General features: G+C 71.5%; 49 protein-coding genes and 2 pseudogenes (2 of these 51 only partly in view). 21 read left to right on the top strand and 30 right to left on the bottom strand.

Features of this window, described 5'->3' with window-relative positions:
* The 10 genes from BKI49_RS32035 to BKI49_RS32080 all read left to right on the top strand — a co-directional run.
* Positions 1 to 158: the end of an NAD(P)/FAD-dependent oxidoreductase gene (locus BKI49_RS32035; RefSeq protein WP_095937792.1), read on the top strand. It extends 1456 nt beyond the left edge of the window; the window shows 158 of its 1614 coding nt (coding positions 1457-1614); its start codon lies off the left edge, out of view; it ends in the stop codon at positions 156 to 158.
* Between the two features lie 148 nt (positions 159 to 306).
* Positions 307 to 1215, top strand: a complete 909-nt coding sequence (locus BKI49_RS32040; protein ID WP_095937793.1) for a dihydrodipicolinate synthase family protein — start codon at positions 307 to 309, stop codon at positions 1213 to 1215.
* A gap of 22 nt (positions 1216 to 1237) precedes the next feature.
* Positions 1238 to 2239, top strand: a complete 1002-nt coding sequence (locus BKI49_RS32045; RefSeq protein WP_095937794.1) for a proline racemase family protein — start codon at positions 1238 to 1240, stop codon at positions 2237 to 2239.
* Positions 2240 to 2348: 109 nt separating this feature from the next.
* Positions 2349 to 3038: a GntR family transcriptional regulator gene (locus BKI49_RS32050; protein ID WP_095937795.1), complete on the top strand. Its 690-nt coding sequence runs from the start codon at positions 2349 to 2351 to the stop codon at positions 3036 to 3038.
* 108 nt (positions 3039 to 3146) lie between these two features.
* The gene (locus BKI49_RS32055) at positions 3147 to 4145 is read left to right on the top strand and encodes a LacI family DNA-binding transcriptional regulator (protein WP_179332652.1); all 999 of its coding nucleotides are present in this window, start codon (positions 3147 to 3149) and stop codon (positions 4143 to 4145) included.
* A 154-nt stretch (positions 4146 to 4299) separates the two neighbouring features.
* Entirely contained in the window at positions 4300 to 5655 is a 1356-nt protein-coding gene (locus BKI49_RS32060; RefSeq protein ID WP_095937797.1) for an ABC transporter substrate-binding protein, read from the top strand.
* A gap of 8 nt (positions 5656 to 5663) precedes the next feature.
* Complete coding sequence (locus BKI49_RS32065; RefSeq protein WP_095937798.1) at positions 5664 to 6635, top strand: carbohydrate ABC transporter permease; 972 nt, start codon at positions 5664 to 5666, stop codon at positions 6633 to 6635.
* On the top strand, positions 6632 to 7507 hold the full coding sequence (locus BKI49_RS32070; RefSeq protein WP_095937799.1) for a carbohydrate ABC transporter permease: 876 nt from the start codon (positions 6632 to 6634) through the stop codon (positions 7505 to 7507). The genes BKI49_RS32065 and BKI49_RS32070 overlap by 4 nt, the downstream gene beginning before the upstream one ends.
* A 28-nt stretch (positions 7508 to 7535) precedes the next feature.
* Positions 7536 to 9146 carry a glycoside hydrolase family 13 protein gene (locus BKI49_RS32075; protein WP_095937800.1) on the top strand — a complete coding sequence of 537 codons (1611 nt, stop codon included), beginning with the start codon at positions 7536 to 7538 and terminating at the stop codon, positions 9144 to 9146.
* Positions 9147 to 9228: 82 nt separating this feature from the next.
* Entirely contained in the window at positions 9229 to 11376 is a 2148-nt protein-coding gene (locus tag BKI49_RS32080; protein WP_257005041.1) for a discoidin domain-containing protein, read from the top strand.
* Here the strand turns inward: BKI49_RS32080 and BKI49_RS32085 are convergent.
* The 4 genes from BKI49_RS32085 to BKI49_RS32100 are packed head-to-tail and all read right to left on the bottom strand — an operon-like array spanning position 11348 to position 14740.
* On the bottom strand, positions 11348 to 12163 hold the full coding sequence (locus tag BKI49_RS32085) for an ABC transporter ATP-binding protein (protein WP_095937802.1): 816 nt from the start codon (positions 12161 to 12163) through the stop codon (positions 11348 to 11350). The genes BKI49_RS32080 and BKI49_RS32085 overlap by 29 nt on opposite strands.
* Before the next feature lie 20 nt (positions 12164 to 12183).
* Positions 12184 to 13002 (bottom strand): ABC transporter permease, encoded by an 819-nt coding sequence (locus BKI49_RS32090; RefSeq protein ID WP_095937803.1) that lies wholly within the window; start codon positions 13000 to 13002, stop codon positions 12184 to 12186.
* On the bottom strand, positions 12999 to 13772 hold the full coding sequence (locus BKI49_RS32095; RefSeq protein ID WP_095937804.1) for an ABC transporter permease: 774 nt from the start codon (positions 13770 to 13772) through the stop codon (positions 12999 to 13001). Before BKI49_RS32095 ends, BKI49_RS32090 begins: the two co-directional genes overlap by 4 nt.
* Entirely contained in the window at positions 13769 to 14740 is a 972-nt protein-coding gene (locus tag BKI49_RS32100) for an ABC transporter substrate-binding protein (RefSeq protein ID WP_095937805.1), read from the bottom strand. The genes BKI49_RS32095 and BKI49_RS32100 overlap by 4 nt, the downstream gene beginning before the upstream one ends.
* Before the next feature lie 186 nt (positions 14741 to 14926).
* On the opposite strand from BKI49_RS32100, the gene BKI49_RS32105 reads away from it, so the two are divergent.
* A complete protein-coding gene (locus BKI49_RS32105) occupies positions 14927 to 15742 on the top strand; it encodes an IclR family transcriptional regulator domain-containing protein (RefSeq protein ID WP_095937806.1) in 816 nt (271 codons plus the stop codon).
* Here the strand turns inward: BKI49_RS32105 and BKI49_RS32110 are convergent.
* Genes BKI49_RS32110 through BKI49_RS32120 form a run of 3 tightly spaced genes read right to left on the bottom strand, consistent with a single transcriptional unit; the run spans position 15693 to position 17856 of the window.
* Complete coding sequence (locus BKI49_RS32110) at positions 15693 to 16628, bottom strand: PDR/VanB family oxidoreductase (protein ID WP_095937807.1); 936 nt, start codon at positions 16626 to 16628, stop codon at positions 15693 to 15695. The two genes, BKI49_RS32105 and BKI49_RS32110, sit on opposite strands and share 50 nt — an antisense overlap.
* Positions 16625 to 16795, bottom strand: coding sequence for a hypothetical protein (locus BKI49_RS35480; RefSeq protein WP_095937808.1), 171 nt, complete (start codon positions 16793 to 16795; stop codon positions 16625 to 16627). The genes BKI49_RS32110 and BKI49_RS35480 overlap by 4 nt, the downstream gene beginning before the upstream one ends.
* Positions 16792 to 17856 carry an aromatic ring-hydroxylating dioxygenase subunit alpha gene (locus BKI49_RS32120; RefSeq protein WP_095937930.1) on the bottom strand — a complete coding sequence of 355 codons (1065 nt, stop codon included), beginning with the start codon at positions 17854 to 17856 and terminating at the stop codon, positions 16792 to 16794. The genes BKI49_RS35480 and BKI49_RS32120 overlap by 4 nt, the downstream gene beginning before the upstream one ends.
* Positions 17857 to 18181: 325 nt before the next feature.
* Between BKI49_RS32120 and BKI49_RS32125 the strand changes: the two genes are divergently transcribed.
* Both BKI49_RS32125 and BKI49_RS32130 read left to right on the top strand, forming a co-directional pair.
* Positions 18182 to 20233: a phosphocholine-specific phospholipase C gene (locus BKI49_RS32125; RefSeq protein WP_095937809.1), complete on the top strand. Its 2052-nt coding sequence runs from the start codon at positions 18182 to 18184 to the stop codon at positions 20231 to 20233.
* 52 nt (positions 20234 to 20285) lie between these two features.
* Positions 20286 to 21140: an LURP-one-related family protein gene (locus tag BKI49_RS32130; RefSeq protein WP_095937810.1), complete on the top strand. Its 855-nt coding sequence runs from the start codon at positions 20286 to 20288 to the stop codon at positions 21138 to 21140.
* A 68-nt stretch (positions 21141 to 21208) separates the two neighbouring features.
* Here the strand turns inward: BKI49_RS32130 and BKI49_RS32135 are convergent, their stop codons facing one another.
* On the bottom strand, positions 21209 to 22165 hold the full coding sequence (locus tag BKI49_RS32135) for a DMT family protein (RefSeq protein ID WP_095937811.1): 957 nt from the start codon (positions 22163 to 22165) through the stop codon (positions 21209 to 21211).
* Complete coding sequence (locus BKI49_RS32140) at positions 22162 to 23133, bottom strand: phosphatase PAP2 family protein (RefSeq protein ID WP_257005042.1); 972 nt, start codon at positions 23131 to 23133, stop codon at positions 22162 to 22164. The genes BKI49_RS32135 and BKI49_RS32140 overlap by 4 nt, the downstream gene beginning before the upstream one ends.
* A 283-nt stretch (positions 23134 to 23416) precedes the next feature.
* Between BKI49_RS32140 and BKI49_RS32145 the strand changes: the two genes are divergently transcribed.
* Positions 23417 to 24034 carry a TetR/AcrR family transcriptional regulator gene (locus BKI49_RS32145; RefSeq protein ID WP_095937812.1) on the top strand — a complete coding sequence of 206 codons (618 nt, stop codon included), beginning with the start codon at positions 23417 to 23419 and terminating at the stop codon, positions 24032 to 24034.
* Positions 24035 to 24216: 182 nt separating this feature from the next.
* Here the strand turns inward: BKI49_RS32145 and BKI49_RS32150 are convergent, their stop codons facing one another.
* Genes BKI49_RS32150 through BKI49_RS32160 form a run of 3 tightly spaced genes read right to left on the bottom strand, consistent with a single transcriptional unit; the run spans position 24217 to position 27706 of the window.
* Positions 24217 to 25164 (bottom strand): DUF2510 domain-containing protein, encoded by a 948-nt coding sequence (locus BKI49_RS32150; RefSeq protein WP_095937813.1) that lies wholly within the window; start codon positions 25162 to 25164, stop codon positions 24217 to 24219.
* Positions 25165 to 25218: 54 nt separating this feature from the next.
* Positions 25219 to 26373 (bottom strand): anhydro-N-acetylmuramic acid kinase, encoded by a 1155-nt coding sequence (locus BKI49_RS32155; protein ID WP_095937814.1) that lies wholly within the window; start codon positions 26371 to 26373, stop codon positions 25219 to 25221.
* Positions 26374 to 26377: 4 nt separating this feature from the next.
* Positions 26378 to 27706, bottom strand: a complete 1329-nt coding sequence (locus BKI49_RS32160; protein ID WP_095937815.1) for an MFS transporter — start codon at positions 27704 to 27706, stop codon at positions 26378 to 26380.
* 260 nt (positions 27707 to 27966) lie between these two features.
* Between BKI49_RS32160 and BKI49_RS32165 the strand changes: the two are divergent.
* Positions 27967 to 30634: pseudogene (locus BKI49_RS32165) on the top strand (ATP-binding protein).
* Positions 30635 to 30679: 45 nt separating this feature from the next.
* On the opposite strand, the gene BKI49_RS32170 reads toward BKI49_RS32165, so the two are convergent.
* From BKI49_RS32170 to BKI49_RS32205, 8 genes and pseudogenes are all read right to left on the bottom strand, one after another.
* Positions 30680 to 31471, bottom strand: a complete 792-nt coding sequence (locus tag BKI49_RS32170) for an SDR family NAD(P)-dependent oxidoreductase (RefSeq protein ID WP_095937816.1) — start codon at positions 31469 to 31471, stop codon at positions 30680 to 30682.
* Between the two features lie 96 nt (positions 31472 to 31567).
* On the bottom strand, positions 31568 to 32710 hold the full coding sequence (gene pcaDC, locus BKI49_RS32175; RefSeq protein ID WP_095937817.1) for a bifunctional 3-oxoadipate enol-lactonase/4-carboxymuconolactone decarboxylase PcaDC: 1143 nt from the start codon (positions 32708 to 32710) through the stop codon (positions 31568 to 31570).
* Entirely contained in the window at positions 32707 to 34053 is a 1347-nt protein-coding gene (gene pcaB / locus BKI49_RS32180; RefSeq protein ID WP_257005043.1) for a 3-carboxy-cis,cis-muconate cycloisomerase, read from the bottom strand. Before pcaB ends, pcaDC begins: the two co-directional genes overlap by 4 nt.
* Complete coding sequence (gene pcaG / locus BKI49_RS32185) at positions 34050 to 34613, bottom strand: protocatechuate 3,4-dioxygenase subunit alpha (protein WP_095937818.1); 564 nt, start codon at positions 34611 to 34613, stop codon at positions 34050 to 34052. The genes pcaB and pcaG overlap by 4 nt, the downstream gene beginning before the upstream one ends.
* Before the next feature lie 2 nt (positions 34614 to 34615).
* On the bottom strand, positions 34616 to 35386 hold the full coding sequence (gene pcaH, locus BKI49_RS32190; RefSeq protein ID WP_095937819.1) for a protocatechuate 3,4-dioxygenase subunit beta: 771 nt from the start codon (positions 35384 to 35386) through the stop codon (positions 34616 to 34618).
* A gap of 76 nt (positions 35387 to 35462) precedes the next feature.
* Positions 35463 to 35639, bottom strand: a pseudogene (locus tag BKI49_RS32195) (hypothetical protein); the annotation flags it as partial.
* The gene (locus tag BKI49_RS32200) at positions 35636 to 36307 is read right to left on the bottom strand and encodes a CoA transferase subunit B (RefSeq protein ID WP_095937821.1); all 672 of its coding nucleotides are present in this window, start codon (positions 36305 to 36307) and stop codon (positions 35636 to 35638) included. The gene BKI49_RS32200 and the pseudogene BKI49_RS32195, both read right to left, overlap by 4 nt.
* Positions 36307 to 37089 (bottom strand): CoA transferase subunit A, encoded by a 783-nt coding sequence (locus BKI49_RS32205; protein WP_095937822.1) that lies wholly within the window; start codon positions 37087 to 37089, stop codon positions 36307 to 36309. The genes BKI49_RS32200 and BKI49_RS32205 overlap by 1 nt, the downstream gene beginning before the upstream one ends.
* Before the next feature lie 248 nt (positions 37090 to 37337).
* Here BKI49_RS32205 and BKI49_RS32210 point away from each other — a divergent pair, with 248 nt between their 5' ends.
* Positions 37338 to 37802: a MarR family winged helix-turn-helix transcriptional regulator gene (locus BKI49_RS32210; protein WP_095937823.1), complete on the top strand. Its 465-nt coding sequence runs from the start codon at positions 37338 to 37340 to the stop codon at positions 37800 to 37802.
* 31 nt (positions 37803 to 37833) lie between these two features.
* Here BKI49_RS32210 and BKI49_RS32215 read toward each other — a convergent pair whose 3' ends face one another.
* Complete coding sequence (locus BKI49_RS32215) at positions 37834 to 38844, bottom strand: DUF3048 domain-containing protein (protein ID WP_095937824.1); 1011 nt, start codon at positions 38842 to 38844, stop codon at positions 37834 to 37836.
* Positions 38845 to 39092: 248 nt separating this feature from the next.
* Entirely contained in the window at positions 39093 to 40163 is a 1071-nt protein-coding gene (locus tag BKI49_RS32220) for an ATP-dependent DNA ligase (protein ID WP_095937825.1), read from the bottom strand.
* A 74-nt stretch (positions 40164 to 40237) separates the two neighbouring features.
* Here BKI49_RS32220 and ligD point away from each other — a divergent pair, with 74 nt between their 5' ends.
* Positions 40238 to 41254: a non-homologous end-joining DNA ligase gene (gene ligD, locus BKI49_RS32225; RefSeq protein WP_095937826.1), complete on the top strand. Its 1017-nt coding sequence runs from the start codon at positions 40238 to 40240 to the stop codon at positions 41252 to 41254.
* 89 nt (positions 41255 to 41343) lie between these two features.
* Here ligD and BKI49_RS32230 read toward each other — a convergent pair whose 3' ends face one another.
* The 3 genes from BKI49_RS32230 to BKI49_RS32240 form a co-directional block, all read right to left on the bottom strand.
* A complete protein-coding gene (locus BKI49_RS32230) occupies positions 41344 to 43440 on the bottom strand; it encodes a HEAT repeat domain-containing protein (protein ID WP_095937827.1) in 2097 nt (698 codons plus the stop codon).
* Positions 43441 to 43540: 100 nt separating this feature from the next.
* Positions 43541 to 45766: an OmpL47-type beta-barrel domain-containing protein gene (locus BKI49_RS32235; protein ID WP_179332653.1), complete on the bottom strand. Its 2226-nt coding sequence runs from the start codon at positions 45764 to 45766 to the stop codon at positions 43541 to 43543.
* Positions 45766 to 48285 carry a ThuA domain-containing protein gene (locus tag BKI49_RS32240; RefSeq protein ID WP_179332654.1) on the bottom strand — a complete coding sequence of 840 codons (2520 nt, stop codon included), beginning with the start codon at positions 48283 to 48285 and terminating at the stop codon, positions 45766 to 45768. The genes BKI49_RS32235 and BKI49_RS32240 overlap by 1 nt, the downstream gene beginning before the upstream one ends.
* Positions 48286 to 48469: 184 nt before the next feature.
* Between BKI49_RS32240 and BKI49_RS32245 the strand changes: the two genes are divergently transcribed.
* A complete protein-coding gene (locus tag BKI49_RS32245; protein ID WP_095937828.1) occupies positions 48470 to 49438 on the top strand; it encodes a multicopper oxidase domain-containing protein in 969 nt (322 codons plus the stop codon).
* Positions 49439 to 49457: 19 nt separating this feature from the next.
* Here the strand turns inward: BKI49_RS32245 and BKI49_RS32250 are convergent, their stop codons facing one another.
* Positions 49458 to 50612 (bottom strand): serine hydrolase domain-containing protein, encoded by a 1155-nt coding sequence (locus BKI49_RS32250; protein ID WP_095937829.1) that lies wholly within the window; start codon positions 50610 to 50612, stop codon positions 49458 to 49460.
* A 252-nt stretch (positions 50613 to 50864) separates the two neighbouring features.
* Positions 50865 to 51752 carry an SH2 domain-containing protein gene (locus BKI49_RS32255; RefSeq protein WP_095937830.1) on the bottom strand — a complete coding sequence of 296 codons (888 nt, stop codon included), beginning with the start codon at positions 51750 to 51752 and terminating at the stop codon, positions 50865 to 50867.
* A gap of 379 nt (positions 51753 to 52131) precedes the next feature.
* Here BKI49_RS32255 and BKI49_RS32260 point away from each other — a divergent pair, with 379 nt between their 5' ends.
* Positions 52132 to 53178, top strand: a complete 1047-nt coding sequence (locus BKI49_RS32260) for a LacI family DNA-binding transcriptional regulator (RefSeq protein ID WP_095937831.1) — start codon at positions 52132 to 52134, stop codon at positions 53176 to 53178.
* 293 nt (positions 53179 to 53471) lie between these two features.
* Here the strand turns inward: BKI49_RS32260 and BKI49_RS32265 are convergent, their stop codons facing one another.
* Entirely contained in the window at positions 53472 to 54137 is a 666-nt protein-coding gene (locus tag BKI49_RS32265) for a TetR/AcrR family transcriptional regulator (protein WP_095937832.1), read from the bottom strand.
* 104 nt (positions 54138 to 54241) lie between these two features.
* On the opposite strand from BKI49_RS32265, the gene BKI49_RS32270 reads away from it, so the two are divergent.
* Positions 54242 to 55081, top strand: coding sequence for a patatin-like phospholipase family protein (locus tag BKI49_RS32270; RefSeq protein ID WP_095937833.1), 840 nt, complete (start codon positions 54242 to 54244; stop codon positions 55079 to 55081).
* A gap of 140 nt (positions 55082 to 55221) precedes the next feature.
* Here the strand turns inward: BKI49_RS32270 and BKI49_RS32275 are convergent, their stop codons facing one another.
* Positions 55222 to 56013 carry a VOC family protein gene (locus BKI49_RS32275; RefSeq protein ID WP_095937935.1) on the bottom strand — a complete coding sequence of 264 codons (792 nt, stop codon included), beginning with the start codon at positions 56011 to 56013 and terminating at the stop codon, positions 55222 to 55224.
* Between the two features lie 273 nt (positions 56014 to 56286).
* On the opposite strand from BKI49_RS32275, the gene BKI49_RS32280 reads away from it, so the two are divergent.
* Complete coding sequence (locus tag BKI49_RS32280; protein ID WP_095937834.1) at positions 56287 to 56532, top strand: WhiB family transcriptional regulator; 246 nt, start codon at positions 56287 to 56289, stop codon at positions 56530 to 56532.
* Between the two features lie 99 nt (positions 56533 to 56631).
* On the opposite strand, the gene BKI49_RS32285 is transcribed toward BKI49_RS32280, so the two are convergent.
* Positions 56632 to 56827 carry the 3' portion of an FAD-dependent oxidoreductase gene (locus tag BKI49_RS32285; protein ID WP_095937835.1) on the bottom strand. The gene runs 1202 nt beyond the window's last position, so 196 of the gene's 1398 nt are visible here — the last part of the coding sequence; its start codon lies off the right edge, out of view; its stop codon occupies positions 56632 to 56634.

Here is a 56827-nt window from a genome sequence, read left to right on the forward strand (position 1 = left end):
ACCGAGGTGGCGAGCCCCAAGAGGCCCACGGCGGCGAGCCACGGGAGGACCGAGGTGGCGAGCCCCAAGATGCCCACGGCGGTGAGCCACGGGAGGACCGAGGTGGTGAGCCACGGGAAGCCCACGGCGGCGAGCCGGGGGTGGGCCAGGGCGGGTGAGCCGCCGTCGGCCCGGGCGGGTCAGCCGCCCGAGGGCCGGCTTCGTGCGGCGCTCCGCCGCCCGCGGGTGCCCAGGAGGACGGCCGGCGGGCGACCGACGCGCCGAGAGTCAGTGAAATGTCACACCGTACCGAGAGAGGACCTGTTCATGACCTCCACCGAGAACCGTCCCTGGCGCGGAGTCCTGGTCGCCACCGCGCTCCCGCTGAACGACGACCTTTCCGTGAACTACGCGAAGTTCGCCGACCACTGCGCCTGGCTCGTCGAGAACGGCTGCGACGGCGTCGTACCGAACGGCTCGCTCGGGGAGTACCAGGTGCTCACGCCCGAGGAGCGCGCCAAGGTCGTCGAGACCGCCGTCGCGGCGATCGGCGGCGAGCGCGTGATGCCCGGCGTCGCCGCCTACGGCTCCGCCGAGGCACGCCGCTGGGCCGAGCAGGCCAAGGACGCCGGCTGCCGGGCCGTGATGCTGCTGCCGCCGAACGCCTACCGCGCCGACGAGCGGTCCGTCCTCGCCCACTACGAGGCGGTCGCCGGGGCGGGCCTGCCGATCGTCGCGTACAACAACCCGATCGACACCAAGGTCGACCTGGTGCCCGAACTGCTCGCCAAGCTGCACGCCGCCGGATTCGTCCAGGGCGTCAAGGAGTTCTCCGGAGACGTGCGGCGCGCCTACCGGATCGCCGAACTCGCCCCGGAACTCGATCTGCTGGTCGGGGCCGACGACGTCCTGCTGGAGCTCGCCGTCGCCGGGGCGAAGGGCTGGGTGGCCGGCTACCCGAACGCGCTGCCCGCGGCGAGTGTCGAGCTCTACCGCGCCGCCGTCGACGGCGACCTCGACACCGCGGGCCGGCTCTACCGCCTGCTGCACCCGCTGCTGCGCTGGGACTCCCAGGTCGAGTTCGTGCAGGCGATCAAACTGTCGATGGACGTCGTCGGCCGCCACGGCGGCCCGGTCCGTCCGCCGCGCGTCCCGCTGCTGCCCGAGCAGGAGGCCGCCGTGCGCTCCGCCACCGAGCAGGCCGTCGCCGCCGGACTCGTCCGCGCCCACGGCTGAGCCCCCGACCCCCAGGAGAGCCATGCGCAGCACACTCGTCCTGCACGCCGTCGACTCGCACACCGAGGGCATGCCCACCCGGGTGATCACCGGAGGGATCGGCGCGATCCCGGGCGCCACCATGAACGAGCGGCGGCTGTACTTCCGCGAACACCGCGACGACGTCAAACAGCTCCTGATGAACGAACCGCGGGGCCACTCGGCGATGAGCGGGGCCGTCCTCCAGCCGCCGACCCGTCCCGACTGCGACTACGGCGTGATCTACATCGAGGTCTCGGGCTACCTCCCGATGTGCGGGCACGGCACCATCGGGGTGGCCACCGTGCTCGTGGAGACCGGCATGGTCGAGGTCGTCGAACCGGTCACGACCATCCGGCTCGACACGCCGGCGGGCCTCGTCGTGGCCGAGGTGGCGGTCGAGGACGGCGCGGCCCGCGCGGTCACGCTCAGGAACGTGCCGTCGTTCTCCGTCGGCCTCGACCGCAAGGCCACGCTCGCCGACGGCCGCACGGTGACCTACGACCTCGCGTACGGCGGCAACTTCTACGCGATCCTGCCGCTGGAGCAGTTCGGGCTGCCCTTCGACCGGTCGCGCAAGGACGACATCCTGAAGGCGGGCCTGTCGCTCATGGACGCCATCAACGCCGAGGGCGAACCCGTGCACCCCGAGGATCCGTCCATCCGGGGCTGCCACCACGTCCATCTGTACGCGCCCGGAGCCACCGCCCGTCACTCGCGGCACGCGATGGCGATCCACCCCGGCTGGTTCGACCGCTCGCCCTGCGGCACGGGGACCAGCGCGCGCATGGCCCAGCTGCACGCCCGCGGCGAACTCCCGCTGCACACCGAGTTCGTGAACGAGTCCTTCATCGGGACCAGCTTCACCGGACGGCTGCTCGCCACGACCGAGGTCGCCGGGATTCCCGCGGTGCTGCCGAGCTTCACGGGCCGTGCCTGGATCACGGGCACGGCCCAGTACCTGCTCGACCCCACCGACCCCTTCCCGGCGGGCTTCGTCCTGTGAACCGGGCCCCTCGCCGCCGCGGCGCCCGCCGCCGCGTAGATACTGGGGGCCGTAGTACGTGACATGGCACCAGCCGGCGGAGGACGCTCGGCCCGTACGAGGAGAACCCATGGCCGACCGGCGCAGCAGCGCACCCTCCGCCGCTCCCGTCCTGCCCACGCTCGGCGGGAAGCGGAACAGCTACCGCGAGCGCGTCGCCGACGCGCTACGGGCCGCGCTGATCGCCGGTGAACTGCGCGCCGGGGAGGTCTACTCGGCGCCCACGCTGGCCGCCCGCTTCGGGGTGTCGGCGACGCCGGTGCGGGAGGCGATGCTCGATCTCGCCAAGGAGGGCCTGGTCGACACGGTGCCCAACAAGGGGTTCCGGGTCACCGTGGTCTCCGAGCGGCAGCTCGACGAGTACACCCACATCCGCTCGCTCGTCGAGATCCCCACCACGGTGGGGCTGGCCGCCACCGCCGACCCGGTGTCGCTGGACGCCCTGCGCCCGGCCGCCCGGGAGATCGTGACCGCGGCGGCGGCCGGCGACCTCATCGCCTACGTGGAGGCGGACACCCGGTTCCATCTGGGCCTGCTGGCCCTCGCCGGCAATGCCCATCTGGTCGAGGTCGTCGGCGACCTGCGCAAACGCTCCCGGCTCTACGGCCTGAACGCCCTGGCCGAGAGCGGTCGTCTGGAGGCGTCCGCTCAGGAGCATCTGGAGCTCCTCGACGCACTGCTCGCCCGTGACGAGGCCGCCGTGCGCGAGGTGATGACACGTCACCTCGGTCACGTCCGCGGGCTGTGGGCGGCTCACTGAGCCGGTCGCCCGCCCCCGTCGGCGGCCCGGAGCCGAGGAGACCGCGGCGGACCGGCATCCGCCCTCTCCACGCAAACCGTTTGCATTTCTTGCGCTATTCTTGCGCGCATGACGCGACGACTTGCTCAGGTGGCGAAGAAGGTCGGGGTCAGTGAGGCCACGGTCAGCCGGGTCCTCAATGGCAAACCCGGGGTGTCCGAGGCCACCCGGCAGGCGGTGCTGTCCGCGCTGGACGTCCTCGGCTACGAGCGGCCCACCCAACTGCGCGGCGAGCGTGCCCGGCTCGTCGGCCTGGTCCTGCCCGAGCTCCAGAACCCGATCTTCCCGGCGTTCGCCGAGGTGATCGGCGGGGCACTCGCGCAGCTGGGTCTCACCCCGGTGCTGTGCACGCAGACCAAGGGCGGGGTCTCCGAGGCGGACTACGTGGACCTGCTGCTCCAGCAGCAGGTCTCCGGCGTGGTGTTCGCCGGCGGGCTGTACGCGCAGGCCGACGCCCCGCACGACCACTACCGGCAGCTCGCGGACCGCAACATCCCGGTGGTGCTGGTCAACGCCGCCATCGAGCACCTCGGCTTCCCCGGCGTGTCCTGCGACGACGCCGTGGCGGTCGAACAGGCCTGGCGGCACCTCGTCTCGCTCGGACACGAGCGGATCGGCCTCGTGCTCGGACCCGCCGACCACATCCCCTCGGGCCGCAAGCTGGCGGCGGCGCGGGCACTCGCCCCCGATCTGCCCGACGAGCACATCGCCCGCGCCATGTTCTCGATCGAGGGCGGGCACGCGGCGGCCTCCCGGCTCATCGACCGCGGGATCACCGGTTTCATCTGCGCCAGCGACCCGCTCGCGCTCGGTGTCGTCAGGGCCGCCCGGCGCAAGGGGCTCGACGTGCCGGCGCAGGTGTCCGTCGTCGGCTACGACGACTCCGCGCTCATGAACTGCACCGAGCCGCCGCTGACCACCGTCCGCCAGCCCATCGAGGCGATGGGCAGGGCGGCCGTGGAACTGCTGAACGCGCAGATCGGCGGGACCAGCGTCACTCCCGAAGAGCTGCTGTTCGAGCCGGAGTTGGTGGTGCGAGGGTCCACCGCGCAAGTACCCCGCCACTGAGAGCCGGGTGACTGTCGAATAATTACAGATTCTGCGCGAGATCTTGCGTCGCAATGTCGGTGGTGCTTGAGTGTGCGGCGCCAGACACGGACGCCGCACCACTCGGGTGCGGCGCCGTGGGCCTTCCCTGCGCCTGCCCAAGAGGGGTCCACCGATGAGAAGTCCCGGGTTCCGCCGCACCAGCACCACGCTCATGGCCTCCGCCCTCGCCCTGACCGCGATCACGGCGTGCGGCTCAAGCGACGACGACGGATCCGCGGGTGGCAAGACCCGCATCACGGTCAACTGCATGCCTCCCAAGAGCGCCAAGGTCGACCGTTCGTTCTTCGAGGCCGACGTCAAGGCGTTCGAGAAGGCCAACCCGGACATCGACGTCGTCACGCACGACGCGTTCCCGTGCCAGGACCCCAAGACGTTCGACGCCAAGCTCGCCGGCGGCCAGATGGAGGACGTGTTCTACACGTACTTCACCGACGCGAAGCACGTGGTCGACGTCAACCAGGCCGCCGACATCACCAGTTACGTCAAGGAGCTCAAGAGCTACAGCACCATCCAGCAGCAGCTGCGTGACATCTACACCGTCGACGGCAAGATCTACGGCGTTCCCCGCACCGGCTACTCGATGGGCCTCATCTACAACAAGAAGCTCTTCGCGCAGGCGGGCCTCGACCCCGAGAAGCCCCCGGCGACCTGGGAGGAGCTGCGCGCCGACGCCAAGAAGATAGCCGCGCTCGGCAAGGGCACCGTCGGCTACGCCGACTACAGCGCGCAGAACCAGGGAGGCTGGCACTTCACCGCCGAGCTCTACTCGCAGGGCGGTGACGTGGTGAGCGCCGACGGCAAGAAGGCGAACATCGACACCCCCGAGGGCAAGGCCGTCCTGCAGAACCTCAAGGACATGCGCTGGAGCGACAACTCCATGGGCAGCAAGCAGCTCCTCGTCATCAACGACGTGCAGCAGATGATGGGCTCCGGAAAGCTCGGCATGTACCTCTCCGCCCCGGACAACATCCCGATCCTGGTGAAGGAGAAGGGCGGCAACTACAAGGACCTGGCGCTCGCCCCGATGCCGGGCGGCAAGGGCACGCTCATCGGCGGCGACGGCTACATGTTCAACAAGAAGGACACCCCGGCGCAGATCAGGGCCGGCCTGAAGTGGCTCGACCACATGTTCCTGACCCCCGGCAAGGGCTTCCTCGGCGACTACGCCCGCGCCAAGCAGAACGACGCGCCCGTGGGTCTGCCCGAGCCGCGCCTGTTCACCGGCGCCGCCGACGCGAAGGACCAGGAGGTCAAGAAGGCCAACGCCAACGTCCCCGTCGAGAACTACCAGGCCTTCCTCGACGGCAACCAGAGCCTCCAGATGAAGATCGAGCCGCCGCAGGCCCAGCAGATCTACTCCGTCCTCGACGGCGCCGTCTCCGCGGTCCTCACCAAGAAGGACGCCGACGTCGACCAGCTGCTGAAGGACGCCTCCGGCAAGATCGACTCCATCCTGGCCCGGGGCTGACCGCGTCCATGAAGACCGCATCGAAGCCCGCGGCACCCCCTCCGGCCGTGCTCGGCGCGCCGGAGGGGGAGCCGCGCCGGGCCGGGCGCCGGCCCGGGGGACCGTGGCGCCGGCGCCTGGCCGAACAGTCCCGGGCCTACGCCTTCCTGATCGGCGGACTGCTCTGCTTCGCCCTGTTCTCCTGGTACCCGGCGATCCGTGCGGTGGTGATCGCCTTCCAGAAGTACACGCCGGGTTCCGGCGGCGAATGGGTCGGTGCCGCCAACTTCACGCGGGTCTTCCACGACCCCGAGTTCAGCGCGGCCTGGCGCAACACCCTGACCTTCACCCTGCTCGCTCTGCTCATCGGCTTCGCCGTCCCCTTCCTGATGGCGCTCGTGCTCAACGAACTGCGGCACGCGAAGGCCTTCTTCCGAGTCGTCGTCTATCTGCCGGTGATGATCCCGCCGGTGGTCAGCGCACTGTTGTGGAAGTGGTTCTACGACCCCGGGGCCGGCCTCGCCAACGCGGCGCTGCGGTTCGCGCACCTGCCCACCTCGAACTGGTCCAACGGCGCCGACACCGCCCTCGTCTCGCTGGTGATCGTCGCCACCTGGGCCAACCTCGGTGGCACCGTCCTCATCTATCTCGCCGCGCTCCAGAGCATCCCCGGCGAGCTGTACGAGGCGGCCGAACTGGACGGCGCGAACATCTGGCAGCGGGTGCGCCATGTGACGATCCCGCAGACCCGGTTCGTCATCCTCATGCTGATGCTCCTTCAGATCATCGCGACCATGCAGGTCTTCACCGAGCCGTTCGTGATCACCGGCGGCGGCCCGGAGAACGCGACGGTCACGGTGCTCTACCTGATCTACAAGTACGCCTTCCTCTACAACGACTTCGGAGGGGCGTGCGCCCTGAGCGTCATGCTGCTTCTGCTGCTCAGCGTCTTCTCCGCGGTGTACCTGCGGCTGACGCGCTCCACCGGGGAGGACGCATGAGCGTTCGTACGCTGGTCTCGCCGCTCACCCTGGCCCGTCCGCGCGGCCGGGCCGTCTACTGGACCGTCTTCACGGGCGTCGTCCTGCTGTTCGCGCTCGCCTTCCTCTTCCCCGTGTACTGGATGGTGACCGGCGCCATGAAGTCGCCGGACGAGGTGGTGCGCACCCCGCCGACCCTCGTACCGCACGCGTGGCACCTGAGCGGCTACACCGACGCCTGGGACCTGATGGACCTGCCCACCCACCTGTGGAACACGGTGGTGCAGGCCACCGGGGCCTGGCTGCTGCAACTCGTGTTCTGCACGGCGGCGGCGTACGCCCTGTCCAAACTGCGGCCCGCCTTCGGCAGGGTGATCCTCGGCGGCATCCTCGCCACCCTGATGGTCCCCGCGCAGGCGCTCGTGGTCCCGAAGTACCTGACCGTCGCGGACCTGCCGCTGATCCACACCAGCCTGCTCAACGACCCGCTCGGCATCTGGCTGCCCGCCGTGGCCAACGCCTTCAACCTCTACCTGCTCAAGCGCTTCTTCGACCAGATTCCGCGAGACGTCCTGGAGGCCGCCGAGATCGACGGCGCCGGACGGCTGCGCACGCTGTGGTCGATCGTGCTGCCGATGTCCCGTCCCGTCCTGGGAGTCGTGTCGATCTTCGCCCTGGTCGCCGTCTGGCAGGACTTCCTGTGGCCGCTGATGGTCTTCTCCGACACCGACAAACAGCCCGTCAGCGTGGCACTCGTCCAGCTGTCCCAGAACATCCCGCTGACCGTCCTCATCGCCGCGATGGTGATCGCGAGCATCCCCATGGTCGCGATGTTCCTGGTGTTCCAGCGGCACATCATCGCCGGGATCAGCGCGGGCAGCACGAAGGGCTGACGACACCCCCTCCAGAAAGGCATTCACCGTGGGACAGCCTTCCCCTGCCCGCACGCGAAGCGACTGGTGGCGCTCCGCCGTCATCTACCAGGTGTACGTCCGCAGCTTCGCGGACGGCGACGGCGACGGCACCGGAGACCTCGCGGGCGTGCGCGCCAGACTGCCGTACCTCGCCGAACTCGGCGTGGACGCCCTGTGGTTCAACCCCTGGTACCTCTCACCGATGGCCGACGGCGGCTACGACGTCGCCGACTACCGTGCCATCGACCCCGCCTTCGGGACGCTCGCCGAGGCGGAGAAGCTCATCGCCGAGGCACGGGAACTCGGCATCCGCACCCTGGTCGACATCGTGCCCAACCACGTCTCCGACCAGCACCCCTGGTTCCGGGCCGCCCGGGCCGCCCCCGTCGGAAGCCCCGAACGCGCGCTGTTCCACTTCCGTCCCGGACGCGGCGAACACGGCGACATCCCGCCCAACGACTGGCCGTCCCAGTTCGCCGGCTCCTCCGAACCCGTCTGGACCCGGCTCCCCGACGGCGACTGGTACCTCCACCTGTTCACCCCCGAGCAGCCCGACCTCAACTGGGCGCACCCCGCCGTCCGTCAGGAGCACGAGGAGATCCTGCGCTTCTGGTTCGAACGGGGCGTCGCGGGCGTGCGTATCGACTCGGCCGCGCTGCTCGCCAAGGACCCGGAGCTGCCCGACTTCGTCGAGGGCCGCGATCCGAACCCGTTCGTCGACCGCGACGAACTCCACGGCATCTACCGCTCCTGGCGCGCGGTCGCCGACGCCTACGACGGCATCTTCGTCGGCGAGGTCTGGCTGCCCGACACCGAGCGCTTCGCCCGCTACCTGCGCCCCGACGAACTGCACACCGCCTTCAACTTCTCCTTCCTGTCCTGCCCCTGGGACGCGGCACGGCTGCGCACCTCCATCGACGAGACCCTTGCCGAGCACGCCCCGGTCGGCGCGCCCGCCACCTGGGTGCTGTGCAACCACGACGTGACCCGCACCGTCACCCGCTACGGCCGCACCGACACCGCCTTCGCCTTCGCCACCAAGGCCTTCGGCACCCCGACCGACCTCGCCCTCGGCACCCGGCGGGCGCGGGCCGCGGCCCTGCTCTCGCTCGCCCTGCCCGGCTCCGTCTACCTCTACCAGGGCGAGGAACTCGGCCTGCCCGAGGTGGAACTGCCGACGGCCAGCATCCAGGACCCGATGCACTTCCGCTCCGGGGGCACCGACCCGGGCCGGGACGGCTGCCGGGTGCCGCTGCCCTGGACCGCCGGGGCACCGCACGCGGGGTTCGGCGGCGAACCGTGGCTTCCGCAGCCCGCCGACTGGCCCGCGTACGCGGCCGACGGCCAGGCCGAGGACCCCGGATCGATGCTGAGCCTCTACCGCGCGGCGCTCCGCATCCGCCGCGGCGAACCGGGATTCGGCGACGGACCGCTCAGCTGGCTTCCCGCACCCGACGGCGTCCTCGCCTTCGCCCGCACCGACGGGCTGCTCTGCGTCGTGAACCTCACCGCCGGACCCGTCGCCCTCCCCCCGCACACCCGCCTGCTGCTGGGCAGCGGCCCGCTCGACACGGACGGGCTGCTCCCGCAGGACACGGCGGCCTGGCTGCGCGCCTGAGGCCGCCGGACGGCGCACCGCTGTCCCCGCACCCCCACCTCGAAGGGATCAGCACATGCACAGGAAGAGGACTGTCAGGCGCATGCCACTGGCCTGCGCCGCCGCCGTCGCGCTCGCCGCCGGCATGCTCGGCACCACCGCCGCCCACTCCGCCGTGGCGGCGGCGGGCGCCGACCTGCCCTTCACCTCCGTGGAGGCCGAGTCCGTGAGCTCCACGGGCACGAGGATCGGCCCGGACCACACCCAGGGCACCCTGGCCTCGGAGGCCTCCGGACGGCAGGCCGTACGGCTGACCGCCGGCCGGCGCGTCGAGTTCACCGTGCCGCGTGCCGCCAACGCGGTGAACGTCTCCTACAGCGTCCCCGACGGCCAGTCGGGCTCGCTGGACGTGTACGTCAACGGCACGAAGATCGCCAGGACGCTCCCCGTCACCTCCAAGTACTCCTACGTCGACACCCCCTGGATCGCGGGCGCCAGGACGCACCACCTGTTCGACAACGCGCGCCTGCTGCTCGGGCAGAACGTGCAGGCGGGCGACAAGGTCGCCTTCCAGGCGACATCCACCCAGGTCACCGTGGACGTCGCCGACTTCGAGCAGGTCGCGGCGGCGGGCGCCAGGCCCGCGGGATCGGTGTCCGTCACCGACAGGGGCGCGGACCCCGGCGGCCAGGGTGACTCCACCCAGGCCTTCCGGGACGCGATCTCCGCGGCGCGCGGCGGCGTCGTCTGGATCCCGCCGGGCGACTACCGGATCACGTCCTCGCTGAGCGGCGTCCAGAACGTCACCCTCCAGGGCGCCGGCAGCTGGTACTCCGTCGTCCGCACCTCGCGCTTCATCGACCAGACGAGCTCGTCGGGCGGCGTCCACCTCAAGGACTTCGCCGTCATAGGCGAGGTCACCGAACGCGTGGACTCCAACCCGGACAACTTCGTCAACGGCTCGCTCGGACCGGGCTCCAGCGTCTCGGGGATGTGGCTCCAGCACCTCAAGGTCGGCCTCTGGCTGACCGGCAACAACGACAACCTCGTCGTCGAGAACAACCGCATCCTCGACACCACCGCCGACGGACTCAACCTCAACGGCAACGCGCGCGGAGTCCGCGTCCGCAACAACTTCCTGCGCAACAACGGCGACGACGCGCTCGCCATGTGGTCGCTCAACGCCCCCGACACCGACAGCAGCTTCGAGAACAACACCATCAGCCAGCCGAACCTCGCCAACGGCATCGCCGTCTACGGCGGCACCGACCTCGCCGTCAGGAACAACCTCGTCTCCGACACCAACGCCCTCGGCAGCGGCATCGCCATCTCCAACCAGAAGTTCCTCGACCCGTTCTCCCCGCTCGCCGGAACCATCACCGTCTCCGGCAACACCCTCGTCCGCACGGGTGCGATCAACCCCAACTGGAACCACCCGATGGGTGCGCTGCGCGTCGACTCCTACGACAGCGCCATCGAGGCGACCGTCGACATCACCGGCACGACGATCACCGACAGCCCGTACAGCGCCTTCGAGTTCGTGTCCGGCGGCGGGCGCGGATACGCGACGAAGAACATCAGGGTCGACGGCGCCACGGTCGACCGGACCGGCACGGTGGTCGTCCAGGCGGAGTCCCAGGGCGCCGCGAGATTCAGCAACGTCAAGGCCACCGGTGTCGGTTCGGCGGGCATCTACAACTGCCCCTACCCGGCCGGCTCCGGCACCTTCACCCTGACCGACGGCGGCGGCAACTCCGGCTGGGACTCGACCTGGAGCGACTGCTCCACCTGGCCCCAGCCCGGCACCGGGAACCCGGACCCCGATCCGGCACGCAATCTCGCCAAGGGACGCCCGGCCACCGCCACCGGCTCGCAGGACGTCTACACGCCCGCGAAGGCCGTCGACGGCGACGCGAACAGCTACTGGGAATCCACCAACAACGCCTTCCCGCAGTCCTGGACGACCGACCTGGGCTCCGCGTTCGCCACCCGCCGTCTCGTCCTCAAGGTGCCGCCCGCGTCCGCCTGGCAGGTCCGCACGCAGACCCTGTCCGTGCTGGGCAGCACCGACGGATCGGCGTACTCCACGGTCGTGGCGTCCAAGGCGTACCGCTTCGACCCGGCGACCGGCAACACGGTCACCGTGACGCTGCCCGCCGGCACGAACCTGCGGTATCTGCGCCTCCAGGTGACCGCAAACACGGGCTGGCCCGCGGCCCAGCTCAGTGAAGTGGAGGCGTATCTTTCCTGAGGCCGTCGGGCTCCCCGCGCTTCGCCGCCTGGATCTGCTCGTACACATGGGTGCGCAGTTCGGCGAAGCGCGGGGAGACCCGTGTGTGCAACTGGTCGCGCTCGTCCGGCAGATCGACCTTCAGCTGCTCCTGGACGACCGTGGGGGAGCCGGACAGGATCAGCACCCGCTGCCCGAGATAGACGGCCTCGTCGATGTCGTGCGTGACGAACAGGACGGTGATCCCGCGCTGCCGCCACAGCCCGCGCACCAGGTCCTCCAGGTCGGCGCGCGTCTGCGCGTCGACCGCCGCGAACGGCTCGTCCATCAGCAGCACGTCCGGCTCGTAGGCCAGTGCGCGCGCGATGGCCACGCGCTGCTGCATGCCACCGGACAACTGCCAGGGATAGGCGCCCGCGGCGTCCGAGAGCCCGACCGACTCCAGTGCGTCCGCGATCAGTTCGCGGCGCCGCTGCTTGCTCAGCCCCTTCTGTTTCAGGGGCAGCCCGACGTTCTCGCGGACCCGCATCCACGGGAAGAGGCTGCGCCCGTACTCCTGGAACACGAACGCCATCCCGGGCGGCGGACCCGAGACCGGGCTGCCGGCCAGCGACACCTCGCCCGCCGTCGGCGCCAGCAGTCCGCCCACGCACTTCAGCAGCGTGGTCTTGCCGCACCCCGACGGGCCGACCAGGCAGACGAGTTCGCCCGCCGCCACGGTGAACGTGAGATCGCGAACCGCCTCCACCCGGCGGCCCTGCCCCTCGTAGACCTTCCGCAGGCCGGAGACGACCAGAAGCTCCTGCATGGACCGCCCTTTCGCGAGCATCACGGTGACCGCCGGGAGGACGCGCGCAGACCGTGGTACCAGCCGAGCACCCGGCGTTCGATCAGCTGGAAGACGACCGAGAGGACGAAGCCGAGCAGGCCCAGGACGAGGATCCCGGTCCACATGTCGGGGATGGCGAAGCCGCGCTGGAACTGGACGACGGTGAAGCCGAGGCCGTTGCTGGCCGCGAACATCTCGCTGATCACCATGAGGATGATCCCGATGGACAAGGCCTGGCGCAGGCCGGCGAAGATCTGCGGGCTCGCCGCCGGCAGCACCAGGGCGCGCAGCCCGGCGGCGCCCGTGATGCCGTACGAACGTGCCGTCTCCGCCATCACGGAGTCGACCGCCCGTACGCCCTCGACCGTGTTGAGCAGGATCGGCCAGACGCAGCCGCTCGCGATCACGGTGACCTTCATGCCGTCGCCGATACCCGCGAACAGCATGATCACCGGGACGAGGACGGGCGGCGGGATGGCCCGCAGGAACTCCAGGACCGGTTCGCACACGGCCCGCACCCGGCGATAGGAGCCGATGAGCGTGCCGAGCGCCACCCCGGCGACGGCCGCCACCGTATAGCCGCCGAGCAGCCGCAGCAGGCTGGGCCGCAGGTCGCCGCGGAGCCGTTCGCCGGTCCAGACGTCGGGGAAGGTCTTCAGGACGGTGCGCAGCGGCGGCCAGTAGACGTCGGTGCTGTCGTCGGACGCGAACCACCAGAGCACGACCAGGAGCACGGGCAGGGCGACGGCGTACAGCAGCCGGAGCAGGACCCTGCGCCAGGTTCCCGGCCGCGTCCGGCCGACGGGGACCTCGCTCACACCGTCACCTCCCCGCGCACCGACTGGTGCCAGGCCAGCGCCCGCCGTTCCACCGTGCGGGCACCCACGTTGATCAGCAGCCCGAGCAGACCGGTCACCACGATCAACGCGTACATCTCGGGCACCGCCTGCGAGGTCTGCGCGACCGCGATGCGGGCCCCCAGCCCCGGTGCGCCGATGACGAGTTCGGCGGTCACGGTGAGGATGAGCGCCACCGCCGCGGCCAGCCGGACGCCCGTCATGACGTAGGGGAGAGCCGTCGGCCACAGCACGTGCCGCACCCTCGCCCAGGTGCCGAGCCCGTACGAGCGGGCCGTCTCGTCGGCGACCGGGTCGACGTCCTGGACGCCGTACAGGACCTGGACGAGGACCTGCCAGAAGGCCGCGTAGACCACGAGGAGCAGGACCGAGCGGAGACCGGTGCCGTACAGGAGGACGGCCAGCGGGATCAGGGCGACGGAGGGGATGGGACGGAGGAACTCGACCGTCGAGGCGGTGGCCTCGCGCAGATGGGGCACGACCGAGATCAGCACCCCTGCCAGGATCCCGGCACTCACCGCGATCGCCAGGCCGAGCGCCCAGCCGGTGAGGGTGTCGCCGAGCGCGGTCCAGAAGGCGGTCTCGGCGAACTCGTCGCGCAGCGCGCCCGCGATCCGGCTCGTCGGCGGGAAGTACTGCTCCTTGACGAGGCCGAGCCGCGGCACCGCCTCGCCCAGGGCGAGGAACGCCGCGAGCCCGGCCGTGCCCAGCGCGGTGTTCGCTCCCCTCACGGCAGCAGCTTGTCCAGGTCGGGCTCCGTCTTGAACAGGCCGTCCTGCGCGCCCAGTTTCTCCAGTGCCTCGATCGAGGCGCGGTTCGCCTCGGCCGGCCACTTGGGCAGCGTCACCTTCTCCAGCACCGCGGCGGGGATCTTCGTGTACGTGGTGACGATCTGCCGGACCTCGTCCGGGTGGGCGTCGGCGTAGGCCAGGGACTCGGCCGTGGCCTCCTGGAACTTCTTCACCACGCCGGGGTTCTTCTGCGCGTACTGCGTCGAGGTGAAGTACATGGCGACGGTGAGGTTCTGCGCGACGTCGACCAGGGACGAGGCGATCTCCGTGCCGCCCTGGCTCTTGACCGTGGCGAGCGCCGGTTCGACCACCATCGCGGCGTCGATCTGCCCGCTGTCCAGGGCGGCGGGCATCTGGTCGAAGGCGAGCTCGACGAACTTCACCTCGGACGGGTCCCCGCCGGCCTTGCGCACCGACTCGCGCACCGCCGTCTCGTTGATGTTCTTCAGCGTGTTGACGGCGACCTTCTTGCCTTCGAGGTCCTTCGCCGACTTGATGGCGCTGCCCTTCTTCACCGTGATGGCGCCGAAGTCCTTGCCCGCCACGCCCGTCGAGGCGACCCCGTTGGCGATGGCCTTCACGGGCACGTTGTTGGACTGGGCGATCATCAGGCTCGTCATGTTGCTGAAGCCGAACTGGAACTGGCCGGAGACGACGCCCGGCACGATGGCCGCGCCGCCCTGCGCCGTCGTCATGGAGAGCTTCAGGCCCCGCTTGGCGTAGAAGCCCTTCTGCTGGCCGAGGTAGACCGGTGCGACGTCGACGATGGGGATGATGCCGACCTTGACGGTCGTGGTGCCGCCGGACGAGGCGTTCTTGTCCGAGGCGCCACCGCCGTCGGACGAGCCGCAGGCCGACGCGGCGACCAGGAAGGTTCCGGCCGCGAGCGCGGCAAGCAGACGACGCATGGCTCCTCCTGTGCAGACGAGGTGTTCCGACAGGCTGTGCGCACACCGCACAATGGTGCTCAGCGCGAAGGTAGAACGCCCGTACGGCCGGGTCAATGGCTCTGGCTGACAATATTGTTGACAGTTAGTGGAGTGCGCTCGCCCCCTGCGCGGAGAGCGTGCCCCGACGTCCCCCTGGAGGCGACCATGCCTGCAGCAGCCCGCGCGCCCCACTTCGTCCGGTCCTTCGAACGCGGCCTCGCCGTCATCCGCGCCTTCGGCGCCGACCAGCCGGAACTGACGCTCAGTGAAGTGGCGCGCGCCTGCGACCTGACCCGGGCGGCGACCCGCCGCTTCCTGCTGACCCTCGTCGACCTCGGGTACGTCCACAGCGACGGCCGCACCTTCCGGCTCACCCCGCGCGTGCTTGAACTCGGCTACGCCTATCTCTCCGGCTTCTCCCTGCCGCAGATCGCGCAGCCGCACCTGGAGCAACTCGCCGAACGGGTGGGGGAGTCGTCCTCGCTGTGCGTCCTCGACGGCGACGACATCGTGTACGTGGCCCGCGTGCCCACCCGGCGCATCATGACCGCCGCCATCACCGTCGGCACCCGCTTCCCGGCCCATGTCACCTCCGTGGGCCGGGTGATCCTCGCGCACCGTGCGGACGAGGAGACCGACGCCCGGCTCGCCCGTGCCGACCTGCGGCCCCTCACGGCCCGCACGATCGTGTCGGCCGACGCGCTGAGGGCCGAACTGCACCGCGTACGGCGTCAGGGATACGCCATCGTGGACCAGGAGTTGGAGGAGGGACTGTGCTCGGTCGCCGCCCCGGTGTGCGGCCGGGACGGCGAGGTGGTGGCGGCCGTGAACATCCCCGTGCATGCCAGCCGCAACTCCGTCGAGTCCGTCCGCCGCGACCTGCTGCCGCACCTGCTGGCCACGGTGGTGGCGATCGAGGCCGACCTCCGGATCACAGATCCAGCACGAGCCGCTTCCCGCGACAGCGCGACACACAGATGAGCATGGTCTCGCCCGTCTCCCGTTCCGCCTCGGTCAGCACCGAGTCCCGGTGGTCGGGCACCCCCTCCAGGACGTCCGTCTCGCAGGTGCCGCACGTGCCTTCGGTGCAGGAGTAGAGCACCTCGACCCCGGCCGCGCGCACGGTGTCGAGGACGGACACGTCCGGCGCCACGACGAGCGTGCGCCCCGAACGTTCGAGGACCACCTGGAACTCCGTGTTCCCGCCCGGCTCCGCCTCCTTCGGCCGGAAGCGCTCGACACGCAGCAGCCGCGGGGGACAGCGTTCCTGCACCGCGTCGAGGAGCGGCTCCGGGCCGCAGCAGTAGACGAGCGTGCCCGCGGGCAGCGCGGCCAGCACCGGATCGAGGTCCAGCAGCCCTGCCTCGTCCTGGGGCGCGATCCGCACCCGGTCGCCGTACCGGCCGAGCTCCTCGACGAACGCCATCGACGCCCGGGTCCGCCCGCCGTACAGCAGTGTCCACTCCGCGCCCGCCGCCTCCGCCGCGGCGAGCATCGGCAGGATCGGTGTGATGCCGATGCCGCCGGCGACGAACCGGTACCGGGGCGCGGGCTCCAGCGCGAAGTGATGGCGCGGTCCGCGCACCCGGACCCGGTCGCCCGGGGCCAGCCGGCCGTGCACGTACGCCGATCCGCCGCGGCCGTCGGCCTCGAGGAGCACCGCGATCCGCCATGTGCCGCGGTCGGCCGGATCACCGCACAGCGAGTACTGCCGCTCAAGTCCCGGCCCGAGCACGACGTCGACGTGTGCGCCCGGCCGCCAGGCGGGAAGCTCCGCGCCGGACGGGTGGCGCAGGGTGAGCGCGAGCACGCCGTCGGCCACGGACTCCCGTAGCCCGACGACGAGTTCCGCTTCGTACAAGGTCATCGCTCGTTTCCTCGGAGGGTGTGTCCGTCGGGGTGGGCGAGCATCCACTCCCACATCTCGACCGGGTCGTGCGCGGTGTGCTCGGCGCCGCAGTGACAGGTGCCGTGCAGCAGGTCCGTGCCCGGCAGCCAGTCGACGCGGTAGATCTGCCCGGTGGGACCGGTCACCGGACCTGCTCCACCGGCTTGTCGCCCTCCTCGACCAGCCGGGCGAGGATGCGGCGGGCCGCGAGTCCGCCGGTGTCGATGTTGATGCTGAGCTCCTGATAACCGGCGCGCTCCGAACCCAGCGTCCTCTGGAGCAGGTTGAGCGCGTCCACGTCCTGCATCACGACCGTGTGGTTGAAGTCGTGCAAAAAGGCGGTGACTTCCTCGTCGTCGGGAGCGAAGTCCCGGGAGACCGCCCAGAAGTCGTACACGCTGCCGTCGCCGGACGGTGTGATCGCGTACGTGATCTCGGTGTGGAAGCCGTTCGGGTCGGTGCCGTCCGCCTCCGGCAGCACGCCGGCCGGTGCGATCCGGCTGTGCAGCAGATACAGGCACGGGGCGTGGTACTCGATGTCCTGCCAGCGGGTGATGCGCCCCTCGATCCCGGTGGAGCGGGCGTAGAAGGGCGGGCACGCGGCGTCGTCCATGTGCCGGCTGACCCGTACGATGCCGGCGCCCTCGTCGACCTCGGTGGTGATCGGTGTCTCGGCCACCTCGGGCGTGCCGATGTAGCCGCCGTGCAGATATGTCTCGTGGGAGAGGTCGAGCAGGTTGTCGACGAGGAGACCGTAGTCGGCGTCGATGGGCTCCATCCCGCGGACCGTGACCCAGTCCGGGGAGTCGAGGTGCCGGGCGCGCGGGATCGTCCCCGCGTCGGCGAGCGCGGGGTCGCCGATCCAGACCCAGATCAGGGAGTCCTGTTCGACCAGCGGGTAGGAGGCGACCCGGGCCGTGCGCGGTATGCGTTTCTGGCCCGGCACGTACACGCAGGCACCCGTGGTGTCGTACGTGAACCCGTGGTACCCGCACACGATCCGGTCGCCGTCGAGCCGGCTCTCCGAGAGCGGGTAACGGCGGTGCACACAGCGGTCGGACAGGGCGACCGCCGTCCCGTCGTCCTCGGTGCGGTAGAGGACGAGGGGCTCACCTAGGACGGTCCGGCCGAGCAGTTCGCGCCCGACCTCGTGCGAGTGGGCGACGACGTACCACTGGTTCCTGGCGAAAGCGGTCATGTGAGGCATGGCGTTCCCGTCCCTGAGGCGCGGGGCCTCGTCGCCCCGCCTGCGCACCAGATTCGTGACGCCCGCCACAGTGCGGCAAGGCTTCTTCCGTCAGGCGGAAGGGTTCGTCGACCGGCTGCCGGCCGGAGTCTTCCGCCAGGCCATGGACCGCCCGGGACGGCGGCCTGACGCCCTGTCCGAAACCGTTCGCCTCACGTACCGCCGACTTTCACATGGGAGCCACAGGGCCCTTCCCTGACGTTTGGTGCTCTTGGAACACTCCAACCGCGCACAATCACTCACCGTTCGGCCGACCGGGCCCGTCAGGACAAGAGGTCACCCACTCATGAGCCAAGTGAATCGGCGCCGATTCCTCCAACTCGCCGGTGGTACCGCGGCGTTCACCGCGATGTCCGACAGCATCCAGCGTGCCGCGGCGCTGCCCGCCCACCACCGCTCCGGCACGATCGAGGACGTCGAGCACATCGTCGTCCTGATGCAGGAGAACCGCTCCTTCGACCACTACTTCGGCTCGCTGAGAGGCGTCCGCGGCTTCGGCGACCCGCGGCCCGCGACGACGTCGGGCGGCAAGTCGGTCTGGCACCAGTCGGACGGCACCAAGGACGTGCTCCCCTTCCGGCCGGAGGCCGACGACCTGGGGCTCGCCTTCATCCAGGACCTGCCGCACGGCTGGAGCGACGGACACACCGCCTTCAACAAGGGCAAGTACGACAAGTGGGTGCCGGCCAAGTCGGCGACCACGATGGCCTACCTGACCCGCGAGGACATCCCGTTCCACTACGCGCTCGCCGACTCCTTCACCATCTGCGACGCGTACCACTGCTCCTTCATAGGCTCCACCGACCCCAACCGCTACTACCTGTGGACGGGATACACCGGCAACGACGGCAAGGGCGGCGGGCCCGTCCTCGGCAACGACGAGGCCGGCTACGACTGGACCACCTACCCGGAGCGCCTCGAAGCGGCGGGGGTGTCCTGGAAGATCTACCAGGACGTCGGCGACGGACTGGACGCGAACGGCTCGTGGGGCTGGATCCCCGACGCGTACCGCGGCAACTACGGCGACAACTCGCTGCTGTACTTCAACCAGTACCGCAACGCCCAGCCCGGTGACCCCCTCTACGACAAGGCCCGCACCGGCACCGACGCCCGCAAGGGCGAGGGCTTCTTCGACCAGCTGAAGGGCGACGTGAAGGGCGGCAAGCTGCCGCAGATCTCCTGGATCGTCGCGCCCGAGGCCTTCACCGAGCACCCGAACTGGCCCGCCAACTACGGCGCCTGGTACATCGCCCAGGTCCTGGACGCGCTCACCTCCGCGCCCGAGGTGTGGGCGAAGACGGCCCTGTTCATCACGTACGACGAGAACGACGGCTTCTTCGACCACCTCGTGCCGCCGTACCCGCCGCAGTCGGCCGCGCAGGGCAAGTCGACCGTCGACGTCGGTCCCGACCTCTTCAAGGGTGACGCGGGTCACGCCGCCGGGCCGTACGGTCTCGGCCAGCGGGTGCCCATGCTCGTCGTCTCGCCCTGGAGCAAGGGCGGCTACGTCTGCTCCGAGACGCTCGACCACACCTCGGTCATCCGCTTCATGGAGCGCCGCTTCGGGGTGCACGAGCCGAACATCTCGCCCTGGCGGCGCGCGATCAGCGGTGACCTCACCTCGGCCTTCGACTTCTCCCGCAGGGACACCAAGCCGGTGAACCTGCCGGACACCGAGGGCTACCGCCCGCCGGATCACGACCGTCACCCCGACTATGTGCCCACGCCGCCCGCGAACCCGGCACTGCCCAAGCAGGAGCGCGGCTCGCGCCCGGCCCGCCCGCTCAAGTACGCGCCCCTGGTGGACGGCGCGGCGGACACGGCGGCCGGCACCTTCACGCTCACCTTCGGCTCGGGCGCGAAGGCCGGTGCCGCCTTCCTCGTGACCTCCGGGAACCGCACCGACGGCCCCTGGACGTACACCACCGAGGCGGGCCGGACGGTCGCGGACACCTGGAACTCCGCCTACTCGAACGGTTCGTACGACCTCACGGTGCACGGCCCCAACGGCTTCCTGCGCACCTTCGAGGGTCCCGGCCGGACGGCGGGCCCGGAGGTCACCGCCCGCCACGTGGGCGACGACCTGGAGCTGACCTTCCGCAACAAGGGCTCCGGCACGGTGCGTCTGAAGCTCACCGACGGCTACGGCGCGGGTCCACGGACGTTCAAGGTGCGGCCCGGCGCGACCGTGAAGCACACGGTGGACCTGCGGTCGAGCAAGCGCTGGTACGACCTGACGGTGGTGTCGGACGCGGACGCGGGCTTCCTGCGGCGATTCGCCGGACATGTCGAGAACGGCCGACCCGGTGTCAGCGACCCGGCGATCGTGACCGTCTGATGGTTACCCGGGCGCCGGTTGAATTCCGGCCGTCTCAGGGTAGTGTGCCCCGGTGACCACGCATTCGAACACTCCTGCAGGTTGGTACCCGGATCCGCACGGGGCGCCCCAGACTCTGCGTTATTGGGACGGCTCGCAGTGGACGGACCACACGAATGCGGACCAGCAGGCCCCGGCCGCGCCGCAGGTGCCGCACCAGGCCCAGCCGCAGCAGGGTTACGGTCAGCAGCCCGCGGCCGCGCCCGACCCGCGTGTGCAGAGTCAGGTGCAGCAGCAGGCCGGTGTCGCGCCCAACGCCGCCGGTGGTGGCAGCCTGTTCACCGAGCCGGTCCTGGTGGTGAACCAGAAGGCCAAGCTGATCGAGCTGACCAACGAGTACAAGGTCATGGATCAGAACGGCAACCAGCTCGGCGCGGTCACCGAGGTCGGGCAGAGCGCGCTGAAGAAGATCCTGCGCTTCGTCTCCAGCCTCGACCAGTTCATGACGCACCGGCTGGAGATCCGTGACGCCCACGGCCGGCCGCAGCTGCTGCTGACCCGTCCCGCGAAGTTCCTCAAGTCGCGGGTGATCGTGTCCCGTCCGGACGGCTCGCCCGTCGGCGAGATCGTGCAGCAGAACATGATCGGGAAGATCAACTTCGCGATGAACGTCAACGGCCAGCAGGTCGGCGCGATCAAGGCGGAGAACTGGCGTGCCTGGAACTTCGCGATCGTCGACCACGCGGACAACGAGGTGGCCCGGATCACCAAGACCTGGGAAGGCCTCGCCAAGACGATGTTCACCACTGCGGACAACTACGTCCTGCAGATCCACTTCCAGCTCCCGGAGCCGCTGCTGAGCCTCGTCGTGGCGACGGCGCTGACCGTGGACACGGCGCTCAAGCAGGACTCCCGCGGTCTGGGCTGAGTCCGACACGCGGAAGGGCGGTTGCGGGATCCCGCAACCGCCCTTCCGTCGTTCCCGGCCCCCGGGGGCTAGAGCGTGGTCAGATGTCCCGAGTTGGGCTGCTTCGGCACCAACGAGGGCTCGTACGCGGCCGGTCCGGTCTCCAGCGCCAGCACCGCGGCGACCGGGTGGTCGTCGTCCACCGCGTCGTGGACCGGGGCCGCGGGCTCGGGTGCCGAGCGCGACAGCGTCACCACGCCCCACGCCGCGATCCCCGCTCCGGCGAGCGCCAGCAGCATCCCGGCGGCGCCGCCCTGGAGCCGCTCGCCGAGCAGCGACAGCCCGATCACCACCGCGGCCACCGGATTCGCGAGCGTCACCACGGCGAGCGGAGCGCCCAGACCGCCCTGGTACGCGGTCTGCGACAGCAGCAGTCCGCCTGCCGCGAAGGCCGCCACGAGCAGCGCCACCACGATCACCTGGGCACTGAGCAGAGAGTCCGAGCGGTCCGTCGCCGCCACGGTCACCGTCTGGGTGAGTGCCGACGCGACGCCCGAGGCGAATCCGGAGGCGGTCGCGTGCCGCAGGCCCGGCCGGGCGCCGGGACGGGACAGCCCGCCGATCAGCACGGCCGTCGTACCGGCGACGGCCAGCGCCTCGGGCACGCTCAACACGTCGTCGGGCGCGGGTCCTGACGCCGTGACGAGCACTGCCGCGAGACCGATCAGGGTCAGCGCCGTGCCCCGCCATTCGACCGCGCTGACCCGCCGCCCCGCCATGCGGGCGCCGAGCGGGACCGCCGCCACGAGCGTGAGCGCGCCGAGCGGCTGCACCAGGGTGAGCGTGCCGTACTTGAGCGCGGCGACGTGCAACAGCGCGGCGGAGGCGTTGAGCATGACCGACCACCACCAGGCGCCGCCGGCCAGCAGGCGCAGCGTGCCCGATCCGGCGGACCGGGCGGCGAGCCGCTCCTGGGCGACGGCGGCCGCGGCGTAGGCGACGGCCGAGAACAGGGACAGGACGACGGCGGTGACGGTCGCGTTCATCGCCCCGCCCCCACGAGCTCCGGGAGGTCCGCCACCGGTTCACCGGCGCGTGCCTGGGTGCGTCCCGCGGTCGTCGACGTCCGGTGCGGAAGGTGGATCACCGCGAGGGCGCCGCCGAGCAGCGCGGTCGCGACGATCGAGTCGAGCCAGTAGTGGTTCGCCGTGCCGACGATCACCAGCAGGGTGAGCAGCGGGTGCAGGAGCCAGAGCCCGCGCCATCGGGAGCGGGTGGCCGCGATCAGTCCGATCGCCACCATCAGCGCCCAGCCGAAGTGCAGCGACGGCATCGCCGCGAACTGGTTCGCCATCGAGTCGGTCGCCGGGTGCGCGCCGTACACCGTGGGGCCGTACACCTGACCGGTGTCCACGAGGCCCGCCGCGTCGAGCAGGCGCGGCGGGGCGAGCGGGAAGGCGAGGTGTCCCACGAGCGCGGCGGCGGTCACCGCGGCGAGGATCCGGCGGGCCCACACGTAGTGGACGGGGCGCCGCAGGTACAGCCAGATCAGGAAGGCCGCGGTCGCCGGGAAGTGGACGGTCGCGTAGTAGGTGTTCGCGAGGTGCACCAGGGTGTCGCTGTGCAGCAGCGCGCCCTGGACGGCGCCCTCGCCGGGGAGGTGGACGGCCCGTTCCAGGTCCCATACGTGGCCGGCGTTGCGGAAGGCCTCGGCCGTGTGGCCGGTGGCGAGCTGGCGGCCGACCTTGTAGACGACGAAGAGGCCCACGACGAGCAGCAGCTCACGCAGCAGCGGCGGCCGGGCCGAGGTGTCGTCGGGCTGCGAGGGACGGCGCGCCCCGGCCCGCGCGGTGCCCGCGTGCACACGCGGGCCGCCCTTGCGCGGGCGCGGCAGCGCGGCCGCGACGCGCGCGTACGCCCTGGTGGCGGTGCCCGTGGGCACCGCCACGCGTATGGCCGCGTCGGGCGGCTCCGGTTCCGCGGCGGACTCTCCAGGCTCGGTTCGGGAATTCATCCCCCGGCCCCCTTGCTGACGGTCTTGCTGGGTGGTGCGTGGTGAGCCCAGGACAGGATCCACTCGACAGAGAAGTGGGTCCTGTCCAAGGCTCATCGATACGAGAGTGTACCGATACGTTGGTGTACCGATACGGGAGTGTACCGATACGCCACTGTACCGATACGAGGCCGTACCGGTACAGTGGCGTATCGATTAGACTGTGTGAAGCCGACCACCGAGACGAGCCGGATTCCGTCCGGACTCGTTCAGGACCAGCCCGGATCCAATGAGGAGAAGAGCCATGACGTCGCAGGCCGCGGACGGACCGGACTCGGTCGTCGCCTCGCGCCGCTCCAAGATCACGCCCGAGCGTGAGCAGGAGTTCTACGACGCCGTGCTCGATCACATCCGGGTCTGCGGGTACGAATCGCTCACGATGGAGGGCGTGGCCTCGAGCACCCGGTGCAGCAAGTCCACGCTGTACCGGCAGTGGCGCACCAAGCCCCAGCTCGTGGCGGCGGCGCTGCGCGCCAACCGCTGTCCGCGCTTCTCCGGCATCGACACCGGAACGCTCGCCGGGGACCTGCGCGCGGCGGCACGGGCCGCGGGCGAGTGGTCGGGGCGTGACAGCACCCAGCTCCTCCAGGGCCTCGGCCACGCCGTGACCCAGGACAGGGAGCTCCAGCAGGCGCTGCGCGACGCGCTCGTCGAACCCGAGGTCGCCGAGCTGAGGGAGATGATCCAGCGCGGGGTGGACCGCGGCGAGATCGCGGCCGACCATCCGGCGCTGGAGTTCATCCCCGCGCAGCTGCTCGGCGTGCTGCGGGTGCGCCCGCTCCTGGAGGGCCAGTACGCCGACGAGGCGTATCTCACAGAATTCGTCGAGGCCGTCGTGCTGCCCGCACTCGGCCTGACCTGAGACTCAGGTCGCCGTCCGCGGGATGACCGGACGTCGGCCTGTACCGCGCCGCACCGTGGGGACGGGGGCGGCGCGCACCCCCCGGCCGGGTGGGGTTCCCCTTGAGCGGAGGGGCGCTCCACCCGGCCGATCCAAGCCCGCACCGCTCCCGGGACCCGGCGGGGTCCCCGGAGCGGTGAGGGTCACACGTTCTGGCCGTTGCCGCCGGCTCCCGGCGCGGCCTTGATGCCCTTGGTGATCGTGTCGATCACCGACAGCTCGGGCGCCTTGGAGCTGACGTCGATGCCGAAGCGCACCACGACGAGGCTCTTGGGCACCACCGGGGACGGGAAGACGAGCGACTCGACGTAGCCGTCGTCGCCCTTGCTCGTCACGACCTTCCAGCGGACCAGATAGCCCTTCTCGCCTGCCACCGTGACCGCCTTGGAGGCGAGTTCGGTGTGCGAGGTGATCGTGCCGTACCCCTCGCCGTACGACTCCTTGGCGTTCTTGGCGATGTCCTCCTTGGCGGCCGCCTCCGCGGTGGTCGCCTTCAGGCCCTGCGCCAGGGCGGGAGCCGAGTAGGCGCCGCCCCGCTGGCAGTTCTGCGAGGTGTCGCCGGGGCACTTGTAGGTGTCCTTCGTGGAGACCGAGGCTCCGGCCTGCATGCTGCGGCCCGTCCAGCCGTCCGGCACCGGGAGACTGATGCCGCTGAGCCCGTCGGTCGCGTAGCCGTCCTCGGTCTGCGGCTGTCCGGACCGGTCGGGGGCCGGTGACCGGCCCTCGGGTCCGCCCTGGCCGTCCCCCGGTCCGCCGCTGCCGCCCGGGCCGTTCGGCCCCGCGGGGCCCTGGGAGTTCGCGCTGCCGCCGTCGTCCTTGGTGAGGGCGTACACGCCGCCGCCGATGCCCGCCAGGACCGCGATCGCGGCGGCCACGGCTATGGCCGTGCGCAGCCCGCGCCGCGGACGGGACTGCGGAGAGGCCGGGTACGGTCCGGCCGCGGGGTACGCCGGAGGACCCCAGGGAGCGGCCGATCCGACCGGGCGGGTCTGGTCCGTCCATGCCATACCGTCCCACCAGCGCTCGGTGGCGGGAGCGTCACTTGTCTGCCCCGGGTCGGGATACCAGCCGGGAGGAGTCGCCTGCGTCATGGTGCCCACCGTATGAGCCCCGGGTGAAAGGCGGATGAGAGGGTGCCCCGGGAATCACTTCAGCACGAGCCGGACCGGCGCCCGGTCGGCGGGCGGCGGCAGCCGCAGCCCGCCGCGGCCCGGGGTGATCGAACCGAGCACGCTCGGGTGCCGCGCCCCGGTGCTCGTCGGTTCCGTGCCCGCCAGCCCGTGCAGCGTCAGGAAGCCCAGCACGGCGAAGGCGTACGCCTCCTTGGCGTCCGAGGGGAGCCCCAGCTCGTCGGAGGTGAGCAACGGCACACCCGGCAGTTCCGCGTCCAGCATCGCCATGAGGGTGGGATTGCGGGTTCCGCCGCCCGAGGCGATCACCTCGGTGGCCCCGACCCCGCGCACCGCGTCCGCGACCGTGCGGGCGGTGAGCCGGGTGAGGGTCGCGATGACGTCCTCGGCGGTGAGCGTGCCGAAACCCGCCAGGGCGTCCCGCAGATAGCCGAGGTGGAACAGTTCCTTGCCGGTCGTCTTGGGCGCGGGCAGCGCGTAGTACGGCTCGTCGAGCAGGCGGCGCAGCAGGGGTTCGTGGACGCTGCCGCGGGCGGCCAGCGCTCCGTCCACGTCGTAGGCCAGGCTCCCTCCGCTCAGTCCCCGGGCGGCCGCGTCGACGAGCGCGCACGCCGGGCCCGTGTCGAAGGCGGTGCCGTCGGGTGCGGTGAGGTTGGCGATGCCGCCGAGGTTCAGGGCGACCGGCGCGCCCGGTCTGCCGCGCAGCCACAGCAGGTCGATCAGGCTCACCAGTGGCGCGCCCTGGCCGCCCGCGGCGATGTCGCGGGGGCGGAAGTCGGCGACGACGGGCAGCCCGGTCGCCTCGGCGATCCACGCGGGCTGACCGAGCTGGAGGCTGCCGCGGACCTGCCCGCCCTCGGTCCAGTGGTAGACCGTCTGGCCGTGCGAGGCGACCAACTCGGCCGATCCGCCGCACAGTTCACGATCCGCGCGCACGGCCGCCGCCGCGAAGGAGTGCCCGATCAGCGTGTCCAGCCGGCACACCTCGGCCAGGCTGGTCGTGGCCGGGGGCAGCGCCGCCGCGAGGGCCTCGCGCAGGGCCGCGTCGTACTCCTCGCCGACGAGCCCGAGCGGGCGCAGGACGAGGCTGTCCCCGTCGAGCGTCAGCTCGGCCGCCGCCGCGTCGATCGCGTCGTACGACGTGCCGGACATCAGGCCGATCACCCGCACCTGATCAACTCCTCTGGATCTCCTGGCTCTTGACGAGCGTACGCGGACGCCTGCCGAGCGTGGCGAGCGCGAGGACGCTGACGGCGCAGGTCGCCGCCGCGTAGTACCCGGGGATGTCCACGCTCCCCGTCCGCTTGATCGTCTCCGTGATGATGAGCCCCGCACAGCCCGAGAACACCGCATTGGACAAGGCGTAGGCGAGTCCCAGGCCCGTGTAGCGGACGCTCGTCGGGAACATCTCGGAGAGCATCGCGGGCCCCGGACCCGCCATCAGCCCGACGACGGCACCCGCCACGAGTACGGCGGCCCCCTTCACCGCGTTCGACGCCCCGGGTTCCTGAAGGAGGTTGAGCAGCGGGACCGCGAGCACGGTGACCAGGACGGCTCCCGTGAGCATCACCGGGCGGCGCCCGACGCGGTCGCTGAGCAGACCCGCCGGGACGATCGTGAGCGCGAAGCCGAGGTTGGCGAGGACCGTGGCGAGCAACGCCTGCCGGAAACTCGCGTTCAGGCTGCTCTGCAGGTAGGAGGGGAGGACGACGAGGAAGGTGTAGCCGGCCGCGGCCCAGCCCATGACGCGCGCGGCGCCGAGCGTGATCGCCCGGGCGACCTCGCGGCGCGGCGGCCGCTCCCGTGCTTCCTCGCCCGCAGACTCGCGCCGGAAGGAGGGCGTCTCGTCCAGCCGGAGCCGCAGCCACAGCGCGCCGAGGCCCAGCGGCAGTGTCAGCAGGAACGGCAGCCGCCAGCCCCACGCCTCCAGCGCCCGCGCGTCCAGGACCGTGGCCAGCAGCGCCGCCACGCCCGCGCCGCCCAGCAGGCCCAGCGCGACCGTGAACGACTGCCACGACCCGTACAGTCCGCGCCGGCCCGGCGGGGCGAACTCCGTCATCACCGAGACCGCGCCGCCGAACTCGCCGCCCGCGGACAGTCCTTGGAGCACCCGCAGGAAGGTGAGCAGCCAGGGGGCGAGGGCGCCGACGGTGGCGTACGTGGGGAGCGCGCCGATCAGGGTCGTCGCCGCCGTCATCAGCACGATCACCAGGATCAGCACCGGCCGCCGCCCGATCCGGTCCCCGAGCCGCCCGAACAGCGCCGCTCCCACCGGACGGAAGAAGAACGCCAGTGCGAACGACGCGTACGTCTTGACCAGGCCCTCGACCTCGCTGCCGCCCTCCGGGGTGAAGAAGCGGGCCGCGATGACCGTCGCGAAGTAGCCGTAGACCCCGAACTCGTACCACTCGATGAAGTTGCCCACGGAGCCCGCGAGCAGTGCTCTGCGGGAGTGCTCGGGCTGCGCGGCGCGCAGGTCCGGGTCGTGCGCGGGGGCGCTCATGCCGGTTCCTCCCGGGGGCGTGCCGGGGCCGGGCGGTCCCGGCCGGAGGCGGAGACTGATGTTGGAAAGTTAGCTTCATTTCCGGGCCCGCCGACTGTCAATAACTTTCACACATGCTGGTGGACGACCCGTGGCGTCGCCTCCGGAACCCCACTGTCACCCGTCTCGGGAACAGCTCCGCGGAGGCACCTCCACCGGGGCTTCCAGGCGGCTACGCTCGTTTCCAGCACGTCGTTCGGGTGACCTGGGGAGGTAGCGGGATGACGGAGGCACGACCCGGAGCGGTCGCCTCGGCTTCCCTGTGGGAGCGCGACGAGGAAGTCGCCACCCTCGAAGAGGCGATCGGTGCGCTGCGCGCGGATTCGGCGTCCTCGGGGAGCCTGTTGGTGTTCACCGGCGAGGCGGGGCTCGGCAAGACCGCCCTCCTCGCCGAGGCGCGCCGGATCGCGGAGAGCAGCGGCTGCGCCGTGTGGTCGGCACGCGGCGGCGAGACCGTCACGTCCGTCCCGTTCAACGTCGTGCGGCAGTTGCTCCAGCCCGCCCTCGTCTCGCTGCTGCCGGAGGAGGCGCGCGAGTATCTCGGCGACTGGTACGACATCGCCGGCCCCGCCCTCGGCATAACGGAACCGGGCGACCGACAGCCCGACCCGCAGGGCGTGTGCGACGGGCTCGTCGCCGCGGTGCGACGGCTCGCCAAGCGCGACTGGCCGCTCGTGCTGCTCATCGACGACGCGCACTGGGCCGACCAGGAGACCCTGCGCTGGCTCGCCGCGTTCGCCGAGCGCCTCGACGACCTCTCCGTCCTCGTCGTGGTCGCCCGCAGGCCCGGCGGGGTGAGCGGCGAGAGCGCCCGGCTGCTCGACGCCGTCGCCGCGACGGCCCTCCCGATCGCCACACTGAACGCACTGACCCCGACGGCTGCCGCCGGACTGACCCGCGCCACCCTCGGGGAACACGCAGACGCGCCGTTCTGCCGCGAGGTGTGGGCGGTCACCGGCGGAAACCCCTACGAGACCGTCGAACTGCTCGCCAAGGTGCAGGACAGCGACCTGGAGCCGGTCGAGGGCTCCGCCGCCGACCTGCGCGACCTGAACCGCTCGGCCCGTGGCCGCGGGCTCGTCGCCCGCCTCGAAGGACTCGGTATCGACGCCACCCGGTTCGCCTGGGCGGCGGCCATACTCGGCACCGGCATCTCCCTCGACCTCGCCGCCCAGCTCGCCGGCATGCAGACCGACGACGCGCATCGCTGCACCGAACTGCTCGGCGCCGCCCGCATCCTGACCAGGGTCGACCCCGCGAGCGGCCAAGTGGCCGACGGCGAGCTGGAGTTCGTGCACCCGCTCATCGCGACCGCGGTCTACCGCTCCATCCCGGACGCCCTGCGCACCGCGATGCACGGCCAGGCCGCCTGGGCCGTCACCGAGTCCGGGCGCGGCGCCGCCGCGGCCTCCCGCCACCTCCTCGAAGTGCACCCCGACGACGACCCCGAACTCGTCGAGCAGATGCGCGAGGCGGCCCGCGAACACCTCGCCGTCGGCGCGCCCGACGCGGCCAGGCGCTGCCTGGAGCGGGCCCTGAAGGAGCCCCCGCTCCCCGAGGTGCACGCCCGCGTCCTCTACGAACTGGGCTGCGCCACCCTCCTGACCGCCCCCGCCAGGACGATCGGCCATCTGCGTGCCGCCCTCGAACGGCCCGGCCTCGACGACGGCATGCGGGTCGACGCCGTGTTCCGGCTCTCCCAGGCGCTGCTCCACAACGACCAGCTGGAGGAAGCGGTCCGCACGGTCGACGCGGAGGCCGACCGGCTCCCTCCGGGCCCCGCCCGGATGCGGCTCCAGGCCGTCCACTACATGTGGGAAGGCATCCACGCGGGCGAGGAACGCTCCGGACACTCCCGCGGACTCGCCGAACTCGTCCAGACCTGCACCGGACGCGACAACTCCGAACGCGCGCTGCTGATACTGCGCGGCTTCGACGCGATGACCCGCGGTGAGAACGCGGAGGAGGTCGTGGAGCTGTGCGACCGCGCCCTCGTCAACGGCCGCCTCGCACCGGGCCTCGGCTGGACCGACACCGAGTGGGGCGTCGAACTCCTCCTGATGCTGGGCAGCGCCTACGCGTACGCCGACCGGCTCGACCGCGCCGAAAGCCTCTTCAGCGAGGCCCTGCGCGCCTATGTGAAGTCCGGCTGGAGCGGCGGCCACCAGTCCCTGGCCAACGCCTACCTCGGACTCGCGCACCGCAGGCGGGGCCGGCTCACCGACGCGGAGCACTACCAGCGCGAATCACTGCGCCTCGCCGAGCGGGTCGGCCGCGGCCTTCCCCTGTACTGGTCGGCGACCTGCGGGCTCATCGACACGCTGCTCGCCCGCGGCCACGTCCAGGAGGCCGCCGAGATCGCCGAACGCTACGGCTTCGCCCCGCCCTACCCGTCCACGATCGTGCTGCCCGACACCCGCTCCGTACGCGGCCGTCTGCTGCTCGCCGCCGGCCGCACGAAGGAAGGCGTCAACGAACTGGAGGCGGCGGAGAAGGCCGCCGGGGCGCGTGGCCACCACAACAACCGTGCTCGCTCCCTGGGCTCTCGACCTCGCCCGGGCCCTCGCCACCGAGGACCCGGTACGCGCCGCCGCGTTGTCGGCGGACGCCCGGCGGCAGGCCGAGCGGTTCGGCACCGACACGGCCATCGGCGAGGCGCTGCGCTGTGCGGCGGCCCTGGAGACGGGCCAGCGGGCGGTGCGGCTGGCCGCCCAGGCGGTCACCTATCTGGAGGCCTCCCCGTGCCAGTACGAACACGCGGCGGCCCGCGTCGAGTACGGCATCCTGTCCCGCTCCGTGACCGAGCTCAACAAGGGCCTGACGCTGGCCCGTTCGTGCGGCGCGAACGGACTCGTGACCCAGGCGGAGTACGCCCTGCGGACCCTGTAGCCCGTCGGACGGCGTCGGCGGCCGACCGGACGGCACCCCGTCCGGTCAGGCGCCGAGCAGTCGCTCCGTCGTCTCCTCCAGTCGCGCGCGGACCTCCGGGTCGTACGCCGCCGCGTGTGCCCGGGACGGCTTCGTCCCGTCGAAGTACCCGCCCGACCCGAGCTCCCGCGTCGCGAGGGCGATCACACCCGCCGCGCCGTCCGCCACCGTGGACCAGGGAGTGACACCGGCATCCCGGACCATCGCCGTGTCCATGTAGGTGGCCGGATGCAGGACGTTCACCGAGACGCCACTGCCCGCCAGTTCCCCGGCCAGCGTGAACGTGTGCGCGGCCAGGGCGAACTTGCTGCGGCAGTACGCCGACACACCGTCGTAGCCCCGGGTGAACTCCGGGTCGGCGAAGTCCAGCGGCTCCTGCCCCGCCGAGCCGACGTTGACGACGCGCGAGGGGGCGTTCGCGCGCAGCGTGGGCAGCAGCGCGCGGGTGAGGACGACCGGTGCCAGATGGTTGACGGCGAGCCGCAGCTCGTGGCCGTCGAGGCCCACCTCGCGGCCGGAGCCCCGCGCACCGGCGCCCACACCGGCGTTGTTGACCAGCACGTCGAGACGGGGATGTGCGGCGGCGACCTCCTCGGCCAGCCGCCGGACCTGCGCCGTCGAGGCGAGGTCGGCGACGAACCCGTGCGCCTCGCCCTCCGCGCACAGCTCCGCGACGAGCGCCCGCGTCCGCTCCGGATCACGTCCGTGGGCGAGGACGACGTGACCGGAGCGGACCAGCTCGAAGGCGACGTGACGGCCGAGGCCGGAGGTGGCGCCGGTGATCAGGACAGTGGACACGACGGCTCCGTTCGCAGATGGGCGCAGATGGTTGCCTTCACCCTAGGCACCCGAGGCCGGGCGTACGTGGTGCCGCTGTCACTACGTCTGCCGGTGTCACCCTGACCCGGCGGTCCCCTCCGCCGTCTCCTCCTCGGCCAGCACCCGTTGCGCCACCGCGAACGCCGAGTTGGCGGCCGGAACACCGCAGTACACGGCCGTCTGGAGCAGCACGGCGCCGATCTCCTCGGGCGTGAGTCCGTTGCGCAGCGCCGCGCGGACGTGCATCGCGAGCTCGTCGTAGTGGCCATGGGCCACCAACGCGGTCAGCGTGATCATGCTGCGCTCGCGGCGCGCCAGCGTGGGATCGGTCCAGATCTCACCCCACGCGTACCGGGAGATGAAGTCCTGGAAGCGGGCGGTGAAGGGGGTCTGCCGGGCCTGCGCGCGGTCCACGTGCTCGTCGCCGAGCACCTCGCGACGCACCTCCATGCCGCGCCGGGCCCCGCCCGAGAAGTGGGCGCGCAGGGCCGTCAGGACCGCCTCCGGGCACTGCGCCGGTGCCAGGTGGGACGCTCCCGGGATCTCCACGAGCGCGGCACCCGGCACCGCGTCCGCGATCTCCCGCAGATGCGCCGGCGGCGTCGCGGGGTCCTCGCGCCCGGCGATCAGCAGCGTCGGCACGGCGATGGACTCCAGCCGGTCCCGGATGTCGAAGGCGGCCAGGGCGTCACAGCAGGCGGCGTACGCCTCCGGGTCGGCGGCGCGGTGGTCGGCCACCAGCCGGGGCACGGTGAAGCCGGGTGTGAACCACCGGGCGTCGGCGGTCGCGGCCACCGGCGCGAGACCTTCCCTGCGCACCAGTTCGGCACGTTCCTGCCACGGCTTGGAGCCGTTGAAGTGGGCGGAGGAACAGATCACCGCCAGCGAGGAGAGCCGCTCGGGATGGTGCACCGCCAGATGCAGGCCCACCGCACCGCCGAGCGACACCCCGGCGTACGCGAACCGTTCGATGCCCAGCGCATCCGCCAGTGCCAGCACCAGCGCGGCCAGCTCACCGACCGTCTGGCCGGGGTGGACGAGTCCGGCGGGTGAACCGCCGTGCCCGGGAAGGTCCCAGCGGACCACGCGGTGGTCGACGGACAGTTCGGGCGCGACGGCGTCCCACAGGGCGTACGACGTGCCGAGCGACGGTCCGAGGAGCAGCGCGGGAGCGGTGCCGGGGCCCTCGGCGCGGTGATTGAGGAGTGGGTCGGTCAACGTCGCTCCAGAGCACGGTCGGTCAGGGCCCCGGCGGAGCCCGTGTAACGAGTGGGGTCGGTGAGGTCGGCCAGGTCGAGGTCCCCCAGATCGGGCTCCTCGCCGAGCACCTCCACGAGGGGCCGTCCTTCGGTGACGGCGCGCCGCGCGGCCGCTGTCAGCAATTCCTTGGCGCGCGCCCGGCCGAGCACCGGGGCGAGCTCGACGGCCAGCCGCTCGGAGACGATCAACCCGTGGGTGAGGCCGAGGTGTTCACGCATGGCGTCCGCGTTCACCCGAAGCCCCTCCGCCAGGTCGACGGCCTGCTCCGCGGCGCCGCCCACGAGCCGCAGCAGATCGCGCAGCGGCTCCCATTCGGCGTGCCAGGCGCCGGCCGGCCGCTCGTCCTCCGCGACCATGGACGCGTAGAGCGTGGCGGCGAGCCCCGGCGCGCGCCGGGCCGCCGCGGCGATCAGCGTGGCCGTCACGGGGTTGGCCTTGTGCGGCATGGCGGAGGAACCGCCGCCCGAGCCCTCGGCGAGCTCCGCGATCTCGGTGCGGGAGAGGGTGAGGACGTCCGCCGCCATCTTGCCGAGGGCACCCGCGGTGAACGCCAGGGCTCCGGCGAGGTCGGCGACCGGTGTCCGCAGGGTGTGCCAGGGCAACGCCGGTTCGGCGAGCCCGAGTTCACGTGCGTACGCGGCCACCAGGGCCTGCGGGTCCTCGGCGCCGAAGGCGGTGAGGGCGGCCAGGGTGCCGGCGGCTCCGCCCAGTTGGGCGGGCAGCCGGACGCCGGCGAGGCGGTCCCGTGCGTCCAGCAGCAGGGACCGCCACCCCGCCGCCTTCAGGCCGAAGGTCGTCGGCACGGCGTGCTGGGTCAGCGTCCGCCCGGGCAGCACCGTGTCCCGGTGGGTCGCGGCGAGCCGGCCCAGAGCCGTCGCCGCGCGCTCCAGGTCCGCCACGGTCAGGTCCCGGGTGCGCCGGGCGACCAGCATCAGCGCCGAGTCCAGGATGTCCTGGCTGGTCGCGCCACGGTGGACGTACGGCCCGTGCTCCTCGCCGACCGCGGCGGTCAGCCGCGCGAGCAGCGGGATCACCGGGTTGCCGCCGTCCCGGGCCGCCCGGGCGACGGCCCGGGCGTCGAGGTCGTCGGCGCGGACCGCGGACACCGCCGTCCCGGCGGCGTCGGGAACCGCCCCGGAATCCGCCCAGGCCCGCGTCAGCGCGGCCTCCGCGTCCAGCAGTGCCTGGAGCACGGCGCTGTCCGACGTCGCGGACGACGCGGGGGAGTCCGCCCGGCCGGGGGCGAGCAGCGCCCCGGGGTCGCCGGGGGGCACCTCCCGCCCGTCGGGTGAGCCGGTCACCGGAACTCCAGGAAGACCGTCTCGCCCTCGCCCTGCAGGCGGATGTCGAAACGGTACGTGCGGTGCGTGCCCTCGGTGGCGAGCAGCGTGGCGCGCCGGACCCGCGGCAGCGAGTCGAGCAGCGGGTCGGCGCCGTCGGCGAGGTAGGCCCGGGTGAACAGGTGGTGCACCAGACCGCGCGCGAACACGCACACGCTGATGTACGGCAGTCCGCTGTTCCCGGGCGGCAGCGTGCGCAGCGCGTAGTGCCCGTCGGCGTCCGTGGCGACCCGGCCGAAGCCCGTGAAGTCGGTGCCGTTGCGGCCCAGGAAGCCGCCGGTCGAAGGGTCGCGGCGCATCGAGCCCGCGGCACCGTCGAGGGAACCGTCGGGGGCGGCCTGCCAGAAGTCCAGGAGGGCGTCGGGAATCGGCTCGCCCGCGCCGTCGAACACGTATCCGTGCAGGGTGATCGTGTCCGGGTGGCCCGGGGGCGCCACCTCCCCGCCGCCGGGGAAGGGCAGGGCGTGGCCGTAGAAGGGGCCGATGGTGTGGGACGGGGTGGGGAGCAACCGCTCGGTCATGCTCAACGGCCTTCCTCGATCCAGGTGGCGGAGGGACCGTCGAGGACGATGTCCCATGCGTAGCCGAGCGAGAACTCGGGCTGGGAGAGAGCGTGGTCGTAGCGGGCGACCAGACGGTCGCGGGCCGCCCTGTCGGTCACGGACCGAAGGATCGGGTCGTAGGGGAACAGCGGGTCGCTCGGGAAGTACATCTGGGTCACGAGCCGCTGGGTGAACGCCGTGCCGAAGACCGAGAAGTGGATGTGCGCGGGCCGCCACGCGTTGGTGTGGTTGCCCCACGGATACGGGCCCGGCTTGATGGTCGTGAAGCTGTAGCGGCCCTGGTCGTCCGTCAGGGTCCGGCCCACGCCGGTGAAGTTCGGGTCCAGCGGCGCCGGGTGCTGTTCGCGCAGATGGGCGTAGCGGCCGGCCGCGTTGGCCTGCCAGATCTCCACGAGCTGGCCGCGCACCGGACGTCCCTCGCGGTCGAGCAGCCGGCCCGACACGGTCATGCGCTCGCCGATCGGCTCGCCGCGGTGCCGGCGCGTCAGGTCGTTGTCGATCTCGGTGATGTCGGTGACGCCGAAGACCGGGCCGGACAGTTCGACCGTCTCGGGGTCGCCGCCGTTGACGGCGACCAGGGGCTGCTTGGGGTGGCGCAGCACGGAACTGCGGTACGGGGGGTAGTCGCGCACCGGATGGTGGCGTACCGGGGCGCCGCCGGCGACCGCCTTGTCGTAGACGTCCTGGAGATCCTTGATCTCGACGTCGATGTCCGACTGAGTGAGAGCCATGGTCGACTTCCTATCGTTCCAGGACGAGGGCGAGGCCCTGGCCCACGCCGATGCAGAGGGTGGCGACGCCCGTTCCGCCGTTCGCGTTGCCGAAGTACACGTCCTCGATCCGCGCCGGATCCAATCGAGGTGTGCGGATGAGGAGTTTGCGGATGGCGTGCGCGGCCAGGTCGTCGGGGCGCACCGGCGCCAGCGAGCCGTTGTAGCGCCCGATCGGGGTGCGTACCGCGTCGACGATGTAGACGTCCCTCACGACGTGACCTCCTTGCTGTGGTGCGTGGTGAGTTCGCCCGCGACGCGCACATCGGCGTCGGTCCTGGCGAGGATCTCCTGCACGGTGACGCCGGGCGCGGTCTCGACGAGGACGAGTCCGTCGGCGGTGACGTCCAGGACACCGAGGTCGGTGACGATCCGGTCGACACAGGCCTTGCCGGTCAGCGGCAGGGCGCACTCGCGGAGGATCTTCGGGGAGCCGTCCTTGGCGGTGTGCGTCATCACGACGATGACGGTGCGGGCGCCGTGGACGAGGTCCATCGCGCCGCCGATCCCGGTGATCATCCTGCCGGGGACGGCCCAGTTGGCGAGGTCGCCGTGCGCGGAGACCTGCATGGCGCCGAGGACCGCCACGTCGATGTGCCCGCCGCGGATCATGGAGAACGACAGCGCGGAGTCGAAGTAGGAGGCGCCGGGCAGAACGGTGACCGTCTCCTTGCCCGCGTTGATCAGGTCCGGGTCGACCTGGTCCTCGGTGGGGTAGGGCCCGGTGCCCAGGATGCCGTTCTCCGACTCCAGGATCACTTCCACGCCGGCCGGCAGGTGGTTGGGGATCAGGGTCGGCAGTCCGATGCCGAGGTTGACGTACTGGCCGTCGCGCAGCTCGCGGGCGGCGCGGGCCGCCATCTCCTCACGTGTCCAGGCCATCAGCGGTTCACCGTTTTGTCCGTCGCGGGCGTCGTGACCGTCCGCTGCTCGATCTTCTTGTCCGCGGCCTGTTCGGGGGTCAGCGCCACGACCCGCTGGACGAAGATGCCGGGCAGGTGCACCGCGTCGGGGTCGATGACGCCGGGCTCGACCAGCTCCTCGACCTCGGCGACGGTGACCCGGCCGGCCATCGCGGCCAGCGGGTTGAAGTTGCGGGACGACTTGTTGAAGACGAGGTTGCCGTGCCGGTCGCCCCGCGCGGCTCGGACCAGGGCGAAGTCGGTGCGGATGCCGTGCTCCAGCACGTACTCGGTCCCGTCGAACTCCCGGACCTCCTTGGGCGGGGAGGCCAGTGCCACACCACCCTGGCCGTCGTAGCGCCAGGGCAGTCCGCCCTCGGCGACCTGCGTGCCGACCCCGGCGGGGGTGTAGAAGGCGGGGATCCCGGCGCCGCCCGCGCGCAGCCGCTCGGCGAGCGTGCCCTGCGGGATCATCTCGACCTCCAGCTCGCCGCCCAGGTACTGGCGGGCGAACTCCTTGTTCGCGCCGATGTAGGAGCCGGTCACCCGCGCGATCCGTCCCGCGGCGAGCAGGACCGCGAGGCCCGATTCCATCGCACCGCAGTTGTTGGAGACCACGCCGAGGCCGCCCACGCCGCGCTCGTACAGCGCCTCGATCAGCACGTTCGGCACACCGCTCAGGCCGAAGCCGCCGACCGCGAGTGTCGCGCCGTCCGGCACATCGGCCACCGCCTCCGCGGCCGTGGCGACCACCTTGTCCATGCGTGAAGCCTCATCTCTCCCGAGTGTCCAGCGCCCGAGTTAGTCAGGGCACTGATTATTTCTTCGAGGTCTCGAACACGCTGCCACCCGGGCCTAGGTCCGTCAAGACCCCGCTGAAACGCGCGGGTGAGGGTCTCGCCGCTGAGCGAGACAGGTGTCGGGGTCTCCGGGTATTGTTCAGTGCACCAACGAATGTCGATCCTGGTATGGCGCGGTCGATCGCGCGTACGCGGAGCTGAGGAGCGCACATGGCCGCGGTGGATCTCTCCACCCACCCCGGGCACCTGGCCCGGCGTCTGCAGCAGGCGCACTACCTGCTGTGGAACACGATGGTCTCCGAGGAGATCACCTCGCCGCAGTTCGCCGTGCTGAACGCGCTCGTCGCGGAGCCCGGCCTGGACCAGCGCACGGTGGGGGAGCGGGTGGGGCTCGACCGGTCCACCATCGCCGAGGTCATCAGCCGGCTCGGCCGGCGCGGGCTGCTCGACAAGGTGCGCGATCCGCAGGACGGCCGCCGCTTCCTGCTGCGCCTCACGGACGAGGGGATGCGTACCCACCGCAAGCTGACCGTCCGCACCGCGCGCATGAACCAGGTCTTCCTGGCACCGCTCTCCGCCGAGGAGCAGACCGTGTTCTTCGACCTCATCCAGCGGGTCTCGGACGCCGCGGAGGGGCTCCGCAACCCCTCGGAGCCCCTCGCCGCACAGGGCTGACACCGTCGCCGGGGCCCTGCGCCCCGCCCGTTCACGCCTTCGCGAACACCACCCAGACCTGGCCCCGGGCGAAGTTCATCGGCGTACCGTCCTTCGTGGTGAACTCCGTACCGTCCTCCGCGTCGGGGCGCGACCAGTTCACGTCGTAGGCCCGGCCGTCGCGCAGCACCTTCGCCGTGCCCGAGCCCACCGTCTCCGTGTACGGGGTGTTGTTGCCGAGGAAGTCGTGGAACTGGGACTTGCGCACCTTCACGTACTGCACGACCACGGTCGCGGGCGCGACCGTCCTGCCCTCGGCGGTCACGGTCGGCGTCCCGTCCATGTCCACCAGCCAGCGCTTCCTGCTGTCGGACCAGGTGAAGGTGAACCGGGCCGCGGGGTAGCGCACGGTGCGCGAGTTCTCCTTGGTGCCGCCCTCGGGTGCCGCGCCGAAATGGAAACCCGTGGTGAGCGCGTCGCCGCCCGGTGCCGATTCCACCAGCCGCTCCGGGCGCAGGTACAGGTTGTGCGGCACCGGTCTGTCCGCCGCCCGGTAGTACGCGCCGGGCGTGGTGTCCGCGGACTGCGCGTGCAACGGCGCCTTGTCGATCAGCGGCAGCAGCTTGTGCTGGGCCCCGGAGAAGGCGAGCGTCGGCTCGTCGAACTGGCCCAGCAGCTCCAGATCCGATTCGCGTGCGCTGCGGACCGGTCCGACGGCCTTCGGCAGCGTGCTCGCGAAGACCGCCATGAGCCGGCTCAGACCGCCCTCGACCTGCTCCGCGTACACCACGTCGGCCGCGTCGAGGCCGGTCGCGGGCCGGGCAGCACGCACGTTGTCGATCTTCACGGCGAGCACCGGCCCGGCGCTCTTCGGAACCTCGGGGCTCGGGCTCGCGGTGGGGCTGGGGATCGGGCTCGGCGTCGGGGCGCGCCCGTCGTCGAGGGCGCTCCCGCTGCGCGCGTGGCCGCCCCCGGTGCAGCCCGTCAGCAAGGAGCTCGTCACCGCCGCGGCCAGCAGTGCCGCCGTCATCGCGCCGCGCCGCAGCGGCGCCGTCTGTCCCATGCCCACCGTGCCACCCAGTCTTGTGTCATCGATTGTGCGTTCATACGTTCATCGATGGCCATACCCGATCGATTCTGATTCTGCGCGTTAAATCAGCTGATCGGCTCAGCGAAGCGGGAGAAAAGGCGAGAGAGAGGGGCGCGTGGAGCGTGCCGCGGGTCGGTGAGCGGACGGAGTCAGGGATTCCGGGGGCTTGTCGGTGGGGCGCGCGGTTCCCGGATTCCGCGGCTCGGGCCGGCGGTCCGAGGTCAGTCCTGCGGCCCGAAGATCTCCGCCAGGTCGTAGCCCACCGGCTCCTCCAGCTGGCCGTAGGTGCAGCTCTCGGCGGTCCGGTCGGGGCGCCAGCGGCGGAAGCGGGCCGTGTGCCGGAAGCGCACGCCGTTCTCCATGTGGTCGTACGCCACCTCGGCCACCCGCTCCGGCCGCACCGGCACCCAGGACAGGTCCTTCTTCCCCGACCACCGGCTCGGCGCGCCCGGCAGCCGGGCCGTCTCGTGCGCCGCCTCGTCCGTCCAGGCCGCCCACGGGTGCTCCCCGGCGTCCGCCATCCGCAGCGGCTCCAACTCCTCGACCAGCTCCGCGCGCCGCTTCATCGAGAACGCCGCGCTCACCCCCACGTGCTGGAGAGTGCCCGCGTCGTCGTACAGACCGAGCAGCAGCGACCCGACCACCGGGCCGCTCTTGTGGAAGCGGTAACCGGCGACCACGACGTCCGCCGTCCGCTCGTGCTTGATCTTGAACATGGCACGCTCGTCCATCCGGTACGGCAGCGTGAGCGGCTTGGCGACCACACCGTCGAGCCCCGCACCCTCGTACTGCTCGAACCAACGCTGCGCGACCTCGCTGTCCGTGGTCGCCGGGGCCACGTGCACCGGGGCCGTCACCCCGGACAGCGCCCTCACCAGCAGGGCCCGACGGTCGCTCAGCGGGACGTCGAGCAGCGACTCGTCGGCCAGGGCCAGCAGATCGAAGGCCACGAAGGACGCGGGCGTCTTCTCCGCCAGCATGCGCACGCGTGAGTCGGCCGGGTGGATGCGTTCCGTGAGCGCGTCGAAGTCGAGCCTCCCGTCCCGGGCGATCACGATCTCGCCGTCCATCACACAGCGCTCCGGCAACCGCTCCCGCAACGCGGCCACCAGCTCGGGGAAGTACCTGGTCAGCGTCTTGCCGGTACGGCTGCCGAGTTCGACCTCCGCACCGTCGCGGAACACGATCGCCCGGAACCCGTCCCACTTCGCCTCGTAGTGCATGCCGGGCGGGATCTTCGCCACGGACTTGGCGAGCATCGGCTTCACGGGCGGCATCACCGGCAGATCCATGCTCCGATTCTGCGCGGTGCCGGGGCCCTTCGCCCGGTGTGCGAGCCGTGCGCCCTACGCCTACCGTGGCTCGCATGGGCGATGCGGTGGAACTCGAGGCAGCCGGGAGGACCGTACGTCTGTCCAGCCCGGACAAGGTCTTCTTCCCGGAGCGCGGGTTCACGAAGCTGGACCTCGCGCAGTACTACCTCGCCGTGGGCGACGGCATCCTGCGGGCCCTCCGCAACCGCCCCACCACCCTGGAGCGCTACCCGGACGGTGTGACCGGCGAGTCCTTCTTCCAGAAGCGGGCGCCCAAGAACATGCCCGACTGGATTCCCACCGCCCACATCACCTTCCCCAGCGGACGCAGCGCCGACGAGATGTGCCCCACCGAGCCCGCCGCCGTCCTGTGGGCCGCGCAGTTCGGCACGCTCACCTTCCATCCGTGGCCGGTCCGCCGCGACGACGTCGACCGACCCGACGAACTGCGTATCGACCTCGACCCGCAGCCCGGCACGGACTACGCCGACGCCGTGCGCGCCGCCCACGAGCTGCGCGCCGTCCTGCACGAGTACGGCGATCTGACGGGCTGGCCCAAGACCTCCGGAGGACGCGGTCTGCACGTCTTCGTCCCCATCCAGCCGCGCTGGACGTTCACCCAGGTGCGCCGGGCCGCCATCGCCGCCGGGCGCGAACTCGAACGCCGTATGCCGGACCGGGTCACCACCGCGTGGTGGAAGGAGGAGCGAGGCGAAAAGATCTTCGTGGACTACAACCAGACAGCGAGGGACCGCACCATCGCCTCCGCCTACTCGGTCCGCCCCCGACCGCACGCCCCCGTCTCCGCACCCCTGCGCTGGGACGAGGTGGACGACGCCCAGCCGCGTGACTTCGACCTGGCGACCATGCCGGCCCGCTTCGCCGAACTGGGCGATGTGCACGCCGACATGGACGACCACGCCTTCTCCCTGGAAGCACTGCTGGAACTCGCCAGCCGTGACGAGCACGACCACGGTCTGGGCGACCTGCCGTACCCGCCGGAGTACCCGAAGATGCCGGGCGAGCCCAAGCGGGTGCAGCCGAGCCGGGCCAGGGAGAAGGACGGCTAGGTCCTTCTGCCGATTCCCGGCACCGGACGCCGGCGGGCCGTCCTTCGTGCGACCACGGGAAGGTGACGACGGGAAGGTGACGACGGGCTCTAGCCGTCGAGCGCTGCGAACGTCGCTTCGATCGTCCGGCAGTCCCTCAGCAGGGCCTCGTCCTCGGCCACGTCGTAGCGCACATTGCCCGCGGTGCCGTCGTTGTTGTGGCGGCGGGGCGAGGCCAGCTCCGCGCGTATCAGCGGGAGGGCGGGAGCGGCCGCCCGGCCCATCCCGGCCAGACAGGCCGCCGCGGCCGGGCGGCTCCTGGGCGTGGCCGTCCACTCGTCCAGCAGCACCGGCAGGACCGCCTCGACGTCGCCCGTCACCTTCCACAGGGCCACGGCCGCCGACACGTCCGTACCCGTGACGGTGAGCTCGCGCAGGCGCGGAGCCAGCGCCGCGCCCGCGGGGCCCAGCGCGCCGATGATGCGCAGGGCGGCCGACCGTCCGTACCAGTGGGTCGAGTCCAGGCCGTCACGGACGACGGGGAGCACCAGCTCCGCCTCACCGGTCACCGCCCAGAGGGCCTCCGCCGCGTCCAGCCGGATCTCCGTCGGGGTGGCCTCGTCCGTCACCGACTCCCGCAGCCGCGGCGCCGCCTCACCGGCCGCCCGGCCGTACCGGGTGAGAGCCTGGGCGGCCGACCAGCGCGCCTGCCGGTCCTGTTCGTCCCCGAGCTTCGCGATGAGCAGCTCCAGTGACGGGGCCGGCGCGATGACACCCAGCGCGTCGATCAGACGGCTCGTGTCGCGGTGGGCTCCCGGGGCGAGCGCGGCCAGACGCCGGTGCAGCACCGGGCCGAGCGGTGCCGCCGCCTCGGCCCCGATCGCCTTCACCCACCGGGCCAGATACTCCGGGGTGTCGCCGCCCTCGGCCATGACGTCGACCAGCGCCGCCACGGCCCGCTCGTCACCTTGGAGCGCCAGCGCCGCCAGCGCCCTGCCGTAGAGCGTCCGCTCCCAGCCGTCGGGCTCCCACTCGTCGTCCCACTCCCGCACGCAGACGGCGAGGATCTCCGCGACGACATGGGCGATCGGCGCCACGTACGACAGCTCGTTCAGCGCTCGTTCGGACAGGTCCGGTTCCTCTTCCACGAGCTGCCGGGCGAGCAGGGCCACCGGCAGGTCGTTCGGTGGGCGCCAGCCCGTCAGGAGCAGGCCGCACATGCGGACCGCCGCGACGCGCTGTCCCCAGTCCTGGGAGCACAACTGCCCGTTCAGCAGGTCGAAACGCACATCGGCGCGGTCCCCGAGGGCCCGGTGCAGCTCCTCCAGCAGATCGTCGGCCCGGTCGGCGTCGACGCTCTTGCGGTGCGCCGCCTCCAGGTCCCGCAGATACGACACCATCGTGGGGGTGCGCGGCCGCTCCGGTGCGGGCTCCGGCTCCTCCTCGGACTCGCCGTGCCGGGCCTCGTACGCCAGGCGCATGATCTCCAGTGCCAGTTCCGCGGTGTTGTCCGGCAGCAGGTCCGGGGCGCAGCGGGCCAGTTGCGCGAGAACGGTCATGCGCAGCTGCGGGTCGGCCGTGCGGTCGAGGACGTCCCGCAGGACGGGTCCGGCCTGGGAGCCGAGCGTCTCGGCGTGGTCGACGGCCAGGGTGCCGATGGCGCGCGCCAGGCCGTGGGCGGCCTCGGCGTCGGTCTCGACCGGCAGCCGGCCGCGCAGGACGGAGAACACCTTCGTGGGCTCCGCGTGCAGCTGCGCGAGCGCGCCCGGCAACGCGGCACGCAGCTCGGCGTCGGGATCGTCGAGCAGCCCGAGGAAGCGGTCGGCACGCCCTCGGATCAGCCGCGAGGCGTCGAGGAACGGCTGGATCCACGCGGCGTCCTCCTCCTCGTCCTCGAAGATGCCGCCCAGTTCCTCGGGGTCGGGTTCCTTCTCGCCCGCGATGCTGCGCAGCAGGCGGACGACGGCGTCCCGGTCGGCCACCGTGGGCGTCTCGATCAGCTCGAAGAGGAACGGGATGCAGGCGACCGTGCTGTCGTACACATCGCCCTGGTGGTGCACCGCGCCGTACATGCCGTCCAGGGCGATGTCGCGGCGGGCCGGGTCGTCGGAGGCGAGACCCCACAACAGGCCGGGCACGTCCGTGGCCGAGTCGGTGTAGGCGTGGCCCATCGACGCCCAGTCGACCTCTTCGATCCCCGTGAACACACAGACCTCCCCGTCGTCGACGGCGTACGGCTGCCGCTGATCACAGCATGCCGCACGCCGCTGACAACGGCTCAGGCGGATCCGGGCGACCCGGACCTCCTCACAGCTCCTTGATCCGGATGTCCCGGTAGGAGATCACATCGGTCGTGCTGTGCACCTGGAGCCCGACGTACCCGGAGGCGAACCGCCGGCCGTCCGTGCCCGGGTCGTCCGAGCGCGGCGGATAGAACTCCTGGCCACCGGTGTTGTCGAACTCGTTGATCAGTACGCCGTTGCGGTAGACCGAGTAGTGCTGGTCGACCACACGGATCTCGTAGTCGTTCCAGGTGCCCTTCTGGGTGACGCCCGCACCGGCGAGGCCCACCCGGTCGAAGCCGTAGATCGAGCCCGTCTTGTACATGTCGCCGTCGGGCCGGTCGAGCACCTGCACCTCGTGCCCGTACTCGATGGCGACCCACTCGGGGCGCGACTCCTGCGGGTGGTCGTGGACCCAGGGGAAGCGCACGAACACACCGGAGTTGGCGTTGCCGGTCCCGGGCGCGTCGTCACGCCACTGGAGCTTCAGCGAGAAGTCGCCGTACTTGCGCTGCGGGAACCACAGCATGCCGAGCCCGCCGGTCGAGGTGCCGGAGGTGATCGACCCGTCCGCGTTCAGCCCGAACGAACCGCCGCCCACCTGCTCCCACTTGCCGAAGGACTCCGGCGAGCCGTCGAAGATCTTGCGATAGCCCTCCGTCTGGCCCGGCTTGCCGATGCCGGACTGCTTGGCGGCCCTGTTGATCCTGTTGTACTCGCGCTGGTCGACGACCCCTTCCTTCAGGAGCCGGTCCAGGACGGTCCTGACGTGCTTGAGGAACAGGGCCTGGGACGTCCATTCCTTCTCGTCCTCGATCAACTCGTTGATGCGGCAGCGGCTTTCGGTGACCCGGTTCGGCACACCCGAGTCGACCGAACCGACGATCACCGTCGACCGCTCGTCGTACTCGGGGCAGTTCGGCGGGGGCACCCCGCCGCCCGGGGCGACGGTGAAGCTCACGGTCCGTGCCTCGGAGGTGTTGCCGGCCTTGTCGCTCGCCCGGTACGCCACCGTGTGCGCCCCGACCCGGTCGACCACGACCGGTGCGGAGTAGGCCAGATAAGGGCCGCCGTCCAGCGAGTACTCGATCGCGGCGACGCCCGAACCGCCCTCGTCCGTGGCGTTGACCGTGACCTTGGCGCTCTTCACGTACGCGCCGTCGGAGTTCTTGGTCCCGTCCACCGTCGCCCCGGTCACCGGCGGTGTCGTGTCCGACGCCGGTGGCGCGACCACGGTGAAGTCGACGCTCTTCTCGGCGGCCGTGTTGCCCGCCTTGTCGGTGGCCCGGTAGCGCACCTGGTGCGCACCGAGCGCGTGCACCATCACGGGTGCCGTGTACGGCTGCCAGCCGCCCGAGTCGACGGCGTACTCGATCGTGTTGACGCCGGAACCGGTGTCGGAGGCGGAGACGGTCACCGTCGCCATGTCGATGTACGCCCCGGCGGCGTCGCGTTCACCGCTCACCGTCGCCGAGGTCTCCGGCGCCGTGGTGTCGTCGGTCGGTGGCGCGACCACGGTGAAGGCGACGCTCTTCTCGGCGGCCGTGTTGCCCGCCTTGTCGACGGCACGGTAGCGGACCTTGTGGGTGCCGACCTGGTCGACGACCACGGGTGTGGTGTACGGCTGCCAGGCGCCCGCGTCACCGATCGCGTACTCGATCCGGTCGACGCCCGAACCGGCGTCGGTCGCGCTCACCGCGACCGTGGCCGAACCGACGTACGCACCCTCGGAGTTCTGCGCCCCGGTCACGGACGCCGAGGTCTCCGGCGCCGTGGTGTCCGAGCCGCCGCCCTCGGTGACCACGAGGATGCCCTGCATCCGCTCGTGGCCCGGCATGGTGCAGAAGAAGCGGTAGCGGCCGGGAGTGAGCGTCACCTCGGCGGTGTGCCTGCCGCCCTGGTCGTCGTTCGGGTTGGCCAGGATGTTGAGCGGGACGTCGTTGTTGTACTCGGGGTCGGACACGTCGAACGTCAGCGTGTGCGGCATCCCCGTGGTGTTGCCGGTCGCCGCGCTGTTCTCGAAGACGATCGTGGTGGGCCCCGCGACCGCGGTCTGCGGCACCGAGGCGTACTGGGTGATGTCGTCGCCCGCGGTCCAGGTGAGGACCTGGGCGGCGGCCGCCTTCGGCGCGTCGGACCGCCCGACGGCGGCCGTCACGGCCGTCGCGGACGTCGACGTCAGCCCGAGCACCATCAGCAGGGACGCCACCAGGGTCGTCCACAGACGTGCCGTTCTTCGTCGTGCGAACATCACTCCGCCTTCCTGGCCAGCCGGCCGGCCGCCGGAGTCGGACCGCCGCCGGTGTAAGTGACCTTCCACAGCGCCGACCTGGTGTCGGAGGTGAAGAAGCCGCGGCCGTAGTCGAGGACGTACAGCGCGCCGTCCGGTCCGAACTTCCAGTCCATGAGGTTCTTGATGCCGTCGTTGCCGATCGGCACGATCTTCTTCAGCGACTCCGAGTGCACGGGCAGGCCCCCGTCCCCGGCCGTCTTCGGGTCGGTCAGGACCGCGTTGCGGGGCTGGTCGGAGTCGTAGAAGTCGCCGACGAACCACTTGCCGTCCCAATAGGCGGGCCACTTGCCGGAGTCGGCGATCGAGGCGTCGTACCGGTAGACGGGCCCGTCCATGGCCGCCTGGCCACCGCCCTTGAGCCACGGCAGCAGGTAGGTGGCCTCCTCCTGCTTGTACGACGGGACGCCGTTCGCGTCGCGCGGGTAGTCCGGTGCGCCGCCCTGGGGCGAGTACCAGATGTTGTTGCCGGTGACCGGCGGCAGGTTGACGAGCCCGTCGTTGTTCGGGGACTCGTTCTTCGGGTGGTCGCAGTCGTACCAGCCGAGCGGCTTGGTCGGATCGGGCAGGTTACGGTCCCGGTAGGGCTGCTTGTTGCCCATGCAGTACGGCCAGCCGCGGTTGCTCGCCTTGGTGATGACGGCGAAGGTGTCGTACTTCGCCGGCCCCCATGTCGTCGACGGCGCCCCGGCGTCCGGGCCGACCCAGCCGGCGTACAGGGTGTCGGTCTTCTTGTCGACGGAGATCCTGGCGGGGTTCCTGACGCCCATCACATAGATCTCGCCGCGCGTCTTGCCGCCGCCCTCCGCGGTCTCCTTGCCGGTGAAGAGGTTGCCCTCCGGCAGGGTGTACGTGCCGTCGGGCTCCGGGTGGATCCGCAGGATCTTGCCGTTGAGATTGTTGGTGTTGCCCGCGGTGCGGCGGGCGTCCGCGAACGACACGCCCTTGTAGTTCGGCTCCGGGTTGTTGCCCGAGTAACCGTCGCTGAAGCGGCTGGAGTTGTTGTCACCCGTCGCGATGTACAGGTTGCCCTTGGAGTCCCAGGCCATCCCGCCGCCCGCGTGGCAGCAACTGTGGATCTGCACCGGCCACTTGAGGAGGACCTTCTCGCTGTTCAGGTCGAGTTTGTTCGTGGCGAGGTCGAGCGTGAACCGGGACACCCGGCGCTCCGCCATCTGGGTGTCGCGGTTGATCCGGGAATGGGGCGTGTAGTGCAGGTACACCCAGCCGTTCTGCTCGAAGCGCGGATCGAGCTCGATGCCGAGGAGCCCCTCCTCGACCTTGATCAGCTCGTCCCCGCCGCCCTTGTTGCCGAACACGGTGAGCGCGCCGGCCAGGGTGACCTTCTTGGTCTTCGGGTCGTAGACGTGGATCTCGCCCTTGCCCTTGCCGACGTCGGGGTTGTTCCAGTCGGTGATCACGGGCTGGGAGGGGTCGGCGCCACCGCGGCCGATGTAGAGGACGCGGCCGTCGGAGGCGGTGACCAGGCCGTGCGGCTCGCCGATCTGGTCGTTCTGACCCGGCTGGTTGGGCTGGGTGAGGCGCTCCGCCTTGTAGTTGGAGTTGATCGCCGCCTTGCAGTCGGCCTGCGCCAGACGTGTCGTCCAGAGCAGGGCGCCGCGCAGGTGCGTACGGAAGTCGGTCTCGTCGTACGACGAGACCGTGCCGCCCATCCCGGTGTAGAAGGAGCGGCCTCCGTCGTAGTCCCGGCACCAGCTCACCGGGTGGTCCCAGCCGTTGGCGCCGGCGCCCGGCCGGTACGTCGACTCGCGGACCCGGGCCACCGTGTGCACGTCGCCCGACGGGTTCTTGACCCAGTTGAGCCACTGGTCGGGGCGTTTCCACTGGACCGGCAGGTCCTTGGTCGCGGGGTTCTGCCGGTCGCCGACCTCGACGGTGGCACGCTGGACGTCCGTCGGGCCGGTACCGGCCGGGCGGGCCCCGATGAGCCCGGTGAACCAGTCCGAGTACGGCTCCGCACGGGCCGCGTCGTGGATGCCGACGAATCCGCCGCCCGCCTCCATGTAGGCCTCGAGCCCGGCCTCCTGCTCGGGGTCGAGCACGTCGCCGCCGCCGGTCAGGAAGACCACGGCGTTGTAGCGGCCCAGTTGGGCGTCATCGGTGAAGACCGAGGCGTCGTCCGTCGTCTCGACCTTGAAGCGCTGTGCGGCCGGGCCGGACAGCCCGATCTTCTCGATGGCCTCGATGCCGGCGTTCACGACCGGTGACTCGTCCCCGGACGCCGCCGAACCGTAGAAGATCAGCACTCGCACATTTGCGCCGCCCGGGGGCGACTTGATGGACATCGTTGTCAGGGACGGGTCCGGGGCCGGGCGCGCGCTCGCGGCGGGCGCGGAGAGCACCCCCGCGGTGACGGCCCCGGCGGCCAGCGCCGACGCCCAGGCGCGGCGCCTGCTTCTGCGTCTTTTCGCGCTCAACCCTCGTAGGACTGATGGCTCTTGATGCGATGTGAGCCGCATGTGGTCATCCACTCCTCGTCGGTCACAGCAAACGCCAAGGAAGCTAGACCTCTTTTCGCGGCCCGCCAATAGGTATGACCGCGATTCAACGAACTTTGTCCTGAGTGTGGATAAACGACGGTGGTGCGGCTACCGTCTCACAGGTTCGCCTCCGTAAATTCCGTACCAGGGTGGGGAGTTCGGCATGGACCGACGCGGTTTCAACCGGCGGATGCTGCTCGGCGGGGCGGCGGTCGCGACCGCCGCGACATCGTTGTCGGCGGCTCCGCGAGCCGTGAGCGCCGCGGACGACGTGCGGACCGCTCCGGCCGGCGGCGAGGTCCGGCACATCAAGCTGTACGCGGAGAAACTCGCCGACGGGCAGATGGGATACGGCCTGGAGAAGGGCAAGGCGTCGGTCCCGGGTCCGCTGATCGAACTCGACGAGGGCGACACCCTGCACATCGAGTTCGAGAACACCATGGACGTGCCGGCGAGCCTGCACGTCCACGGCCTCGACTACGAAGTCTCCAGCGACGGAACGAAGTTGAACAAGAGCGACGTCGAGCCGGGCGGCACCCGCACCTACACCTGGCGCACCCACGCACCCGGTCGCCGCAAGGACGGCACCTGGCGTCCCGGGAGCGCCGGCTACTGGCACTACCACGACCACGTGGTCGGCACGGAACACGGAACGGGCGGCATCCGCAAGGGCCTCTACGGCCCCGTGATCGTCCGCCGCAAGGGCGACATCCTCCCCGACCGGACCTTCACGATCGTCTTCAACGACATGACGATCAACAACAGACCCGCCCACTCCGGCCCCGACTTCGAGGCCACGGTGGGGGACCGCGTGGAGTTCGTCATGATCACGCACGGCGAGTACTACCACACGTTCCACATGCACGGTCATCGCTGGGCCGACAACCGCACGGGCCTGCTGACCGGCCCCGACGATCCGAGCCGGGTCGTCGACAACAAGATCGTCGGTCCCGCGGATTCCTTCGGCTTCCAGGTGATCGCGGGGGAGGGCGTCGGAGCAGGGGCCTGGATGTACCACTGCCACGTCCAGAGCCATTCCGACATGGGAATGGTGGGGTTGTTCCTGGTGAAGAAGACGGACGGGACCATCCCGGGGTACGACCCCCACGAGCACGCCGCGCACGAGCACTAGGAGACGCCGCGCACGGGATCTAGGGGGTCCGGCACAGTTCCTCGCCCACGAGGGTGCTCATGGCCTGCTGCGTACCCTGGCCGCCGTCGCTGGTGACGTATGTCACGGCGGTCCGAGTGCCGTCCGCCGTGACGCCGCCCCAGCTGTGGTAGCCGAGCAGTTCGCCAGGGTGCCCGAAGTAGCTGCCGCCACAGGGCAACGGGAGCTCGCCCAGGCCGAGTCCGTACCTCACGCCGGGTATGCCCAGTTCGGGCGCGGGCACGGTCGCCGTCATCTCGTCGAGCTGCGCCGGAGCCAGCAGACGTCCGCCGAGCAGTGCGGCGTAGAACCGGCTCAGGTCGCGTGTGGTGCTGATCAGTGAACCGGAACCGACGGCCATGCTGGAGTCGAGGACCGTGACATCGATGCTGGTACCGGTGCGGAACGCGGCGTAGCTGTGGGCGTGCGGGCCCGGGACGGACGGGGAGGCGCCGGGTGCACCGGTGTCCTTCAGGCCCAGCGGCCGGATGATCCGGTCGGTCACCTCCTGTGCCCAGCTCCGGCCCGTGGCCTCGTGGATGATCATCGCGGCGAGAAGGTAGTTGGTGTTGGAGTACGACCAGCCGCTGCCCGCGGGGAATGTGGGAGGGTGCCGCAGCGCCAGCCTCACCAACTCCTCGGGCGTGTAGGTGCGCAGGCGTTCGGCCCGATAGCCGTCCGCGCTGTTCAAGGCCGGGATCTCCGGAAGGACGTCGGGGATGCCGCTGGTGTGCTGCAGCAGTTGTCGCACGGTGATCCGGCGGCCGTCGTTGCCGTTGCCCCGGACCACTCCCGGCAGCCACTGCTCGACGGTGTCGTCCAGGGACACGCGTCCCTCGCCGACGAGTTGCAGCACGACCGCGGCGGTGAAGGTCTTGGTGGCGCTGCCGATCCGGAACCTGCCGTTCTGTGGCATCGGCCTGGCGGTGCCCCGCCGGGCCGTTCCGGCGCGCGCGATGTCACGGGTGTGAGGTGAGGTCACCTCGGCGGACACACCGACGGTTCCCGTGTCGTGGATCGCGTCCACCCGCTGTTGCAGCGGATCGGCCGGCCGCGGCTTCGCGGTCGCCGTCGGTGCGGTCGACACGGCGAGGAGGGCCGCGGCCAGTCCGGTCAGGACGAGCCGGCCTCGCCGACGCCTTCCGGGCCCATGCATGATGATTCCCCTTCTGTTCAGGCTGCCCGCACATTCAGGGACCGCTCAGGCTGTGCCCGCGGCTGTTTCGCCCCCCGGGCCGGCGGTCGGCCACCATCCCACCAGCGGAGGGACGATCGGCCCATCCGGCTTTCCCGCCGATGTGCCGATGCGCTGTCCTCAGGGGGTGCCGGGGGCTACCCCCCTTGTCGGGGAGCACGGAGGCTTGCCTCTCGGCCGGTCCCGACCGGCAGCTCCGTTCGAAGAGGGGCCCTAGAAGGCGTCCAGGTCGAACACCGTCCACTCCGTGAACGGTTCTTCCTGGACGTACACACGGCGGCCACGGGACACGAGCCGACGACGGCCGAGCGGGCTGCCGTCGGGGCGGACGAGCCGGCCCTCCTCGACGGCGACGAAGTTCTCGTGCGTGAGGCGGCCGACCACGAGCCGGTCGTGTGCGTCGCCGTAGCCGCCGACGAAGGCCGCCCTGCCGGCGTGCACGGCCAGTCCCTGCGCTCCCGAGACCTGGTTCGCCCGGGCTCTCGCCTCGCGTCCGGGAGCGATCTCCAGCAGGGCGAAGTCGGTGTAGGCGCAGGCCCATGCCGAACGGGCCCCGACGTTGAGCGCGTAGCAGTCGCTGATCTCACCGCCGCCGTGCACCGGGCGGTACGACCACAAGGGCTCCCCGGTCTGGCTCCAGCGCCGCAGACCCGGCCGGGCGAGTTCGTCGTCCCCGTACACGCCCTCGTCGAAGTGGCCCACCCACAGGTCACCGCTCTCGTCGGTGAGCAGATGCTCCACCGCGTCGCCCACGCGGAACGTCCACGAGGGGCGTCCCAGGGCGTCGAGGACCTGCACCTGCTCGTCGCCGGGGCGGCTGCGGGCGTCCGCGACGACGAATCCGCCGTCCGGGAGGGCGTCGAGCAGCGGGAACCGGGCGTGCAGCGGACCCAGCCGGGTCTCGTGGGGCCGGCCGTCCTCGACCGTGACGACCACGGCGTCGTACGGTTTCGCGCGGCGCCCGGCGGGCGGATCGCCGGACAGCAGCCAGTGCGCGCGGCCGAAGGCGTCGACCGTACTGTGCAGGACGTTCAGGTCCCGGTGGGCGCGGGGAAGCCGGGCGTAGGGAGCCGGCGGGGTGGCCGGGCGGTCAGGTGTCATGGGCCTTTCTCATGGTCATGAGGCGATCCTCGGCCCGCCGCGTGCACGGGCGCAACCGGATTCGCACGTGGCGGTGCGTCCCGGGCCTCGGCCGGGCGGATGCGCGTGTGACGCAGGGGTGTTGGGCGGCCTTGGACCGGGCGGATGCAGGCGTGTGACGGGGGTGTTGGGCGGCCTTGGACCGGGCGGATGCAGGCGTGCCACGAGGGTGTTGGGCGCTCCGGCCAGGCGGTTCGACCTCGCGGCCGAGGCCGATTCGGGTGTGCGGTGGGGAGTCCGGACTCCGGACGCGAACGGATCCGGGTGATCGCGGAGCGCTCGCACCGTGTCACGGCGGCGCGGTTATCCTGATCCGCAACCGCCGAGGAGGTGCCCAGAGGTGACCGGGACAGCGTCGCGCCCCACGCTGGAGGCCGTGGCCGAGCGGGCCGGGGTCTCCCGGGCCACCGTGTCACGCGTCGTGAACGGCGGTGACGGCGTGCGGGAGCCGCTCGCCGAGCGGGTGAGACGAGCCGTCGAAGAACTCGGGTACGTGCCGAACCAGGCCGCGCGCAGTCTCGTCACCCGGCGCCACGACGCCGTGGCCGTCGTGATCGCGGAACCGGAGACCAAGGTCTTCGCGGACCCCTTCTTCGCCCTCCAGCTCCGTGGGATCAGCAAGGAGTTGACCGCGCACGACTCACAGCTCGTGCTGCTGCTCACCGAGGGCCGCGACGATCACGCACGGGTCGGCCGCTATCTCGCCGGGGGACATGTCGACGGCGCCCTCGTCTTCTCGCTGCACCTCGACGACCCGCTGCCCGGCCTGATCCACGGCGCGGGCGTGCCCACGGTGTTCGGCGGCCGGCCCGGCTGGGGCGACGGCCCGCGTGACGCCGTACCCGCCGTGTACGTCGACTGCGACAACCGGGGCGGAGCCCGCGAGGCCGTACGGCACCTCGTCGGCCTCGGGCGCACGCGGATCGCCCACATCACCGGTGCCCTCGACCAGACGTCGGCCGTCGACCGGCTGGACGGGTTCCGCGACGTCATGGCCGACGCCGGTCCGGAGCTCGTCGTGGAGGGCGACTTCACGCCCGCGGGCGGCGAGCGGGCGATGCGTGAACTGCTGGAACGCTGTCCCGACGTCGACGCCGTGTTCGCCGCGAACGACCTGACCGCGGCGGGGGCGTTGCGCGTCCTGCGCGAGCACGGGCGGCGGGTGCCCGACGACGTGGCCGTGATCGGCTTCGACGACATGCTGGCGGTCGCCGAGCAGACGGACCCGCCACTGACGACGGTCCGTCAGGACATAGAGGGAATGGGTAGGTTGATGGCCCGGCTGCTGCTGCGCCGCATCGACCGCGGTGTCGCCGAGCCAGGCCCGGAGGACTCGTCCGGCGGCGTGGTCCTGCCGACCGCCCTGGTGCGACGGGCCTCCGCGTAGTCCTGCCGACCGCCCTGGTGGGACCGGACTCCGCGTGGTCCTGCCGACCGCCCTGGTGGGACCGGACTCCGCGTAGTCCTGCCGACCGCTCCGGTGGGACCGGCCTCCGCGTAGTCCTCGTGCGCATTCGGGCGGCGAGCCGACGATGGTGAGCAGCACGCTGCCGCCGCCTGCCGGCCACACCCACCGGGCGATGGTCACGACCGCTCCCCGGGCCCTGTCGGACGTGGTGGGGCGTGCGGGCGCCGGGGATCACCGCGCGGCCCTGGTGACGGCGCCCGCCACCGCACGCGTCACTGCCGGTGCGGGCCCAACTGCCGCAGTACGTCGTCGAGTTGGTCCGCCGTGAGCGGGGGCTCGGGCAGCGGCGCGGAGGCGGGCGAGGCGCGCAGTCCGTCGAGGAGCAGTGCGAGGGGGCGGCGCCAGGCGCCCGCTGCCGTCGCGGCCAGCGCGGGGACGGCACGGCCGAGCGCGGCCAGCGCGAAGAGGAGGTCCTCGGTGCCGAGATCGCCGCGCACCGTGCCCTGTTCACGGCCTCGTCGCAGCAGTGCGTCCACCGTCTCCCGGTTGTGGGCGTGGACGGCCTCCAGCGTGGTGACGCCTTCCAGGCCGGTGGTCATCAGGTCGATGGCGCCGCGGTCGGCGGCCAGCCCCGCGAAGACGGATTCCATGTAGCCCACCAGCCCCGTCCAGGCGTCGGCCGCGCCGCGGGCCCGTTCGCCCGCCGCCATGGTGGCGCTGAGGGCCTCCTCGAACACCTCGTCGACGAGTACCGCGCGACTCGGGAAGTGCCGGTAGAGCGTGGCGTTGCCGACGCCGGCCCTGCGGGCGATCACGTCGAGCGGCGCGTCGAGGCCCTGCTCGGCGAAGAGTTCGCGCGCCGCCTCGACGAGCCGCTCCCGATTGCGCCGGGCGTCGCTGCGTCGTGCCGCACCGGGTCCCTTCCCGTCGACGGTCATGGCCTCACCCTTCGGTAGTACCGGGGAGTACTCCCCGGTACTGATGTTATCGTCGAGCGGAGAAGTGGGGAGTACTCCCCACTTGGGGTGGACGAGGAGCGGTGATGGCGGACACGGCACTGGTGCTGGGCGGCGGCGGGGCGGTCGGCGGAGCATGGATGGCCGGTGTGCTCGCCGGACTCGCCGAGGCCGGAGTCGACGTGTCGGGCGCCGACACCGTCATCGGCACCTCCGCGGGCGCCGTCCACGCGGCCCGGCTCACCTCGGGCGTCGGCCCCGGCGAGCTGTACGGGGGGCAGCTCGCCGGAGCCGACCCCGTCGACGTCGGTGTCACCTGGGGGCAGACGGCACGCTTCCTGTGGGCGGCGCTGGGTTCGCGCGATCCGCGGCGATCGGTCCAGCGCCTCGGCAGGGCCGCGCTGACGGCGCGCACCGGCCCCGAGTCGGTGGTCCACGACACGGTGGGCACCCTGCTGGGCGACGTACGGCAATGGCCCGAGCGGGAGTTGAGGATCACGGCGGTCGACGCGCGGACCGGGACTCTGGAGGCGTTCGACGCCTCCTCGGGACTGACGCTCCTCCAAGCGGTCGCGGCGAGCTGCGCGGTGCCCGTGGTCTGGCCGCCGGTCACCGCGGGGGGCCGCCGCTGGATGGACGGCGGCAGCCGCTCGACAGCCAATCTCCATCTGGCCCGCGACCATCGGCGCGTCGTCGCGGTCGCCCCGATTCCGCGGGCGGTGGGCCCGCACCCGAGTGCCGCGCTCCAGGCGGCCCAACTGGCGGGGCACGGTGCACGCGTGAGTCTCCTGGTGCCGGACCGTGCCGCGCGCCGCGCGATGGGCCGCAACATGCTGGACGACTCTCGCCGCCCGGCCGCCGCCCGCGCCGGCCATGCCCAGGCCGTCGCACTCGCCGAATCCGTCGCCGAGGTGTGGTTCGGCTGACGTCGGTGGGTCGGTGCGGGCAGTGGCCACAGAGGGACCGACCCGTCAGGCTCAGGGAGCCGTCGATGCGTCGGGCCCCGACGGGACCACTCGCGGCGCGCCGGAGCCGCCGGGGCCCGCCGGGATTCCCGACGCGGCCGTCACGTCTGCTGCGGAGCGCTCTTGATCACCGCGAAGCGTGCCCCGTACGGGTCGGCCAGCTTGGCCATGCGGCCCACGCCCTCCATGTCCGTCGCGGGCATGCGCACCTTGCCGCCGAGCTCCTGGGCCCTGCTCACCACGGCGTCCGTGTCCTCGACCTCGAAGTACGGCAGCCAGTACGCGCCGGACTCCGCCTCGGTGGGATCGTCGGCCAGCGGCACCATGCCACCGAACATCGCCTCCTCCTCGGTGCCCGCCGGGTTGATGCAGGTGTAGACGCCGCCCGGATACGGCATCGCCGAGGTCTCCCATCCGAAGACCGAGTTGTAGAACGCGGCGGCGGCCGCGATGTCCGGCGTGTACAGCTCTACCCAGCACAGCGAGCCCGGCTCACCGGCCAGGTCGAGCCCCTTGGTCCGGGCCGGCTGCCAGAGGCCGAACGGCACGCCCGCCTTGTCGGCGAGGATCGCCATGTGGCCCTCGCCCATCACGTCCATGGGCTGCACGAGCACGGCGCCCTTGGACTGCTCGGCCGTCTTGGCCGTGGCCTCCGCGTCGGGGCTCTGGAAGTAGACGGTCCAGGAGGGCGGGCCTTGTTCCGCGGTGGTCTGCATGCCGCCGGCCACGGTCTTCCCGTCGAGCTGGAAGAAGCCGTAGCCGCCGGCATCGGGCCCCGCCGACTGGAACTGCCAGCCGAAGAGGCCCTCGTAGAAGGAGGTGGCGCCGTCGATGTCGGACGTGCCGACATCAAGCCAGTTCGGGGCGCCGGTGACGAAACGGGTGGTGAGCATCATGCCCTCCTTTGAGGGGTCCCGTTGCCTGCTCTGCCGAGTCTGGCACCGCCCACTGACAATCGCCGCCGGGACGCGCACGCCGGGCTCCGGGCGGCCCGTTCCACCGCCGTGGAAGGCCCCTCGAAGTTCGTGCGGCTCAGCGCCCGCCCCGCGCGCCGCCGTGCTCTTCGCGTCGTACGGAGCCATCATCGGAGGCCGTCGGGCGCCTTGGAACGAGTCGTTGATCCCGCGTTGATCGAACGTTTTTCGTCCCGCGGCACGATCATGCCCATGCACTTGGAAACGATCACCGCGGCCGACCTGGACTGGCAGGAGCAGGCCCTGTGCGCGCAGACCGGGGCCGACTTCTTCTTTCCCGAGCCGGGCAGCTCGGTGCGCGAGGCGAAGCGCATCTGCGCGATGTGCGAGATGCGCCCCGCGTGCCTCGACTACGCGCTCAGCAACGACGAACGCTTCGGCGTCTGGGGAGGCCTCTCCGAGAAGGAGCGCCTCGGGCTCCGGCGCACCCGGGAGTGAACCGCGCCCCGTCCACCACCGTGCGGCCGCGCTGCCCGGTGCGCCGCCACGACTGTCGCCGCGGCTCCTCCTCTACGGTGCCGCGCCGCGCGGGCGTGATCAGAGACCGGCCGCCTGCCGTTCGGCGTCCGTCAGCGGGGGAGCGTCCAGCAGCGGCTTCTTCCTGCCGAGTAGGACACGGAAGAGCATGTCGGGGGCGAGGAGACGGGCCGGAGACCGCTCCATGCTCATCACGTCGAGAAGCGCCCGCAGGGCGTGCGGGTTGCGTGCGCCGGCATCCACGGCGCGGTCGATG

This window comes from Streptomyces sp. Tue6028, assembly GCF_002300165.1.
Classification (GTDB): Bacteria; Actinomycetota; Actinomycetes; order Streptomycetales; family Streptomycetaceae; genus Streptomyces; species Streptomyces siamensis.

What these genes read in the sequence shown, in the direction of transcription:
- BKI49_RS32265 (WP_095937832.1), bottom strand. Translation starts at nt 54,137, where the DNA reads ATGACCGTCGACGGGAAGGGACCCGGTGCGGCACGACGCAGCGACGCC.
- BKI49_RS32070 (WP_095937799.1), top strand. Translation starts at nt 6,632, where the DNA reads ATGAGCGTTCGTACGCTGGTCTCGCCGCTCACCCTGGCCCGTCCGCGC.
- BKI49_RS32210 (WP_095937823.1), top strand. Translation starts at nt 37,338, where the DNA reads ATGGCCGCGGTGGATCTCTCCACCCACCCCGGGCACCTGGCCCGGCGT.
- BKI49_RS32150 (WP_095937813.1), bottom strand. Translation starts at nt 25,164, where the DNA reads ATGACGCAGGCGACTCCTCCCGGCTGGTATCCCGACCCGGGGCAGACA.
- BKI49_RS32250 (WP_095937829.1), bottom strand. Translation starts at nt 50,612, where the DNA reads ATGCATGGGCCCGGAAGGCGTCGGCGAGGCCGGCTCGTCCTGACCGGA.
- BKI49_RS32110 (WP_095937807.1), bottom strand. Translation starts at nt 16,628, where the DNA reads ATGACCTTGTACGAAGCGGAACTCGTCGTCGGGCTACGGGAGTCCGTG.
- BKI49_RS32220 (WP_095937825.1), bottom strand. Translation starts at nt 40,163, where the DNA reads ATGGATCTGCCGGTGATGCCGCCCGTGAAGCCGATGCTCGCCAAGTCC.
- BKI49_RS32215 (WP_095937824.1), bottom strand. Translation starts at nt 38,844, where the DNA reads ATGGGACAGACGGCGCCGCTGCGGCGCGGCGCGATGACGGCGGCACTG.
- BKI49_RS32140 (WP_257005042.1), bottom strand. Translation starts at nt 23,133, where the DNA reads ATGAATTCCCGAACCGAGCCTGGAGAGTCCGCCGCGGAACCGGAGCCG.
- BKI49_RS32270 (WP_095937833.1), top strand. Translation starts at nt 54,242, where the DNA reads ATGGCGGACACGGCACTGGTGCTGGGCGGCGGCGGGGCGGTCGGCGGA.
- BKI49_RS32060 (WP_095937797.1), top strand. Translation starts at nt 4,300, where the DNA reads ATGAGAAGTCCCGGGTTCCGCCGCACCAGCACCACGCTCATGGCCTCC.
- BKI49_RS32280 (WP_095937834.1), top strand. Translation starts at nt 56,287, where the DNA reads ATGCACTTGGAAACGATCACCGCGGCCGACCTGGACTGGCAGGAGCAG.
- BKI49_RS32105 (WP_095937806.1), top strand. Translation starts at nt 14,927, where the DNA reads ATGCCTGCAGCAGCCCGCGCGCCCCACTTCGTCCGGTCCTTCGAACGC.
- BKI49_RS32085 (WP_095937802.1), bottom strand. Translation starts at nt 12,163, where the DNA reads ATGCAGGAGCTTCTGGTCGTCTCCGGCCTGCGGAAGGTCTACGAGGGG.
- BKI49_RS32275 (WP_095937935.1), bottom strand. Translation starts at nt 56,013, where the DNA reads ATGCTCACCACCCGTTTCGTCACCGGCGCCCCGAACTGGCTTGATGTC.
- BKI49_RS32100 (WP_095937805.1), bottom strand. Translation starts at nt 14,740, where the DNA reads ATGCGTCGTCTGCTTGCCGCGCTCGCGGCCGGAACCTTCCTGGTCGCC.
- pcaG (WP_095937818.1), bottom strand. Translation starts at nt 34,613, where the DNA reads ATGACCGAGCGGTTGCTCCCCACCCCGTCCCACACCATCGGCCCCTTC.
- BKI49_RS32145 (WP_095937812.1), top strand. Translation starts at nt 23,417, where the DNA reads ATGACGTCGCAGGCCGCGGACGGACCGGACTCGGTCGTCGCCTCGCGC.
- BKI49_RS32240 (WP_179332654.1), bottom strand. Translation starts at nt 48,285, where the DNA reads ATGCGGCTCACATCGCATCAAGAGCCATCAGTCCTACGAGGGTTGAGC.
- BKI49_RS32200 (WP_095937821.1), bottom strand. Translation starts at nt 36,307, where the DNA reads ATGGCCTGGACACGTGAGGAGATGGCGGCCCGCGCCGCCCGCGAGCTG.
- ligD (WP_095937826.1), top strand. Translation starts at nt 40,238, where the DNA reads ATGGGCGATGCGGTGGAACTCGAGGCAGCCGGGAGGACCGTACGTCTG.
- BKI49_RS32120 (WP_095937930.1), bottom strand. Translation starts at nt 17,856, where the DNA reads ATGCCTCACATGACCGCTTTCGCCAGGAACCAGTGGTACGTCGTCGCC.
- BKI49_RS32205 (WP_095937822.1), bottom strand. Translation starts at nt 37,089, where the DNA reads ATGGACAAGGTGGTCGCCACGGCCGCGGAGGCGGTGGCCGATGTGCCG.
- BKI49_RS32065 (WP_095937798.1), top strand. Translation starts at nt 5,664, where the DNA reads ATGAAGACCGCATCGAAGCCCGCGGCACCCCCTCCGGCCGTGCTCGGC.
- BKI49_RS32045 (WP_095937794.1), top strand. Translation starts at nt 1,238, where the DNA reads ATGCGCAGCACACTCGTCCTGCACGCCGTCGACTCGCACACCGAGGGC.
- BKI49_RS32040 (WP_095937793.1), top strand. Translation starts at nt 307, where the DNA reads ATGACCTCCACCGAGAACCGTCCCTGGCGCGGAGTCCTGGTCGCCACC.
- BKI49_RS32135 (WP_095937811.1), bottom strand. Translation starts at nt 22,165, where the DNA reads ATGAACGCGACCGTCACCGCCGTCGTCCTGTCCCTGTTCTCGGCCGTC.
- BKI49_RS32245 (WP_095937828.1), top strand. Translation starts at nt 48,470, where the DNA reads ATGGACCGACGCGGTTTCAACCGGCGGATGCTGCTCGGCGGGGCGGCG.
- BKI49_RS32235 (WP_179332653.1), bottom strand. Translation starts at nt 45,766, where the DNA reads ATGTTCGCACGACGAAGAACGGCACGTCTGTGGACGACCCTGGTGGCG.
- BKI49_RS32080 (WP_257005041.1), top strand. Translation starts at nt 9,229, where the DNA reads ATGCCACTGGCCTGCGCCGCCGCCGTCGCGCTCGCCGCCGGCATGCTC.
- BKI49_RS32055 (WP_179332652.1), top strand. Translation starts at nt 3,147, where the DNA reads ATGACGCGACGACTTGCTCAGGTGGCGAAGAAGGTCGGGGTCAGTGAG.
- pcaH (WP_095937819.1), bottom strand. Translation starts at nt 35,386, where the DNA reads ATGGCTCTCACTCAGTCGGACATCGACGTCGAGATCAAGGATCTCCAG.
- BKI49_RS32255 (WP_095937830.1), bottom strand. Translation starts at nt 51,752, where the DNA reads ATGACACCTGACCGCCCGGCCACCCCGCCGGCTCCCTACGCCCGGCTT.
- BKI49_RS32050 (WP_095937795.1), top strand. Translation starts at nt 2,349, where the DNA reads ATGGCCGACCGGCGCAGCAGCGCACCCTCCGCCGCTCCCGTCCTGCCC.
- BKI49_RS32160 (WP_095937815.1), bottom strand. Translation starts at nt 27,706, where the DNA reads ATGAGCGCCCCCGCGCACGACCCGGACCTGCGCGCCGCGCAGCCCGAG.
- BKI49_RS32125 (WP_095937809.1), top strand. Translation starts at nt 18,182, where the DNA reads ATGAGCCAAGTGAATCGGCGCCGATTCCTCCAACTCGCCGGTGGTACC.